The sequence below is a fragment of the Streptomyces sp. NPDC004609 genome, assembly GCF_042873655.1.
Taxonomy (GTDB): Bacteria; Actinomycetota; Actinomycetes; order Streptomycetales; family Streptomycetaceae; genus Streptomyces.
In genome coordinates this window covers 57,672-114,514 of the sequence record NZ_JBIALS010000014.1, presented here as the reverse complement: position 1 = coordinate 114,514, position 56,843 = coordinate 57,672, and the positions used below count along the sequence as shown (strand labels likewise).

At 71.6% G+C, this 56,843-nt stretch carries 51 protein-coding genes and 1 pseudogene (2 of these 52 cut by a window edge); 31 read left to right on the top strand and 21 right to left on the bottom strand.

What is annotated here, in order from left to right:
• On the top strand, window positions 1–19 hold the 3' end of the coding sequence (locus tag ACFYT4_RS16375) for a hypothetical protein (protein WP_389268858.1). The gene continues 443 nt to the left of window position 1, outside the view; 19 of the gene's 462 nt are visible here — the last part of the coding sequence; its start codon lies beyond the left edge, outside the window; the stop codon is at window positions 17–19.
• An 11-nt stretch (window positions 20–30) separates the two neighbouring features.
• On the opposite strand, the gene ACFYT4_RS16370 is transcribed toward ACFYT4_RS16375, so the two are convergent.
• The 3 genes from ACFYT4_RS16370 to ACFYT4_RS16360 all read right to left on the bottom strand — a co-directional run bounded on the left by ACFYT4_RS16370 (window position 31) and on the right by ACFYT4_RS16360 (window position 2,371).
• A complete protein-coding gene (locus ACFYT4_RS16370) occupies window positions 31–273 on the bottom strand; it encodes a WhiB family transcriptional regulator (protein WP_389268856.1) in 243 nt (80 codons plus the stop codon).
• A 78-nt stretch (window positions 274–351) separates the two neighbouring features.
• Window positions 352–1,143: a VOC family protein gene (locus ACFYT4_RS16365; protein ID WP_389268854.1), complete on the bottom strand. Its 792-nt coding sequence runs from the start codon at window positions 1,141–1,143 to the stop codon at window positions 352–354.
• 169 nt (window positions 1,144–1,312) lie between these two features.
• Window positions 1,313–2,371: a multicopper oxidase domain-containing protein gene (locus tag ACFYT4_RS16360; RefSeq protein WP_389268852.1), complete on the bottom strand. Its 1,059-nt coding sequence runs from the start codon at window positions 2,369–2,371 to the stop codon at window positions 1,313–1,315.
• Between the two features lie 195 nt (window positions 2,372–2,566).
• Here ACFYT4_RS16360 and ACFYT4_RS16355 point away from each other — a divergent pair, with 195 nt between their 5' ends.
• Together ACFYT4_RS16355 and ACFYT4_RS16350 are read left to right on the top strand one after the other, a co-directional pair.
• Complete coding sequence (locus ACFYT4_RS16355) at window positions 2,567–5,053, top strand: ThuA domain-containing protein (RefSeq protein ID WP_389268850.1); 2,487 nt, start codon at window positions 2,567–2,569, stop codon at window positions 5,051–5,053.
• Between the two features lie 65 nt (window positions 5,054–5,118).
• The gene (locus ACFYT4_RS16350; protein WP_389268958.1) at window positions 5,119–7,350 is read left to right on the top strand and encodes an OmpL47-type beta-barrel domain-containing protein; all 2,232 of its coding nucleotides are present in this window, start codon (window positions 5,119–5,121) and stop codon (window positions 7,348–7,350) included.
• 225 nt (window positions 7,351–7,575) lie between these two features.
• Here the strand turns inward: ACFYT4_RS16350 and ligD are convergent, their stop codons facing one another.
• On the bottom strand, window positions 7,576–8,595 hold the full coding sequence (gene ligD / locus ACFYT4_RS16345; protein ID WP_389268848.1) for a non-homologous end-joining DNA ligase: 1,020 nt from the start codon (window positions 8,593–8,595) through the stop codon (window positions 7,576–7,578).
• 52 nt (window positions 8,596–8,647) lie between these two features.
• On the opposite strand from ligD, the gene ACFYT4_RS16340 reads away from it, so the two are divergent.
• A complete protein-coding gene (locus ACFYT4_RS16340; RefSeq protein ID WP_389268846.1) occupies window positions 8,648–9,718 on the top strand; it encodes an ATP-dependent DNA ligase in 1,071 nt (356 codons plus the stop codon).
• Window positions 9,719–10,676: 958 nt separating this feature from the next.
• The gene (locus tag ACFYT4_RS16335; protein WP_389268844.1) at window positions 10,677–10,934 is read left to right on the top strand and encodes a hypothetical protein; all 258 of its coding nucleotides are present in this window, start codon (window positions 10,677–10,679) and stop codon (window positions 10,932–10,934) included.
• Between the two features lie 34 nt (window positions 10,935–10,968).
• On the opposite strand, the gene ACFYT4_RS16330 is transcribed toward ACFYT4_RS16335, so the two are convergent.
• The 8 genes from ACFYT4_RS16330 to ACFYT4_RS16295 all read right to left on the bottom strand — a co-directional run bounded on the left by ACFYT4_RS16330 (window position 10,969) and on the right by ACFYT4_RS16295 (window position 20,224).
• Window positions 10,969–11,403 (bottom strand): YchJ family protein, encoded by a 435-nt coding sequence (locus ACFYT4_RS16330; RefSeq protein WP_389268842.1) that lies wholly within the window; start codon window positions 11,401–11,403, stop codon window positions 10,969–10,971.
• A gap of 407 nt (window positions 11,404–11,810) precedes the next feature.
• A complete protein-coding gene (locus ACFYT4_RS16325) occupies window positions 11,811–13,436 on the bottom strand; it encodes a hypothetical protein (RefSeq protein ID WP_389268840.1) in 1,626 nt (541 codons plus the stop codon).
• Window positions 13,437–13,494: 58 nt separating this feature from the next.
• The gene (locus ACFYT4_RS16320; RefSeq protein WP_389268838.1) at window positions 13,495–15,138 is read right to left on the bottom strand and encodes an NACHT domain-containing protein; all 1,644 of its coding nucleotides are present in this window, start codon (window positions 15,136–15,138) and stop codon (window positions 13,495–13,497) included.
• A 352-nt stretch (window positions 15,139–15,490) separates the two neighbouring features.
• Window positions 15,491–16,045, bottom strand: a complete 555-nt coding sequence (locus tag ACFYT4_RS16315) for a flavoprotein (protein ID WP_389268836.1) — start codon at window positions 16,043–16,045, stop codon at window positions 15,491–15,493.
• Complete coding sequence (locus ACFYT4_RS16310; protein WP_389268834.1) at window positions 16,038–16,868, bottom strand: isochorismatase family protein; 831 nt, start codon at window positions 16,866–16,868, stop codon at window positions 16,038–16,040. Before ACFYT4_RS16310 ends, ACFYT4_RS16315 begins: the two co-directional genes overlap by 8 nt.
• Before the next feature lie 8 nt (window positions 16,869–16,876).
• Window positions 16,877–18,223: an erythromycin esterase family protein gene (locus tag ACFYT4_RS16305; protein WP_389268832.1), complete on the bottom strand. Its 1,347-nt coding sequence runs from the start codon at window positions 18,221–18,223 to the stop codon at window positions 16,877–16,879.
• Between the two features lie 903 nt (window positions 18,224–19,126).
• Window positions 19,127–19,363, bottom strand: a complete 237-nt coding sequence (locus ACFYT4_RS16300) for a DUF397 domain-containing protein (protein WP_389268830.1) — start codon at window positions 19,361–19,363, stop codon at window positions 19,127–19,129.
• Complete coding sequence (locus tag ACFYT4_RS16295) at window positions 19,364–20,224, bottom strand: helix-turn-helix domain-containing protein (RefSeq protein WP_389268828.1); 861 nt, start codon at window positions 20,222–20,224, stop codon at window positions 19,364–19,366.
• Between the two features lie 125 nt (window positions 20,225–20,349).
• On the opposite strand from ACFYT4_RS16295, the gene ACFYT4_RS16290 reads away from it, so the two are divergent.
• From ACFYT4_RS16290 to ACFYT4_RS16280, 3 genes are all read left to right on the top strand, one after another.
• Window positions 20,350–20,841, top strand: a complete 492-nt coding sequence (locus ACFYT4_RS16290) for an ATP-binding protein (protein WP_389268826.1) — start codon at window positions 20,350–20,352, stop codon at window positions 20,839–20,841.
• Window positions 20,835–21,245 carry a hypothetical protein gene (locus ACFYT4_RS16285; protein WP_389268824.1) on the top strand — a complete coding sequence of 137 codons (411 nt, stop codon included), beginning with the start codon at window positions 20,835–20,837 and terminating at the stop codon, window positions 21,243–21,245. Before ACFYT4_RS16290 ends, ACFYT4_RS16285 begins: the two co-directional genes overlap by 7 nt.
• A 72-nt stretch (window positions 21,246–21,317) precedes the next feature.
• Entirely contained in the window at window positions 21,318–21,611 is a 294-nt protein-coding gene (locus ACFYT4_RS16280) for a hypothetical protein (protein WP_389268822.1), read from the top strand.
• Window positions 21,612–22,335: 724 nt separating this feature from the next.
• Here the strand turns inward: ACFYT4_RS16280 and ACFYT4_RS16275 are convergent.
• Window positions 22,336–23,412 carry a helix-turn-helix domain-containing protein gene (locus tag ACFYT4_RS16275; RefSeq protein WP_389268820.1) on the bottom strand — a complete coding sequence of 359 codons (1,077 nt, stop codon included), beginning with the start codon at window positions 23,410–23,412 and terminating at the stop codon, window positions 22,336–22,338.
• 236 nt (window positions 23,413–23,648) lie between these two features.
• Here ACFYT4_RS16275 and ACFYT4_RS16270 point away from each other — a divergent pair, with 236 nt between their 5' ends.
• The 3 genes from ACFYT4_RS16270 to ACFYT4_RS16260 all read left to right on the top strand — a co-directional run bounded on the left by ACFYT4_RS16270 (window position 23,649) and on the right by ACFYT4_RS16260 (window position 26,241).
• A complete protein-coding gene (locus ACFYT4_RS16270; protein WP_389268818.1) occupies window positions 23,649–24,335 on the top strand; it encodes a helix-turn-helix domain-containing protein in 687 nt (228 codons plus the stop codon).
• Between the two features lie 103 nt (window positions 24,336–24,438).
• Window positions 24,439–24,969: a toxin-antitoxin system, toxin component gene (locus ACFYT4_RS16265; protein WP_389268956.1), complete on the top strand. Its 531-nt coding sequence runs from the start codon at window positions 24,439–24,441 to the stop codon at window positions 24,967–24,969.
• A 21-nt stretch (window positions 24,970–24,990) separates the two neighbouring features.
• A complete protein-coding gene (locus tag ACFYT4_RS16260; protein WP_389268816.1) occupies window positions 24,991–26,241 on the top strand; it encodes an ROK family protein in 1,251 nt (416 codons plus the stop codon).
• A 139-nt stretch (window positions 26,242–26,380) separates the two neighbouring features.
• Here ACFYT4_RS16260 and xylA read toward each other — a convergent pair whose 3' ends face one another.
• Entirely contained in the window at window positions 26,381–27,550 is a 1,170-nt protein-coding gene (gene xylA, locus ACFYT4_RS16255; protein WP_389268814.1) for a xylose isomerase, read from the bottom strand.
• 188 nt (window positions 27,551–27,738) lie between these two features.
• Between xylA and xylB the strand changes: the two genes are divergently transcribed.
• The 4 genes from xylB (at window position 27,739) to ACFYT4_RS16235 (ending at window position 32,357) form a co-directional block, all read left to right on the top strand.
• Entirely contained in the window at window positions 27,739–29,211 is a 1,473-nt protein-coding gene (gene xylB, locus ACFYT4_RS16250) for a xylulokinase (RefSeq protein WP_389268812.1), read from the top strand.
• A gap of 494 nt (window positions 29,212–29,705) precedes the next feature.
• A complete protein-coding gene (locus ACFYT4_RS16245; RefSeq protein ID WP_389268810.1) occupies window positions 29,706–30,176 on the top strand; it encodes a cation:proton antiporter regulatory subunit in 471 nt (156 codons plus the stop codon).
• A 2-nt stretch (window positions 30,177–30,178) separates the two neighbouring features.
• A complete protein-coding gene (locus ACFYT4_RS16240; protein WP_389268808.1) occupies window positions 30,179–31,414 on the top strand; it encodes a cation:proton antiporter in 1,236 nt (411 codons plus the stop codon).
• 148 nt (window positions 31,415–31,562) lie between these two features.
• Window positions 31,563–32,357: an N-formylglutamate amidohydrolase gene (locus ACFYT4_RS16235; RefSeq protein WP_389268806.1), complete on the top strand. Its 795-nt coding sequence runs from the start codon at window positions 31,563–31,565 to the stop codon at window positions 32,355–32,357.
• 393 nt (window positions 32,358–32,750) lie between these two features.
• Here the strand turns inward: ACFYT4_RS16235 and ACFYT4_RS16230 are convergent.
• From ACFYT4_RS16230 to ACFYT4_RS16205, 6 genes and pseudogenes are all read right to left on the bottom strand, one after another.
• A pseudogene (locus ACFYT4_RS16230) lies at window positions 32,751–33,275 on the bottom strand (ABC transporter ATP-binding protein); the annotation flags it as partial.
• Between the two features lie 128 nt (window positions 33,276–33,403).
• Window positions 33,404–34,081, bottom strand: coding sequence for a potassium-transporting ATPase subunit C (locus ACFYT4_RS16225; RefSeq protein WP_389268804.1), 678 nt, complete (start codon window positions 34,079–34,081; stop codon window positions 33,404–33,406).
• Window positions 34,082–34,086: 5 nt separating this feature from the next.
• On the bottom strand, window positions 34,087–36,192 hold the full coding sequence (kdpB, locus tag ACFYT4_RS16220) for a potassium-transporting ATPase subunit KdpB (RefSeq protein WP_389268802.1): 2,106 nt from the start codon (window positions 36,190–36,192) through the stop codon (window positions 34,087–34,089).
• The gene (gene kdpA, locus ACFYT4_RS16215; protein ID WP_389268800.1) at window positions 36,189–37,877 is read right to left on the bottom strand and encodes a potassium-transporting ATPase subunit KdpA; all 1,689 of its coding nucleotides are present in this window, start codon (window positions 37,875–37,877) and stop codon (window positions 36,189–36,191) included. Before kdpA ends, kdpB begins: the two co-directional genes overlap by 4 nt.
• 7 nt (window positions 37,878–37,884) lie before the next feature.
• Window positions 37,885–37,974 carry a K(+)-transporting ATPase subunit F gene (gene kdpF, locus ACFYT4_RS16210; protein WP_037701211.1) on the bottom strand — a complete coding sequence of 30 codons (90 nt, stop codon included), beginning with the start codon at window positions 37,972–37,974 and terminating at the stop codon, window positions 37,885–37,887.
• Window positions 37,971–38,150, bottom strand: coding sequence for a hypothetical protein (locus tag ACFYT4_RS16205; protein ID WP_389268798.1), 180 nt, complete (start codon window positions 38,148–38,150; stop codon window positions 37,971–37,973). Before ACFYT4_RS16205 ends, kdpF begins: the two co-directional genes overlap by 4 nt.
• A 182-nt stretch (window positions 38,151–38,332) precedes the next feature.
• On the opposite strand from ACFYT4_RS16205, the gene ACFYT4_RS16200 reads away from it, so the two are divergent.
• From ACFYT4_RS16200 to ACFYT4_RS16175, 6 genes are all read left to right on the top strand, one after another.
• Complete coding sequence (locus ACFYT4_RS16200) at window positions 38,333–40,303, top strand: amino acid transporter (RefSeq protein WP_389268796.1); 1,971 nt, start codon at window positions 38,333–38,335, stop codon at window positions 40,301–40,303.
• Between the two features lie 246 nt (window positions 40,304–40,549).
• Window positions 40,550–41,152 carry a DUF1989 domain-containing protein gene (locus tag ACFYT4_RS16195; protein WP_389268794.1) on the top strand — a complete coding sequence of 201 codons (603 nt, stop codon included), beginning with the start codon at window positions 40,550–40,552 and terminating at the stop codon, window positions 41,150–41,152.
• 489 nt (window positions 41,153–41,641) lie between these two features.
• Window positions 41,642–42,541: an endonuclease/exonuclease/phosphatase family protein gene (locus tag ACFYT4_RS16190; protein ID WP_389268954.1), complete on the top strand. Its 900-nt coding sequence runs from the start codon at window positions 41,642–41,644 to the stop codon at window positions 42,539–42,541.
• 383 nt (window positions 42,542–42,924) lie between these two features.
• Window positions 42,925–43,140, top strand: a complete 216-nt coding sequence (locus tag ACFYT4_RS16185; protein WP_389268792.1) for a hypothetical protein — start codon at window positions 42,925–42,927, stop codon at window positions 43,138–43,140.
• Between the two features lie 11 nt (window positions 43,141–43,151).
• On the top strand, window positions 43,152–43,481 hold the full coding sequence (locus ACFYT4_RS16180; RefSeq protein ID WP_389268790.1) for a hypothetical protein: 330 nt from the start codon (window positions 43,152–43,154) through the stop codon (window positions 43,479–43,481).
• On the top strand, window positions 43,478–44,596 hold the full coding sequence (locus ACFYT4_RS16175) for a M20 family metallopeptidase (protein ID WP_389268788.1): 1,119 nt from the start codon (window positions 43,478–43,480) through the stop codon (window positions 44,594–44,596). The genes ACFYT4_RS16180 and ACFYT4_RS16175 overlap by 4 nt, the downstream gene beginning before the upstream one ends.
• A gap of 490 nt (window positions 44,597–45,086) precedes the next feature.
• On the opposite strand, the gene ACFYT4_RS16170 is transcribed toward ACFYT4_RS16175, so the two are convergent.
• Window positions 45,087–45,848: a TetR/AcrR family transcriptional regulator gene (locus ACFYT4_RS16170; RefSeq protein ID WP_389268786.1), complete on the bottom strand. Its 762-nt coding sequence runs from the start codon at window positions 45,846–45,848 to the stop codon at window positions 45,087–45,089.
• A gap of 196 nt (window positions 45,849–46,044) precedes the next feature.
• On the opposite strand from ACFYT4_RS16170, the gene ACFYT4_RS16165 reads away from it, so the two are divergent.
• From ACFYT4_RS16165 to ACFYT4_RS16120, 10 genes are all read left to right on the top strand, one after another.
• A complete protein-coding gene (locus ACFYT4_RS16165) occupies window positions 46,045–47,766 on the top strand; it encodes a peptide ABC transporter substrate-binding protein (protein WP_389268784.1) in 1,722 nt (573 codons plus the stop codon).
• 65 nt (window positions 47,767–47,831) lie between these two features.
• The gene (locus tag ACFYT4_RS16160) at window positions 47,832–48,800 is read left to right on the top strand and encodes an ABC transporter permease (protein WP_389268782.1); all 969 of its coding nucleotides are present in this window, start codon (window positions 47,832–47,834) and stop codon (window positions 48,798–48,800) included.
• On the top strand, window positions 48,797–49,744 hold the full coding sequence (locus ACFYT4_RS16155; RefSeq protein WP_389268780.1) for an ABC transporter permease: 948 nt from the start codon (window positions 48,797–48,799) through the stop codon (window positions 49,742–49,744). Before ACFYT4_RS16160 ends, ACFYT4_RS16155 begins: the two co-directional genes overlap by 4 nt.
• Window positions 49,744–50,775 (top strand): ABC transporter ATP-binding protein, encoded by a 1,032-nt coding sequence (locus ACFYT4_RS16150; protein WP_389268778.1) that lies wholly within the window; start codon window positions 49,744–49,746, stop codon window positions 50,773–50,775. Before ACFYT4_RS16155 ends, ACFYT4_RS16150 begins: the two co-directional genes overlap by 1 nt.
• Window positions 50,772–51,788: an ABC transporter ATP-binding protein gene (locus ACFYT4_RS16145; RefSeq protein WP_389268776.1), complete on the top strand. Its 1,017-nt coding sequence runs from the start codon at window positions 50,772–50,774 to the stop codon at window positions 51,786–51,788. The genes ACFYT4_RS16150 and ACFYT4_RS16145 overlap by 4 nt, the downstream gene beginning before the upstream one ends.
• Before the next feature lie 59 nt (window positions 51,789–51,847).
• A complete protein-coding gene (locus ACFYT4_RS16140; RefSeq protein ID WP_389268774.1) occupies window positions 51,848–53,713 on the top strand; it encodes a S9 family peptidase in 1,866 nt (621 codons plus the stop codon).
• Between the two features lie 154 nt (window positions 53,714–53,867).
• The gene (locus ACFYT4_RS16135) at window positions 53,868–54,269 is read left to right on the top strand and encodes a hypothetical protein (RefSeq protein WP_389268772.1); all 402 of its coding nucleotides are present in this window, start codon (window positions 53,868–53,870) and stop codon (window positions 54,267–54,269) included.
• Between the two features lie 67 nt (window positions 54,270–54,336).
• Window positions 54,337–54,600: a hypothetical protein gene (locus ACFYT4_RS16130; protein ID WP_389268968.1), complete on the top strand. Its 264-nt coding sequence runs from the start codon at window positions 54,337–54,339 to the stop codon at window positions 54,598–54,600.
• A 303-nt stretch (window positions 54,601–54,903) separates the two neighbouring features.
• Window positions 54,904–55,623, top strand: coding sequence for a dienelactone hydrolase family protein (locus tag ACFYT4_RS16125; protein WP_389268770.1), 720 nt, complete (start codon window positions 54,904–54,906; stop codon window positions 55,621–55,623).
• A 490-nt stretch (window positions 55,624–56,113) separates the two neighbouring features.
• Window positions 56,114–56,843: the 5' portion of a class I SAM-dependent methyltransferase gene (locus tag ACFYT4_RS16120; protein WP_389268952.1), read on the top strand. It continues 32 nt past the right edge of the window; only the first 730 of its 762 coding nucleotides appear in the window; the start codon lies at window positions 56,114–56,116; the stop codon falls past the right edge of the window.

Sequence of the window (56,843 nt, the reverse complement as noted above, 5' to 3'; positions counted from 1 at the left end):
GAGGATGCATACGACATGAAGCGGTCCGCGTCACCCCCGGCTGCGCTTCAGCCGGTGCCGCTCCTGTTCCGAGAGGCCGCCCCACACCCCGAACTTCTCATCGTTCGCCAGCGCGTACTCCAGGCACGCCACCCGCCCCTCGCACGCCCTGCACAGCTGCTTCGCCTCCTGGGTGGAGGAGCCGGGGGCCGGGAAGAAGAAGGCCGGGCCCGTCTGTGCGCACAGTGCCGTCTCCTGCCAGGAGAGCTCGTCACCGGTGGTGTTGATCAGCATGCCCCAGAGACTTCCGGAGGCCGATAAACACCGGCTCAATGAAGCATCAACATACGCGGGCCGGGGAAAGGGGCCGGGTCAGGTGGCCGGGGCGACTCCCGTCATGATGGCGAACGTGGCGCCCTCGGGGTCCGCGAGTTTGGCGAAGCGGCCCACGCCCTCCATGTCGACGGGCGGCATCCGGACCTTGCCGCCGAGGTCGGCGGCCCTCGCGGCGGTGGCGTCGCAGTCGGCGACCGCGAAGTAGGGGAGCCAGTGCGGGGCGTCCTCCAGGGGGTCCGTCGACAGAGGGACGATGCCGCCGAACATCGCGTCGGCGCCCGCGCCGAAGGGGTGGACCATCGTGTACTCGCCGGAGCCGTCGGGGAAGGGCATCGACGTGGTCTCCCAGCCGAAGACGCTCTCGTAGAAGCCGAGGGCCGCGTCCGGGTCCTCGGTGTACAGCTCAAGCCAGCACACTGAGTTGGGGACGTCGACGACGTCGAGGCCCTTGTTGCTGCCCGGCTGCCACAGGGAGAAGGAGACACCGGAGGGGTCGGCGAAGACGGCCATGCGGCCCAGGTCGAGGACGTCCATCGGTTCGGCGAGTACGGTGCCCCCACCGCTGCGGACCGCTTCGGCGGCGGCGTCCGCGTCGGGTGACTGGAAATAGACGTTCCACGCGGGCGGGCCCTGCTCCGGGGGGACGGCCATACCGCCCGCCACGGTTCCGCCGTCGAGCTGGAACATTCCGTAGCCGCCGGCCTCGGGGCCGGCCGACTGGTAGGTCCAGCCGAAGACGCCGCCGTAGAAGGTCTTCGCGGCCTCGATGTCGGGGGTGCCCAGATCGATCCAGTTCGGGGAGCCGGTGACATAACGGGTGGTGAGCATGGTGCGCTCCTTGGGTGGGGAGTCCCGTGTCGTCTTTCGGTCCCGAGTCTGCTACCGATCACCGGCACCCGCATCTTCCCGCGTCGGGGCCGTCGGGCGGCCCCGGGGACGGGAACCGGCGCGGGTGGATCCTCCTCGGTGACCAGGAGGATCCACCCGCGCCGGGAGACTAGTGCCCCTCGTGTCCAGCCGCCTCCGGCTTCGCGCCCGTGCCGCCGGTGCCCGCGCCCGCCTTCGGTTTGGGCTGCGCGTCCGCCGTCTTCGGGTGGTGCGGCTCGTATCCCGGGATCGTGCCGTCCGCCTTCGCCACCAGGAACAGCCCGGCCATCCCCATGTCCGAGTGGCTCTGGACATGGCAGTGGTACATCCACGCCCCCGGGCCCACGCCCTCGCCCGCGATGATCTGGAAGCCGAAGGAGTCCGCGGGGCCGGTGATCTTGTTGTCGATCACCCGGCTGACGTCGTTCGGGCCGGAGAGCAGGCCGGTCCGGTTGTCGGCCCAGCGGTGACCGTGCATATGGAACGTGTGGTAGAACTCACCGTGCGTGATCATGATGATCTCGACGCGGTCGCCGATCGTGGCCCGGAAGTCGGGGCTCGCGCTGCCGGGCTTGTTGTTGATGGTCATGTCGTTGAAGACGATGGTGAACTGCTTGTCCGGGAGGATGTCGCCCTTGCGCCGGACGACCAGCGGACCGTAGAGGCCCTTGCGGATGCCCCCGGTGCCGTGGTCCGTGCCCACCACATGGTCGTGGTAGTGCCAGTAGCCCGCGCTTCCGGCCCGCCAGGTGCCGTCCGCCCTTCTGCCCGGGGCGTGGGTGCGCCAGGTGTACGTACGGGTGCCGCCGGGCTCGACATGGCTCCTGCTGAGCTTGGTGCCGTCGTTGTTGATGTCGTAGTTCACGCCGTGGACATGGAGGCTGACGGGCACGTCCATGGTGTTCTCGAACTCGATGTGGAGGGTGTCGCCCTCGACCAGCTCGATGAGCGGGCCGGGTATGGACGCCTTGCCCTTCTCCAGGCCGTAGCCCATCTGACCGTCCGCCAGTTTCTCGGCGTAGAGCTTCATATGGCGCACCTGGCCGCCCGCGGGGGCGGTCTTCGGCGGTGTGACCGCGAGGGGCGGGCCGGCCACCGCGGGGCCCGAAGAGAGAGACAACGATGTCACACCGGTGGCCGCGACCGCGCCCCCTGCCAGCAGCCGTCGGTTGAAACTCCGTCTGTCCATGCCGAACTCTCCACTCTCTTCCGGAGATTGACGGGGCACGTGTCACCCCGGGGACGGCCATACGGTAGCCCGAGGAACCTCGTTTTTCCACACTCAGGACAAAGTTCGTTCTTTTGTGGTCATACCTATTGGCGAACCGCGAAAAGAGGTCTAGCTTCCATTGTTGTTTGTGACCACAGAGGGGTGGGTGACCACATGCAGCGCGCACCACATCACAGGTCCAGATCTCGAAGAAGAGGTCTGGCCGCGACACTTGGGGTCGGCGCACTGACCGTGTCCCTGCTCGGCGGGGCGAATTCCGCTTCGGCCGGGTCGCCGCCACCGGAGCCGGGGGCGACAACGTTGTCCCTTCCGTCTCCGCCGGGTGGCAAGAACGTCAGGGTCCTCGTCTTCCACGGCTCGGCCACCGCCGAGTCCCCGCTCGTGAACGCCGGTATCCAGGCCATCGAGACCATCGGGCTGACCGGGCCGACGAGCGGCCGTTTCGCGACCGAAGCCACCGACGACGCGTCGGTGTTCACCGATGCCAGGCAGCTCGGGAAGTACAACGCGGTCGTCTTCCTGACCGGCGGCGGCGATGTCCTCGACCCGGAGCAGGAGGCCGGGCTGGAGCAGTACATGGAGGCGGGCGGCGGCTTCGTCGGTGTCCATGACGCGGCGCGGACGGAGCCGTACTCCGACTGGTTCAGCGGGCTGATCGGCGCCCGCCCGACCGGCGCGCCGAGTTCGGTGCAGCGTGCCGTGATCGAGGTGGGCGACCGTCAGCATCCGGCCACCAAGTCCCTGCCGCTCCAATGGAAGCGCCCGGACAAATGGTTCAACTGGGCGGTGAACCCCTCGGGTAGCGTGCACACGGTGGCGCGGCTCAAGGAGACCTCGTACAAGCCGGTGGCCGGCCCCAACGGATGGGACAAGCCCATCTCCTGGTGCCGTGACTACGACGGCGGACGCTCCTTCTACACCGGTATGGGCGGTACGGTCGACAGCTTCTCGGAGACCGACTTCCGCGACCATCTGCGGGGCGCGCTCGCCTGGACGAGCCGAATCTCGCGGGCCGACTGCAAGGCCACCATCGACGCCAACTACACGGCCGAGCGGGTCACCCAGCCCAACCAGCCGGGCCAGAACGACCAGATCGGCGAGCCGCACGGACTGGTCACGGCCCCCGACGGCCGGGTGTTCTACATCGGCCGGGGCGGCGCCGACAACACCAAGCCCGTGGTCAAGGACTGGAACGACCCGAACGTCGGCAAGGGCAACGGCGAAGTCCATGTCTTCGACCCGAAGACGAAGAAGGTCTCGCTCGCCGGGGCGCTCAGCGTGTTCGGCAACAAGGGCGGCGGCGACGAGCTGACCAAGAACGAGGAGGGCCTGCTCGGCATCGAGCTGGACCCCGCGTTCCAGTCCAACGGCTGGGTCTATCTGCACTACACACCGCACTCCCAGATCAACCGGGAGACGCGGATCGGCGACCGCCGGGTCTCCCGCTTCACCTTCAACTTCACCACCAACAAGCTCAATCTGGCGAGCGAGAAGGTGCTGCTGAACTGGCCGGTGCAGATCCACAGCTGCTGCCACTCGGGCGGCGGGATGGCGTGGGACTCGAAGGGGAACCTCTACATCGCCACCGGTGACAACAACTCCTCCGGCTTCAGCGGTGGCTACTCGGGCAACAACCCGCAGCCCAACTACAAGGGCGTCTCGTTCGCCGACGCGCGCCGCACGGCCGGCAACACCAACAACCTCAACGGCAAGATCCTGCGGATCAAGCCCACGAGGAGCGGCTCCTACACGATCCCCGAGGGCAACCTCTTCACGGGTGAGGAGCCGGACGAGGGCGGCGGCAAGACCAGGGGCGAGATCTATGTGATGGGTGTCCGCAACCCGGCGCGCATCTCCGTCGACAAGAAGACCGACACGCTGTACGCGGGCTGGGTCGGCCCGGACGCCGGTTCGCCCTCCACCACCTGGGGCCCGGCCAAGTACGACACCTTCGCCGCCATCACCAAGGCCGGCAACCACGGCTGGCCGTACTGCATGGGCAACAACCAGCCCTACCGGGACCGCGGTCTCGCCGACCCGAGCAAGCCGCTCGGCTGGTACAACTGCGCGGCTCCCAAGAACGAGTCGCCGAACAACGACGGTCTGGTGAATCTGCCGCCCGTCACCCCGAACACCATCTGGTACTCGCCCCAGGGCGGCGGCCCCGACTTCCCGCGGGACGCGAGCGGGCTGCCCAGCTACAAGCTGGAGGAGCAGAAGCTGCTGATGCCGTGGCTCAAGGGCGGCGGCCAGGCGACCATGAACGGCCCGGTGTACCGCTTCGACGCGGCGAGCACCTCCGCCACCAAGTGGCCCTCGTACTGGGACGGCAAGTGGTTCGTCGGTGACTTCTACGACGGCGAGCAGCCGCGCCACGCGGTGCTGACCGATCCCAAGACGGTCGGCAAGGGCGGGATCCCGGTGCACGCCGAGTCCCTGAAGAAGATCATCCCGGTCGGGAACAACGGCATCCGCAACCTGATGGACTGGAGGTTCGCGCCCGACGGCTCGCTCTACGTCCTCGACTACGGGCGCGGGTTCTTCACCTCGGACTCCCGGTCGGCGCTGTGGCACATCACGTACAAGGGCGGCGAGGCAACGCCGTCCGCCGACCAGCTGGCACGGAAGGCGGCGCAGTGAGACTCGTCGGACACAGAAAGCGCAAGTCAGCGGGCCTGTGGACGGCTCTGCTGGCCTCCCTCGCCATGGTCGTCGGGCTGATGTCCGTGGCGGCGTACGGACAGAACGGCGCGGACAAGGGCAGCCGCAAGGGCGCCGCCGGGGCCGCGACCGCGGCCAAGGCGAGCACGGCGGGGGTCCCGGTCAACCGGACCCCGGCCGCGGCTGCCGAGCAGACGCTGACCTGGACGGCCGGGGACGCGTTCGACCGCTATCTCTCCTTCCCCACCACGGCGAAGGAGGGCAGGACGACGATCGTCTTCGAGAACAGCCGGGCGACCGGCAACACCACCGGCATGCCGCACACGTTGACCTTTGACCTGTCGGACCCGGAGTACAACCACGACGTACCGCTGAACATCCTCGCCAACCCCGGTGACGACAAGGGCGGCAAGCACTCCGTCGAGGTCACGCTGACCCCGGGCCGGTACCGGTTCTACTGCACCATCCCCGGTCACGGGCAGATGCAGGGCATCCTGACCGTCACCGAGAACGGCGGCGAGGACACCACCGCGCCCGCCACCGACGCCAAGGTCGAGGGCGACAAGAACGCCGACGGCGCGTACGTCGGTGTGGCGACCGTGACGGTCTCCGCGACCGACGAGGGCTCCGGTGTGGAGAAGACGGAGTACGCGGTCGGGACCGACGGGCCCTGGCAGGCGTACACGGCGCCGATCGTGGTCAACCAGGTCGGTGCGCACAAGATCCGCTACCGGGCCACCGACAAGGCCGGGAACACGTCGGCGGAGAAGACGGCCGACTTCCGGGTCGTGGCCCCGCCCACCGACGACAAGACGCCGCCGGAGACCTCGGCGACCGTCAGCGGTGAGCGCAACGACCAGGGCCAGTACCTGGACATGGCCACGGTGACCGTGACCGCGTCCGACACGGGCTCGGGCGTCAACTCCATCGAGTACGCCATCGGCGCGAGCGGCTCCTGGCAGCCGTACACCGCTCCGGTGATGGTCCATCAGGTCGGCACTCACAAGGTGCGTTACCGGGCCACCGACAAGGCGGGCAACGCGGCGGCGGAGAAGTCCGTGGACTTCACCGTGGTCCAGACGCCGGCGCCCGACACGACCCCGCCGGTGACGGGGGCCGAGGTCGCCGGTCAGCGGAACTCCGACGGCGCCTACATCACCAGCGCCAAGGTGACCGTGAACGCGACCGACGTCGACGGCTCCGGGATCGACAAGGTCGAGTACTCGCTCGACGGCGGTGCCTACCTCGCGTACACCGCGCCCGTGATCGTCGACCGGGTGGGCTTCCACACGGTGCTGTACCGGGCGACGGACAAGGCGGGCAACACCTCGCAGGCCCAGAAGGTGACCTTCACGGTCGCGGAGGGCGGCGGGGTCCCGGCGCCGAGCTGCCCCGAGTGGGACGAGCGGCTCACCGTGATCGTCGGCACCGTCGACACGGGTGTGCCCAACCGGATGACCCGCAGCCGGTGCACCGTCAACGAGCTGATCGAGGACGAGAAGTCCTGGTCGTCGCACGCGCTGTTCCTCAAGCACGTGGACACGGTCCTCGACAGGCTCCTCGCGGACGGCGTGATCGATCTGCGCGAGCACAAGAAGATCTACGCCGCCGGCAAGCAGTCCGGCATCGGCAAGCCCGGCCAGAACACCGGCTACCGCGACATCTTCGACGGCACGAAGTCGTCGTTCGACAAGTGGCAGCACGTGGGCGGCGGCTCGTTCGGCCTCAACGAGGACGGGACGATGACCAGCGGCACCACCAAGGGCGGGCTCGGCATGCTCTGGTTCCCGAAGCAGTACGGGGACTTCTCGCTGAAGCTCCAGTGGCGGGACGACGCGCCCGGCACCGGCAACGCCAACAGCGGTGTCTTCGTCCGCTTCCCGTACGTCCACGACAACCCGGAGGAGCCTCGTCCGGAGTGGGTCGCCATCAAGTACGGCCACGAGGTCCAGGTCCTGGACCGGCCCGACGGCGACATGTACAAGACCGGTTCGATCTACGGCTTCGACCGCGTCGGTCTCGCGGGCGCCGGGGTGACCCCGAAGGGCACCTGGAACGACTACGAGATCCGGGTGATCGGCCAGACGTACTCGGTGTACCGCAACGGTGTGCTGATCAACCAGTTCGAGAACACGGCCGGCCAGACGTTCACCCCGCCGCGCGGCGACGACGTCGGCACGGACGGCCGGCGGTACGCGCTGGGCTACATCGGGCTCCAGGTCCACGGCACCACGGATGTGGTCTCGTACCGCAACATCCGGGTCCAGGAGCTGTGATCCGGGAGGTGACGAGCAGGAACCCGTGAATCCGGGACCGGTGATCCGGACCCGGGGGTGACAAGGCCCGTGAGGGCACGGCGGTCCCCTCCCCGCACAGGGGGAGGGGACCGCTGCGCGCCGTACGGGTACCGGGGTCGACGCCGGGCGCTGTCCGGGGCCGCCCGGTGTGCCGCCGCCCGGGGCCCGGGCCCGCCGTGCCCGCGCCGGAGCGGGACGCGCGCGCTACTCGGCCGCCGGCGCCTTCCTGGCACGGCTGGGCTGGACCCGCTTCGGCTCCCCCGGCATCTTCGGGTACTCCGGCGGATACGGCAGATCGCCGAGCCCGTGCTCCGCCTCGTCCCGGCGGGCCACCTCCAGCAGGGACTCCAGGCTGAACCGGCGGTCGTCCATGTCGGCGTGTACGTCGCCCACCTCGGCGTAGCGCGCGGGCATGGTCCTGATGTCGAAGTCCTCCGGGCGGGCGTCGTCGATCTCCTCCCAGCGCAGGGGCGCGGAGACCGGCGCGTTCGGCCGGGGGCGTACGGAGTAGGCGGAGGCGATCGTGCGGTCACGGGCCGTCTGGTTGTAGTCCACGAAGATCCGCTCGCCGCGCTCCTCCTTCCACCACTTGATGGTGACCCGGTCGGGCATCCGGGCCTCCAGTAGTCTGCCGCAGGCGATCGCGGCCCGTCTGACCTGCACAAACGTCCAGCGTGGCTCGATGGGGACAAACACGTGGAGACCGCGTCCGCCGGAGGTCTTGGGCCAGCCCCGCAGTCCCACCCCATCGAGGACGTCCCGCAGCTCATGGGCGGCGCGCACGGCGTCCGCGTAGTCGGTGCCGGGCTGGGGGTCCAGATCGATACGGAGTTCGTCGGGGTGGTCGGTGTCGTCGCGGCGCACGGGCCAGGGGTGGAAGGTGACGGCGCCCAGATTGGCGGCCCAGATCACGGCCGCCGGCTCGGTCGGGCACATCTCGTCGGCGGACCGTCCGCTGGGAAAGGTGATGTGGGCCGTCGGGATCCAATCCGGGAGGTACTTCGGGGCACGCTTCTGAAAGAACGATTCGCCCGTCACCCCTTCGGGGTAGCGCTCCAGGGTGGTGGGGCGGTCGCGCAGCGCGCGGGTGATCCCGTCGCCGACGGCCAGGTAGTAGCGGACCATGTCCAGCTTGGTGTAGCCGGGCTCAGGAAAGTAGATCTTGTCGGGGCTGGAGACGCGCACCGTGCGCTCCCCCACTTCCAGTTCCACCGCTCGGGCCATGTCGGTCAGCGTAAGTCGTGCCGACATTCCTCGCATATCGGACAATCACTCTATGGATCTCCCGGTGATGCCCCCCGTGAAGCCGATGCTCGCCAAGTCCGTGAAGAACATCCCGCCCGATATGCAGTACGAGGCCAAGTGGGACGGCTTCCGGGCGATCGTCCACCGGGACGGCGACGAGGTGGTGATCGGCTCCCGCACCGGCAAGCCCCTCACGCGCTACTTTCCCGAGCTGGTCGCCGAGCTGGCCGCCAGTCTGCCCGAGCGCTGTGTCGTCGACGGCGAGATCGTCATCGTCCACGAGGGGCGGCTGGACTTCGACCGGCTCACCGAGCGCATCCACCCGGCCGACTCACGGGTGCGGATGCTCGCCGAGCAGACCCCGGCGAGCTTCGTCGCCTTCGATCTGCTGGCGCTCGGCGACCGGGCGCTGCTGGACACCCCCCTGAGCGAGCGGCGGGAACTGCTCACCGAGGCGATGCGCGGCGCCCGGCCGCCCGTGCATCTCGCGCCCGCCACCACCGACCCGGAGGTGGCGCGGACCTGGTTCGAGCAGTACGAGGGCGCCGGGCTCGACGGTGTCGTCGCCAAGCCGCTCACGCTGCCCTACCGGCCGGACGCCCGGCTGATGTACAAGATCAAGCACGAGCGGACGGCGGATGTCGTCGTGGCCGGATACCGCTTCCACAAGAGCGGGCCCGTGGTGGGTTCGCTGCTGCTGGGCCTGTACGACGACTCGGGCGCCCTCCAGCACGTCGGTGTGTGCGCCGCCTTCTCGATGAAGCGGCGTGAGGAGCTGGTCGGGGAGCTGGAGCCGCTGCGGCCCCGGTCCACCGCCGACCACCCCTGGGCCGCGTGGGCGGACGAGAGCGCCCACGAGACCTCCCGGCTGCCGGGCGCGGTGAGCCGCTGGACGGGCAAGAAGGATCTGTCGTGGGTGGCGCTGCGGCCCGAGCGGGTCATCGAGGTCGCCTACGACCACATGGAGGGCACCCGGTTCCGGCACACGGCCCAGTTCCGCCGTTGGCGGCCGGACCGCGAACCCGCCGACTGCACCTATGCCCAGCTGGAGGAGCCGGTGGGCTACGACCTCTCCCAGGTGCTGTCCTCGCCGGGGAACTAGGGCGTTTCTGATGGGTCGGGCTGGGTCAGTGAGCGGGGTCTGGTGCCGTGGATCGCAAGGCGGAGGATGGGGGTACCTCCCGGGCGGAGCTCCGGGGGAGAGCCACTGCGGTGGGGGTACCCCCGTGCCCGCAGGGCACAGGGGGCCATGGGCGACCGACGACAACGCGGCGTGGGGTACCTCCCGGGCCGCCAGGCCCAGGGGGAGCGCGGTGCCAGGGCACGCGAGCCCAGCAAGACCCATCAGAACCGCCCTCATCCGGGTCCGCGCTTTGAGCCGCCCGCTCCGACGTGCGTACGGGCTCCTCCGGCCCGGTGCCGTACGGCCTCCGGCGCAACGGCCGGGGTTGTGGGCGGGGTTCACCGGGCGGGGTTCCGGGCGTGTCCGTCGGCCCGGCTGCCCGGATCGGCACGTGCGGCGGCCCGGGCGGCGCGTGGACGCACGTCCCGCCCCCGGGCAACCCCCGGGCCGCATCGGCGACTTGGCGGACGATCACCGCGGCGGCCGGTGACGGAGTACCGTCGGCCCCGCCCCTCGTTGATCGATTCGGGTGCATGCTCCACCTTGTCGTAAGGTGTGTCGCCGGTACTGCCGGTGGCCGAGAGCCGGGCGGGCCGGACAGTGCGCACCTCCCGTACGACCCCGTGGTCCGGTCGCCTCGACCGGGGCGCGGCCGTCGGGGTCACCGCGCTGTTCCGCCGCCTCCGGTTCCTCGTGCGCACCCCGGCCGGCTTCCGCTCGCGGTGCGCGGGCGGGGAGCCGACGGGCCGGCGATCCGGTTCATGGCGTGCGGGTCGGTGCATCCGCGCACGATGGGCGTCAGCGGGCGGCCACGATGGTTGCCCCACCGAGACATCCCCGCCGGCGAACGCGGAAACCCGTCCGCTACGTATGGAGGGGTGGGCACCACCGGGACCCGCCGGCGGCCCGAGCGAGCAGAAGAGAAGGACAGGACACCGTGACCGCGTCACCCCTCATCCCCGTGCCGATCCCCGACCGTGTGGCCGCGCTGATCGGATCCTGTATGCCGGTCCACGTCCTCCAGGCCGAGATCGAGGCGGACGGAGCCGCACGCGAGGTGAACCGCTTCCGCGGCCCGCTGTGCCCCGAGGACCGGGCCGACCGGGAGCACGCGCTGTCGGTGCTGGCACGGGCCAACAAGGTGCTGGCGGCCTACAACCCCCGCCTGGTGATCCTGCCGAACCGCGCGTACTGAGCGGGCGGGGTCCCGCGTCGTGCGGGCGCCCGGCTCACTCGACGAACGTCCCGTCCACATAGACCCACCGGCCGTCCAGCCGCTCGAAGGTGCTGCGCTCGTGGAGCTCGCCGCGCTTGCCGTGGTGCCGGTAGCGCGCGCGGAAGGTCACGGTGCCCTTCGAGTGGAACGGGCTGCCGTCCGTGGCCTCGATGATCTCCAGGCCCGACCAGTGCACGGCCGGATCGAGCTCCAGCCGCTCGGGCCTGGTCGCGGGGTGCCAGGTCCGCAGGAGATACGCCGCGTCCTTGGCCACGAACGCGCTGTAGCGCGAACGCATCAGCAGTTCTGCGGTGGGGGCGGCGGCCTCACCCGTGTGGAACCGGCCGCAGCACTCGGCATACCCGGCGGGCAGCCCGCACGGGCAGGGCGATGCGGCGGTGGGCGCGGGGGCTGAGCTGCGCCAGGGTCGTGGGGTGCGTCGTGCCATACCCCCATGTTCGGCGATCCCCGGCCGTGGAACGAATGCGGCCCCCGTTGTACGGCCGGGGTGCCGCCCGGGGCGTCGGCGGCCGTGCCCGCCAGCGGACCCCGCCCGGTCCCGTCGCCACGCCCGCGCGGGCCGAGCGTGGACTCCGGTCGCAGGGGTACGAGCGCGGGTCCCCGTGTCCGGGAACCGGCTGGAGCAGGCCCCGAGCCCGGTCCGGGCGCGGTCCCGGGAAGCCCGAGCCGGACGTCCGAGCGCGGCAGGTCCGGGCGGGGTGCCGGGGAGCCCGAGCAGGGGTCGACAGGTCCGGGCGGGGTCCCGGGAGCCCGGGCCGGGAGTCCGGGCGCGGCCCGGCCGGCCCGGCCCCCGCTCTCACGGACCGGGGCGGGCTCCCGAGTGCGCGGCCGTCGTCACAGCGGCCTCTCGTCCAGGGCCTCCCGCACACGGGCGAGGAGGCCGGACGGCACCCCGCCGGGTTCTCCGCCCGGCCCGTACACGAGGTCCTCGTCCGAAGGACGCGCCGCCACCTGGAGGACCGCCGGGCGGAGCAGGCGCTCCCAGGGGGTGTCCAGCCCGTCCCACCACAGGGTCAGCAGCCGTGCGGGAGCCCCCGCCGCCAGATCGAACGAGGTGTCGTGCACACACGACCCCGCCACCGCGCTCCCCTCGTCCCGCCGCAGCGCCGCGAGCGCCGCCCGCGTCCTCAGTTCCAGGCATTCAGGATCCAGCAGCCGGACGTCCGGTGCGTTCAGCACCATGGCCACCGCCTCCGCCGGGAGCCGGGGCGCGTCGGTCACCAGCTGCCCGAGGACCAGCCGGGTCACCTGCTGGAGGGTGCCCGCGTCGAAGCCGCTCCACGGGGCGAGGAACGCGGCACAGTGCTCGTACAGCTCGACGAGTTCCTGCTCGGGGGCCCCGAGGCCGCCCGCGAGCCACAGCGACGTCAGGGCGTGCGCCATCGAGGTCGCCCCGGCGGATGTGCGGATGAAGCCGGTGACGGCGGAGGGCAGCCGGCTGAGGAAGGGGTCGACGGTGTGCAGCACGATGGAGTCGTTGGTGCCGCCCGAGACGGACATCTTGTGCCGGAGCTGTTCCGGGTCCGAGCGGACCCAGCCGAGCGGCCCGCCCCCGTGGTCCTCCGCCGGTCTCCTGCCGTACAGCCAGAAGACGTCCATCGGCTCGGGAGGGGGCAGCAGGCCCCTCAGCGGACGGATGTGGAGATCCTGGAGGCCGCCCGCGCCCCAGATCTGTCGGACGCCGAGCGCCAGGGCGAAGTCCGTCCACTCCGCCTCCCGGAAGGCGGCCCGCCACAGCAGTACCCGCCGGTTCCAGAGCGCGGCGGGCTTCTCCACACCGGGGAACAGCTCGCTCGCCCTGACTCCCCCGGTGATCCGGACGGTGAGCATCAGCAGATTCGCCGAGTAGAGGCCGTGCCGCGACGAGGTGGCCCGGACGGCGGGCCGGTAGTCGGTGTAGCGGTGCTCGGTGCGGTTGCGGTGCTCGGCCATGACGGTGAGCAGCAGTTCGCCGAGCCGTTCGCGGTCGCCCGGCGGGATGCGGCTGATCCGGGCCCCGGCGAAGCGGAGGATCTGCCGGGACGACAGGGTGGCGTACGACAGCAGTACGTACAGCAGATCGTCGTCGACGCACGACCGGCCGACGGCGAGCGCGGGGCGCTGGTCGAGCAGCCCCTCCAGGAGCTGTACGGAGAGCCGCGCGACCAGGTACTCGCCGAAGGTGGCGTGGAGGAACTCGAAGGTGGCCAGCCTCTGTTCGTCGCGGACGGCCTGGGCGCGCTGGACGAAGAAGAACCGTCCGAGCGCGATCTCCCCCTGGCCGAGAGAGGCGCGGAAGCCGTCCCGGGCGCCCTCCGAAGGTCCCAGCAGAGCGGTCAGGTCCCGCTCGGCCTCGGCGGCGGTGAGCCACTGGCGCCGCCGGTTGAGCATGCCGAAGGAGATCAGGGAGAGGCGCTGCAGTTCCTGTTCGGCGCGGTGTGCCAGCTCCCGGTCGGTCGTGTCGGTGGCCGACTTGCGCACCTCGCGGGTGGCGAAGGAGACCAGCAGTTCCTCGTACAGCTCCGCCTCGTCGAGCGGTTCACCGGCTCCGGCTCCGCGCTGGAGGCCGTTCTCGGCGCCGTCGTACAGGGGCGAGCATCATCAGCAGCAGCGGCTGGGAGGCCAGGGCCGGGTGCCGTGCGGCGACGGCGGCCGGCAGCGGGTGGAGTCCGCGCCCGGTGAGATAGGGCTCGTTGAGCCGGTTCCACAGGGCGAGCCAGCGTTCGATCTGCGGTTCGCTGAAGGGTTCCAGGCGCAGGGCCACCGAGCCTTCCGGGTAGCGGGCGCGGTCCGCGACGGCCGTTCTGCTGGTGACGATGGCGAACAGCGGACGGCCCTGGTCCGCCTCGCGCTGCTGGAAGCGGGCGACGCGCACCAGGAAGTCGGACCGGCTGACACCGGTGGCCTGGAGGAGTTCGTCGAAGCCGTCGAAGAGCAGCACGGGGACGGCCCCGCCGGACGCCCGCACCAGCTCGGGCCAGGAGGTGCGCTCACCGGTCGCCGCCCGGACCGCGTACTCGATCTGGTCCTGGATGTCGGCGTCGGCGGGCACCTCGCGCAGGACGATCCGCACGGGCAGATATCCGGCCGACGGGAGCCGGGCGGCCAGGATCTTGGTGAGCACCGACTTTCCCGCGCCGGGGTGGCCGAGGACCGCGAGCGGCGCGCCGGTCGAGACGATGCCGGTGAGGACTCCCGCGAGGTATTCGGTGAGATCGGACCGTACGGGGACCTCCGCCCACCAGTCCTCGTCCCCCGGACCCCGGGGTCCCGCCCCGGTCTCGCGGACCCGGAAGCCGGGGTCGACGTACCCCTCGTCGAGGGTGGGCAGGCGCATGCCCGCGGGCGCCTCCCCCTCGGAGAGGATCGGCCTGGTGAGCGCCGCGCGGTAGCCGGTGGCGAGGGCGTCGGCGGTGTGGCGGAGCGCGCCCGGGGCGCTCAGTCCGGCGAGCGCGGTCTCGATGCCGGTGAGGGCCCGCCGGACGGCGACCCGGGTGGCCTGGTGCTCGATCTGCCCGCTCCAGAACCCGAACTCGGGTACGTCCTGCGCGAGTTGGGAGTACAGCTCCTGATAGCGCTCGACGGCGGCCTGGAACGGGCGCGGGGTGGCGAACCGGCCGAGGGCCGCTTCGCGCCGGGTGTCGTCGAGCCGGTCCCAGAGGGCGAGACCCCGGACGAACACCATCAGCTCGCTCCAGCAGCGGGCGAACCACGGCCGGAGGGCGTCCAGGACCTCCTCGTACGGCAGATGGGGTGCGGGCTGCGGCACCTCGGTGGCGAGCAGCGCCCGGAGCAGGTCCCGCCCGGGGGCGGGACCCCCGGCGATGGCGACCTGGTCACGGCCCGTCAGCTCCAGTTCCTCCAGCCGGAACGGCAGTTCGGCCTCGGCCAGGGCTTCGAAGAACGCGGTGACCACGAGCACCGTATGGGCCGCCGCGATCCGTTCGGTGCGGGTCGCGCGGTCGGCGCCCGCCGGATCGCCGGTGAGGCCGGCGGTGAGATCCCGCCCGAGCCGCAGCACCCCCCGCTGTGCGTCGAACACGCTCAGCACCGCGTCGCTGACTCCGCCCGTGGCCATCGACAGGGCCCCGCCGAGCACGCGGTCGGCGGCCGCGAGACCCTCGCTGTCACCCGTCAGAATCGCCACCGCGTCGCGGTAGCCGAGCAGCCGTCGTCCCCGCACCGAACCCCCCGAACTCCCCTGATCCGTATCACCGTTCCCTGTCCGGTGTACCACGCGGATCACCGGTACGGGGCCGGAGCGGCGGTTGCCGGGCGTGGCCGGGCCTCGGCGCTCCTCCGCACGGCTCGTCCCGGTGGACCGGACCGTGCCGCCCCGGCGTGCCCGGGAGGCACACCCCTGGGAACGGCCGGTCGACCGGTGCGACCGGGCGGGGGCTCGGGGGGGTACGGGGTTCGGCGCGGTGCCTTCCGGCCGGGCCGCTGTACGCCCGCGTCAGCGCCAATCCCCCGCGGCCCCGGGCGCGGTGCCGGAGACCACCGTGCCCTCCGGGGGCAGGACCTGCGGATGCGGTCTACGGGGGCGGGGGTCGCCGCGCCCTGTGCGGCTCCAGCAACTCCAGGGCCTCCTCCCACCGGAAGCGGGCGAGCCGGCCGTGCTCGTCCGGGTCGTGGGACTCGTACGCGCCGAAGAGCACCCCCATCGCCCGCAGCCGCCGCAGACTCTCCCGGTAGGCGGGATGCGCGGCCATCGCCGCGTTCGGGCACGGGAGTACGGCGGTGGGGACACCGGTGCCGTGGGCCTCGCACAGGATGCCCAGCGCGAGGGTGTCCGCGATCCCGGCCGCCCACTTGTTGATGGTGTTGAAGGTGGCCGGGGCGACCGCGATGGCGTCCGGCGGCGGCAGCGGGCGGGGCTCGCCCGGTCTGCGCCAGGCCGAGCGGACCGGGTGGCCCGTGCGGGCCTCCACGGCCGGCACGTCGAGGAAGCCGAGGCCCTGGGGGGTGGCGACGACACCGACGTCCCAGCCCCGTTCCCGGGCCGCCGTGATGAGATCGCCGACCCCGGCGGCGACGGAGGCCGCGCAGACGACGATGTACAGGAAGGGGCGCGGGCCCGGCTCATCCATCCGCGGCTCCGGGGACAGCCGTGAAGCGGACCGCGTCGGCCGAGCCGACGAACTCCGGGTCGGAGCCGAGGGCGTGCTCGGCGACCCGCGACACGACGGAGGCCGGGATGTCGTCCAGGCCGTAGGTGCCATGGGCGTCCCGCGGCAGGACGACCTCGATGCCCCGGTCCATCGCGCCGCGCGCCGTCGCGCTCACGCACATCTCCGAGAGCACCCCGGCGATCACCACCCGCCGTACGCCGCGCCCCGCCAGCAGCTCACCGAGCCGCGTCCCCTCGAAGCCGTTGTCGCCGTCCTTGCGGACGACGAACTCCCGAGGCGACTCCCGTACGGGGAAGTACAGTTCCCACCCCGGTTTTCCGGGCTCGTCCACCGCTCCCGCCTCGCCGCCGTTCCGCAGATGAACCACCAGGGCCCCCGCCGTCCGCGCCCGGTCGAGCAGGGTCGTCAGCCGGCCGACGAGCCGGTCCGCGTCCGGTACGGCGTCGGGCCCGGTCAGAAACGCGGTCTGCGCGTCCACGACGATCAGCGCGGGCGCGGCGGTCACCGCCCGGCGCGGGGGTACGGAGACCCAGACCCCGTCCCGTACATGTCCACCGCCGGGCGCGTCACCGGCCGCCGGGCCGGACACGGCCCCGGATCCGGTCCCGGCCGCGGTTGCGGGCCCGGCCGCGACGTCGGACGCGGACGCGGTCGTCGGCTCGGACGCGGTCGTCGGCTCGGACGCGGTCGTCGGCTCGGACGCGGTCGTCGGCTCGGACGCGGTCGTCGGCTCGGAAGGCTCCTGCACGGGTACCACCTCGTGGATCGACGGTCTGCTCACGGTAGGGCTCATCGGGTGAGGGGCCGGGAGGGCGTCGAGACCGCCACATAGGCCAGGCCGTCGAACTCGTCGCCCGGTACGGTCGGGCTGAAGTTCAACCGGTAGACCCAGCGCGGCACATGGGCGCCGAAGGTCCTCGTCACATGGCTCCCGCTCACCCACCGGCGCACGGGCTCCGGGCCGTGTGCCGCCGCCCGCAGATCCACCAGGTGGTCACCGGGACGCGCCGCGGCGAGCCGGGCCTCGACGGACGCGGGGACGGGAGGGCCGATGCGGTTCCCGGTCACGGTTCGCACAGCGGGCCGCGCCCAGGGGACGGGCAGGACGCGGCCCGCGCGGAAGGCTCCCCGGCCGAAGAGCAGGCCGAGTGCGTAGTACGCGTCGCCGTGGCGGGCGCTCAGGTGCCGCCCGGCCGCCGGTACTCCGCCGCCGTAACGGCCCCTGCTGATGTGACCGTTGTGCGCCCAGAACACGATCCGGGCCCGGGGGTCGCTCCCGACGAGTTCCGTGACGGCCTCGGCCATGTAGCGGTCGCGGGCCGCGAAGACGGTCCGGTCCGGATCGGCGTGCCGCCGGGGGCGGGTGACCAGATCGGCGGCCCGTACGAGGATGCGGGCGTGCCGGATCGCCTCGGCGGCCTCACCCCTCCGGGGCTCGTCGGCGCTCTCCCGGCGGGACCCGTCCGCTTGCCGCAGCGGCTCGTCCCGGTCCCGTGGCGGCCCGTCGGCTTCCTGCCGTGGCGTTTGCGCCTGCGGTCCGCCCAGGGACTCCAGCAGATCCCGTGCGTCGGCCGTCAGGCGTTCCCGCAGATCCGGACGCGATCCCGGCTGGGCCTCGGCGAGCGGCCCCAGCCGGTCGCGCAGCCACGTCACCCGGTCCGGCGCGGTCCCGCGCAGATATGCGTCGAGGGCCTCGATCGAGTCTCCGCACCGCTGGGGGTCGACGCCCACGAAACGTATCCTCCGGGCTTCCGGCCGCCCCCGGTTGTAGGCCCGCATCCACTCGATCATCGCGAGCACCTCGTGCGTACGCCAGGTCCAGAAACCCAGCCCCGTCAGCACGCGTACCGCGTCCCCGGTGCCATGGCGTACATAGGCGTCCACCGCGGCTCCCGCCGAGGCGCTCGCCTCCATCGCGAGGGTGGTGAAGCCCAGTTCGGTGACCAGGAACTCCAGCAGCCGGTGCTTCAGCCGGAAGAACTCGCCGGTGCCGTGCGTGGACTCCCCCAGTCCCACGATCCGGACACCGTCGAGGATGTCCCTGAGCGGCTGGAGGTCGTCCGTGGGCGCGCCCGCCGAGAGGGTGGTCAGCGGCAGCGCGTTCCGCGCCAGCCAGTCCGTAACGTCGGTCGTCATCACTCCCCGTGTCCTCCCCGGTGCCCTCCGCCGATCACCGGTTCCGAGCGTACCCGGAGCACACCGTTCGGCGGCTGCGGACGAACGCGTCGACGGCCGCGTCCGTCTCCCCGGTGCGCGCCCGGGCGACACCCACCCGGCTGGGGCCGATCCCGTCACCGGCCGGTGGACGACGTCCGGGCGCCGGTCGCCGAAGCGGGCCGTGGCCTCGGGGGTGAGGCTGATGCCCCGGCCCTGGGCGATCGCGTTCAGCCACTCGTCGGGGTTGTGGGCGACCGCGGTTCGATCCGTACGGGACGGCCCTCGCGCTCCTCGGTGGCCGGCCGGTCGTCGCGCGCCGACCAGCATCGGGCTCGACGCCTCTGTGCGCAACGCGGCCGTCGAGCTGCCCCGGGGAGTACGGGTGAACGCCGTCAGCCCGGCTGGGTCAGGAAGACGCTGCTGGTCATGCTCGGTGGGGACTGCGTTCGGGGCACGCCCGCGAGCGATGCCGCCCGCGCGTATGCCGGCCTGGCGACGGGAAACGTCACCGGTCAGACCGTCGTCCCCACCGCTCGCGTGTGACGCACCGCGGCCCGTCCGTGACGGTCCGAGGTGGCACCGGGACGCACCGCTGCCGGACGGTGACGCACCGTGGCGAGGTCGCGAGGTCCCGAAGACCCGGAGGTACGGGAACCCCCGCGCGATCCGGCGGCCAGGAGGTCCGGGAACGACAACGGCGTGCGGGTGAGCAGGCCCGCACGCCGTTTCTTCTGTTGGCTCCCGTATCGGGAGATCGAGCGGCCGGTGGGTAACGGACCGACGGACAATCGGGTGGCCAAGGCGTCGATGGACATCACAACTATGCAGGTCGGAGCAGCCGGGGCGGCCGGACCGAGCGGGTGGACCGGGTACCGCGCGCGGTCAGGTGAGCAGGAAGTCCGCCTTCCCCGACTTGGCTCCCTGGATGAACGCGGCGATCTCCCCGGGGGTGTAGATCAGAGCGGGCCCGTCCGGATCGGCCGACTGGCGCACGGCCACCCGCCCGTCAGCGAGCTTCATGGTCTCGAAGCAGTTGCCGCCGTTTCCGCCGCTCCACGGCTTGTGCCAGCCCACATCGCCCAGCTCGGTGGCCGGCATGCCGTTGTATATGTGGTCCATTCACAGCTCCTTGCGGAGATCTTTGAGGATCTCCTTCGTGCGTTGTGCAGTCGCGGCCTGAGCCGCCATGCGGTCCAGGACCTCCAGATGCGAGGCGACCTCGGGGCGTGCGTCGAGGTAGACGGCGCCGCTGAGGTACTCGCTGTAGACCATGTCCGGGAGCTCGGGGACTGCGAACCGGAACAGCACGAACGGCCCATAGGTACCGGGGTGATGTCCGGACGCGAACTCCGCGATCTGCAAGGTGACATGGGGCAGCTGGGCGCCTTCGAGCAGCCGGTCGATCTGGGCTCGCATGACCCCCGGACCGCCGACGGGTCTGCGGAACACCGTCTCGTCCATGATCACCCACAGCTTGGGTGCGTCGGGTTTGGTGAGAAGGGACTGCCGCTGCATCCGCAGCGCCACATGGCGCTCGATGTCCTCGGGATCGGTCTGCCCGACGGCACCGCTGACCATGATCGCCCGCGCGTACTCCTCCGTCTGCAGCAGACCGGGCACGAAGTGCGGCTCGTAGGCACGGATGAGGCTCGCCGCACCCTCCAGGCTGACATACATGCTGAACCAGCCCGGCAGGACATCGTGGAACCGCTGCCACCAGCCCGGCTTGTTCGCCTCTTCCGCCAGCTCGATGAAGCCGCGGGCCTCCTCCTCACTGATTCCGTACGCCTCCAGCAGGAGCTGGACGTAAGGAATCTTCAGCGCGACCTCGGCGGTCTCCATCCGGCGAATGGTGCCCGCGGCGACGCGGAGGACCTTGGCGGCTTCCTCGCGCTTGAGCCCGGCACGCTCCCGCAGATCCTGCAAGCGCTTGCCGAGGACGACCTGACCCACGGTGGGGGCGGACCGCGGTTCACTCACTTCGAGACCTCCCCACGTGCTGATGCGAGCAGTGTGCCACGCAGTCAGTGTCGCTGAATATGCCCACTCTGAAAATTTCACAGTGGGCCTTGCCAAGTTGTCCATTCCAGCGCGACAGTGGACGAGTGAACCACGACACGCGCCACGCCCCACTCTTGGATCCGTGCTCGGAGGCCGACCACCACCGGTACGGCTTCGAGCTGCCGGCGCGCGTCGAATATGTGTCCCGGGCACGTAAACTCACCCGCGACCGCCTGCGGTGCTGGGGCATAGGGGGGGACGTCCACGACACGGCGCTGCTGGTCATGTCCGAGCTGGTCACCAACGCGGTCGTGCACAGCGGCAGCCACCAGGTCGTCTGCGAGCTGCTCAACGGCGTCGAACATCTGCGCGTCAGCGTGCGGGACCAGGGCTGCGCGCCCACGGGCCCGCATGTGTGCCACTCCGTGGCCGCGGAGGAACGGGGACGCGGGCTGCTGCTGGTGGAGGCCGTCTCCAGCTCCTGGGGAGCGCACGCCACCCAGCACGGCACCGGCCGGATCGTCTGGGCGGAGCTGCGGCACACGGAGATTCCGTACGGCGTGGACTTTCCCCGGGGAAACGAGGGGCCGTGCTGAAGCATCTGGCGACGCGCCTGAGGGGCGGACGCCACAGCGGCAGAAACGGACTCGTCCGGCTCGACCTGCCCTCCACGATCGTGCCCGTCCTGGGCTGCGACGCGGTGGGCGTGCCCGCGCGGTACGGCTTCCGGCTGCTGGGGCGGCTGCCGCGCAACGGCTGCGTCTTCGCCGACACCGACTGGTGGTGGTGGATCGTCCCGTCCGGCTCCGACCAGGACCTGATGTGGCCGCTCCCCTCCCACTACGCCAAAGGAGCGTATGTACCCGCCGTGAACCCCCGGCTGATCCGCTGGCCGGACGACAACAGTCCCTACACACCACCCATCCCTCTCTATCTGAACGCGTGCCAGCTGACCGGGACCGCTCCTCTGTGGACGGTCGGGGTCGGCGGACATGCGTAGACCCGGCGAATGAAGACGGTGGATCTCGCTCCCGGCCACCCCGGCAGGGGCCCGGCGGATAGGCTTCCGTGCATGTCGGAAGCCAATTCGAGCCCGGAACGGCAGGGGCTCACACCACGCCAGGCACGCCATGTCCGGATCGCTCTCTCCGCGGTGATCATGATCGCGGTGGGGCTGGCACTCGTCCTTCGGCTGGGCAGTACTCACTCGGTCCTCACCATGGGCTTCTACGGCATCGCGCTGATCTTCTCGGGCAGCGCGCTGGTACTCAGCAAGCAGGGGCGTACGAGAGTGGCGACCGTGGTCCTCGGCGCCGGCGTCGCTCTGGCGGTCGCCGCGGAGTGGGCCGTGGCCGCGCTGCGCTGAGCGGGGCGCGACGGGGGCCGGAGGGGGCACCAGGGGGACACAGAGCACACGGGGGAAATGGGGATGGGGGAGAGGTCCAGGTCCCCGCTCGGGGAAGGCGGGGACCTGGACCTCGCAGAGACGGCGGCGAAAGGCCGTGCGGCGGCGGGTGCCACGGCGCCCCGGCCGTACGGCCTTTCGCGAGCGGCGCGGCACCGGTAGGCGCCGCCGGACCGCGCACCGTGGCCGCCGGGGCGGTGACGGCCCGTCCGCGGACGGGGGCCTGGAGCACGGTGTGGCCACCGTCGGATGGTGGGGCCTGGTGTGACATCCCGTCATCGTCGTGGCACGCCCGGGGCCATGACAAGAGTGACGACGAACGGTACGACCGGTTCCGGTTGTTGTCCCGCGCGGCTCCCGTAGCGGCCGACGGCGCCGTCCGGCCGGGGCAGCCGATTCCGCTTACCGCGGCCTGCCGGATGTGTCACGGGCGGAGAGCAGGTCGGCCACGGCTCGCCGAGGAGTACGCGGGCGCGGTTAGGGCGTTGCCCGGCGCGGAGATCCAGCCGTCGCCGGGCGTGCGGGGCGGCGGTTCGTCGACGGCGGCGGACGGCAAAGCCCGGGCCGGGCGATGGGGCGGGTTCCGGTAGCCGTGCACTCCCCCGGTCCGGTGTCCGTCACCGCGGTGCGCGTGCCCCGGTATCCCGCTGCGGTGTCCCGCCGCCCACCGGTCCTCCTCGCCGGCTCAGCCGCCGGAGACCGCCCGCAGATGGGACTTCCCCCGGCGGGCGTCCGGTGTCATGCCTCCGCGCTCCCGCAGCACCAGCGTCATCCGGGTGTAGCCCCGGTCCTGGAGGGTGGCCGGCGTCTCGTCGACGATCCGGCACTCGGAGTGACCCCACCGGGGATCCGGGTGGTGCAGCGGCCGTACGGCCCCGTCGTGGTGGACGGCCGCGGCTCCGGTGGCCCGCATCCAGTGCGGCAGTCCGCACCGGTAGGCGGCGTCCATGATCGGATCGTCCGCGATGTCCTGGCGAATGGCCTGAAGGACACCGTCGTCCCCGTAGCATTCCAGGGCCGATTCCAGCTGTGCGAGCAGCGGCAGGCACCAGCTCGTCTCCCGGTCGCCGAGCACCGCGCCCGCGTCGGGGTGGAAGAGCACGAACCGCAGGAAGTTCTGGTCCGGCATGGCGGTCGGATGGTGTCCCACACCCCGGAACAGCGCCTGGAAGGCCGGGTTGACGTGCGTGACGTCCCAGCGGCGGTCGAAGAGCACGGACGGCAGCGGTACGGCGTCCATCATCGCGGCGTAGTCGTGCAGATAGGCCAGGGTCCCCCGGTCGCGGGGAGGCGCCGGATCCGGTGCCCCGGACGATGAGTCGGCGGGCTCGGCGGGCAGGATATGCGCGGGCAGCGGCAGATACGGACGCGGCGACCCCGCGGGAAACGCCGGGCCGGACGGGCGCGCGGGCCCCAGCGCGCTCGCTCCGGACAGCCGGGGATCGGCCGAGTGCGGCAACTCCCGGTCCACGGCGAGCCGGAACAGCCAGCCGCCCTGCTGATCGCTCATCTCCAGCGCCTTCACCAGCGCGAACAGCTTGTCCTCGGTCCACTCATGGGCGGGAGCGCGCTCCCAGCTGCCATAGGCCCGGGTGCTGATCTCCAGCCGGGCGGCCACATCGGCCACGCTCAGCCCGAGCTCCTCCCGGCGGTCCCGGACCATGTCGGTGAACCGCCTCGACCGGAGTGTGCCGCGGCCCGTACCCGCGTGCCCCCGGCGCCCGTGGACACCAGGACGGTCGGTACCGGTCTCCTGTGTCATCGAGAACGCCACCCTTCTCGAAGTCCCGCTGCGGCGGCGCCTTTTGATCTTCACCCCGCCCGGTTGATCCTGCTCCCGATCGAGAGGCGGTGTCAACTATCGTGGCATTCCGCGCCGCTGAACGTTCAGAACGGGCCACAGCTGTGGCAAGACCTGGTTGCAAGGCCCCGGAACGGTTAATCTCCGGGCAGCCAATTGTGTGCGGAGCCCTCTCGCGTGATCTAGGAGACCTACTGGTGACAGACGGCTTCTCGGTTCCGGGCGTGGCGGCCGCAGGGTCGCTGGCGGCGTCGATCGCCCGTGTCACCGAAATCGCGGGCAGACTCGGACTGAGCCCCGGCGAGGTCTTCGACGCCCATCAGCTCTCGGAGGCGTCGGGGGTGCCCGCGGATGTGGTCGGCGCCCTGCTCGACGGCCGCCCGGCCGGTGAACCCGACCTCCAGGCACGCTTCCTCCAGCGCTTCGAGCTGCTGCGCAGGACCCGGCTCAAGTCCAACGGCCGCAGGTACACCCAGCAGGAGATCGCGGACGGCGCCGGAATGTCCCGCCAGCAGGCGGGCGCCCTCATCAACGGCGACCGCCGCCCCACCATGGAGCACTGCGACGCGATCCAGCGCTTCTTCCGGGTGCACGCGGGTTTTCTCACCGCCGCCGACCCGGACGCGCTGAACACCGCGCTCCAGCAGACCGAGCAGCGGCTCCTCCAGGACTACGCGGGCGAGGGCGACCCCCTGGAGCGGCTGCTCCAGGACCACGGCGTACGGGGCATCGCCTGGCGCGCCGCCCAGTTGCCGACCGACAAACACCGGGACAAGGTCACCGAATGGCTCGACCTCCTCCTGGAGACTGTCAAACCGGCTCCCAAACCGGCAGAATCAGCCAACCCGGCGGAATCGGGCGGACCGAAGCAGACGGAAACATGACTTCAGTACCGACCTGAATCCACGACAGGATTCCGGGACAGGCCGGTGCCGCGCACGGGCGGCCTCTGACGGGGAGAGGAGAACGGTGAGCATTGGCAAGGAGATGCGTCGGCTCTGCGGCGAGCTGGTAGCCGGGATCGACCTGCCCGCGCCGGCGGAGCCCGCCGATCTCTACGCGGCCCTGTGCGGCGGTATGAGCAGGCGCCGCGGCAGGCCCGTCCGCTACCGCACGGCCGCCTTTCCCCCCGGTACGGCCAGCGGGCTCTGGCTCGACATGACCGACCAGGACCTCATCGTCATCGAGGAACGCACTGCGCCCGACCACCAGTTGGTGATCCTCGGGCACGAGCTGTGGCACATGAAGGCCGGGCACTGCACCCACCACGTCGAGGGCGCGGCGGTCGCGGCCCGGCTGCTCTCCGACGAGGCCGACCTCCAGGACACCGTCCTCAAGGTCGCCGCGCGGACCCGCTTCGACCAGACCGAGGAGAACGAGGCGGAGAGCTTCGGTCTGCTCCTCGGCAGCAAGTGCCGCTCCTGGCTCGCCGGTTCGACCGGACGCGGCCCCCGGCGGCACGACGGGCTCGCCGGACGCATCGAGGCGTCCCTGGGATACCGCGGGCCACAGGGCTGATACGTGGAGCCACCCGCACGTGTGAGGCTGACCGGTCCCGTGGGCCGGGACCCTCTGGAGCCCAAGGCCGGCCGGGACACCGTGCGCCGTCACAATCTGAGCCTGGTGCTGCGGGCCGTCCGGGACGCGGGCGAGATCACCCGCGCCGGGGTCTCGGCCCGGGTGGGGCTGACCCGCGCCGCCATATCCTCCCTGGTCGAGCAGTTGCTGGAGAACGGCTTCCTCTCCGAGTCGGGCAAGACCTTCAGCGGCCAGGCCGGGCGCCCTGGCACCGTCCTCAAGGTCGCCCGTACCGGGGTCGCGGGCATCGGGGTCGAGATCAACGTCGACTACGTGTCGGTGTGCGTGGTGGATCTCGCGGGCACCGACCGGGTCCGTCTGGTCGAGCACCTCGACAACCGGGGCGCCTCCCCCGCGCGGGTGCTGGCCCGGGCCGCGCGGATCGCCTCACGGGCACTGGTGTCCGCGGTGGAGCAGGATCTGCGCCCGGTGGGCTCCGCGCTCGCCCTGCCCGGCCTGGTGACCGCCGGGACCGTACGGTCCGCGCCCAACCTCGGCTGGGTCCGGGTCCCGGCGGAGGATCTCTTCGCCGAGGCGCTCGCCGGGATGCGGCCCCGGCTGCCCGTGCTGCCGGTCCGCTCGGAGAACGAGGCGAATCTGGCGGCGCTGGCGGAACTGTGGTTCGGCGGGCTCGGGGACGTACGCACCTTTCTGTACCTCACCGGCGAGATCGGGGTCGGCGGGGCGCTGGTCCTCGGCGGTGAGCTGCTGCGCGGGGCGCACGGTTTCGCCGGGGAGATCGGCCATGTCGTCGTGGCACCCGACGGTCCCGAGTGCCGGTGCGGTTCGCGGGGCTGTCTGGAGCAGTACGCGGGGCAGTCCGCGCTGCTGCGGGCGGCGGGCCTGGACGAGTCGGACGGTTCGACGGGGGTGGCCGAGCTGGTGCACCGCGCCCGTGCCTCCGACGACCGGGCGCTGTCCGCGCTGGCGCGGGCGGGGCTGATGCTGGGGCGGGTCCTGTCCGGCGCGGTGAATCTCTTCGACCCGGACGCGGTGGTGCTCGGCGGTATCTACCGTCCGCTGGTTCCGTGGCTCGCGCCGCCGGCGGCGCGGGAGCTGTCGGCGCGGGTGGTCTCGGGGCTGTGGCAGCCGACGGCGGCGCGGCTGCGGGCGTCGTCGCCGGCGACGGACGCGGCGAGAGGGGCGGCGGCGCTGGTCGTCCAGGACGTCCTGACGGACCCTCTCGCGTTCAGCACCCGCGCGGCGGGCTGAGGAAGCCGCTCCCGGTCCGGGCCCACGACGTCCGGGCCGCCGAGCACCCGTGCCCGGACAAGGAGCGGCCCCGCCCGGGACAGGAGCGGCCGGGTCCGGGAACGGCCGTGTCCGGGCGGGGCCGGGAGCGGGGGTGGGATCAGGCGGTGGCGAGGAGGTGGTCGAGGGCCAGCTGGTCGAGGGTCTCGAACGCCATACCGCGCTCCGCCGCGCCGTCCACGTCGAAGTCCTCGAACGCCGAGCGGTCCGCCAGCAGCCCCGCCACTCCGTCCGCCGCCGTCGGCAGGGCCAGTTCGTCCAGGCGCGCCGCCCGCAGGGCCTCCCGGACCCTCGGGTCCGCGCGGAACGCGGCGGCGCGCTCCCGCAGGATCAGATAGTTCCGCATACAGCCGGCCGCCGACGCCCACACGCCGTCCGCGCCCTCCGTCCTCGGCGGCTTGAAGTCGAAGTGCCGGGGGCCCTCGTAGCCCGCCGACTCCAGCAGGTCGACCAGCCAGAAAGCGGAGCGCAGATCGCCCGCGCCGAAGCGGAGGTCCTGGTCGTACTTGATGCCGTTCTGGCCGTTGAGGTCGATGTGGAACAGCTTGCCCGCCCACAGCGCCTGGGCGATCGAGTGCGTGAAGTTCAGCCCGGCCATCTGCTCGTGCCCGACCTCCGGGTTGACCCCGAACAGCTCGGGCCGTTCGAGGCGCTCGATGAAGGCGAGGGCATGGCCGACCGTCGGCAGCAGGATGTCGCCGCGCGGCTCGTTGGGCTTGGGCTCGATGGCGAAACGGAGGTCGTAGCCCTGCTCGGTGACGTACTGCCCGAGCAGGTCGAACGCCTCCTTCATCCGGTCGAGCGCCACCCGCACGTCCTTCGCCGCGCCGGACTCGGCGCCCTCCCGTCCGCCCCAGGCGACATAGGTGTGCGCGCCGAGCCCGGCCGCGAGATCGATGTTGCGGATCGTCTTGCGCAGCGCGTACCGGCGTACGTCCCGGTCGTTCGCGGTGAAGCCGCCGTCCTTGAAGACGGGGTGCGTGAAGAGATTGGTGGTGGCCATGGGCACGACGAGCCCGGTCGCGTCCAGCGCCTGCCGGAAGCGCTTGACGTGGGTCTCGCGCTCCGACTCGGACGCGCCGAAGGGGATGAGGTCGTCGTCGTGGAAGGTCACCCCGTACGCGCCCAGGTCGGCGAGCCGCTGCACCGTTTCCACGGGGTCCAGCGGCGGCCGGGTCGCGTCCCCGAAGGGGTCCCTGCCCTGCCAGCCGACCGTCCACAGGCCGAAGCTGAACTTGTCGCCGGGGGTGGGGGTGAAGCGTTCCGTCATGGCTCTGACCGCCTTCGATCCGCTGTTTGACAGGTTGTTTGTTTTCTTCGCTTACTAATGATGCACATCGCAGGGGTGTTACAGAAGCCCCTCAACACCTGTTCCTCGTCGTCAGGTTGGCGTAATTTGTTTCACCTGTGGCCAAATTGGGCCCCGGATGGAGAAGCAGGGACGGAGAGGTGGAGGCAATGCCGAGCCAGGCTGTCGTCATCGGCGTGGACAGCTCGACCCAGTCCGCGAAGGCGGCGTTCATCGAGGTGGCGACCGGCCGGATCCTCGCCGTGGGCCGGGCCGCGCACGAGGTCAGCGGCGCGGAGGGCGCGCGGGAGAGCGACCCCGAGGCCTGGTGGCAGGCCCTGCGGGAGGCCGTCGCCCTCGGGCTCAAGGAGTCCGGTGTGCCGGCGTCGTCGGTGACGGGCATCGCCGTCGCCGGACAGCAGCACGGGCTTGTCGTCCTGGACGGGTCGGGGCGTCCGGTGCGTCCCGCGATGCTCTGGAACGACACCAGGTCGGCACCGCAGGCCGCCGCTCTCACCGGGGAACTCGGCGGTCCCGGCGCGTGGGCGGCGCGGACCGGATCGGTGCCGGTGGCGTCCCTGACCGCCTCCAAGTGGCGGTGGCTTCGCGAGCACGAACCGCGCGCGGCCGAGGCGGCCGCGGCCGTACGGCTCCCCCACGACTTCCTCACCGAGCGGCTCGCGGGTGTCGCCGTGACCGATCCCGGCGACGCGTCCGGCACCGGCTGGTACTCCACCGGGACCGGGGCGTACGACCCGGGGCTGCTGGAGCTCATCGGTCTGGACGCGGGACTGCTGCCCGCGGTGGCCCCCACCGGGAGCACCCGCGCCGGATCGCTCACGGCCGCGGCGGCGGACGCCCTCGGCCTGCCCGCGGGCATCGCCGTCGCCGCGGGCACGGGCGACAACATGGCCGCCGCGGCGGGACTGGGGCTCGGGGGCGGGGGCCTGCTCGACCATCCGGTGCTCAGCCTCGGCACCTCGGGCACGGTGTTCGCGGCGACCCGCGCCCGGCCCGTGTCGCCCGCGCTCTCCGGCTTCGCGGCCACCGACGGTACGTATCTCCCGCTGGCCTGCACCCTGAACTGCACGCTCGCCGTGGACAGGATCGCCGCGCTGCTGGGGCTGAGCCGGGACACGGCGGAGGCGGGCGGGGAGGTCGTCCTGCTGCCGTATCTCGACGGCGAGCGGACTCCCGACCTGCCGGACGCGTCCGGTTTCCTCACCGGTCTGCGGCACACGACGAGCCGTCAGCAGATCCTCGGAGCGGCGTACGAAGGGGCCGTGGTGACGGTCCTGCGCGCGCTGGACGAGGTGCTGCGGGCGTGCGGCCTCGACCCCACGGACCCGGAGGTCGCCGCCCGTCCGCTGCGGCTGGTCGGGGGCGGGGCGCGGGGGCACCACTGGGTGGAGACCGTCCGCCGGCTCTCGGGCCGGCCCCTGCTGATCCCCCCGACCGGCGAACTGGTGGCCGTCGGCGCGGGCGCCCTGGCCGCGGGCGCGTCGACCGGTGACGATCCGGTGGAGCTGGCACGGACGTGGCAGGGGGCGGTGGGCAGAACGGTCGAGCTGCCGCCGGTGGAACGGGACGCGGCGACGTGGTCCCGAGTCTCGGAGGCCATCGACCGGACCGTCTCGCGCTGAGGCCTCACCCTTCCCGGTTCCGGCCCCGGGACCCGGCCGGCCCGCGCCCCGGGCGGGAACCCGGGGCCGGAAGCGTCCGCCTCGGGGCCCGCACGGCCCCCGGATCTTGTCGTCGGCGTCCGTCTCGGGGCCCGCCACGACCCCTCCCGGGCCGAGGACGGACAGGGCGGATCCCCCGGGCCGACGCACCGGTCACCGCGAGCGGGCGGCGGCCTCGGCGCGGCGCCATCGGCGCCCCGCTTCCCCGGACGCGGCGCCATCGGAGGCCGAGCCCCCGCACCCCGGGGCTCCCGGCACCCGGCGGTGCTCCGGGCGGGGCGCGGGACGGGTGGTCTTCGGGGGAATGGCCGAGGTCCGGGCGGTGCTCGACCGGATACGGGGCGGCACCGCCCGCCGGGGCGGTCGGCCCGGTCCGTAAAATACGTTTGTCCACCACCCATCACCCCGCTCACCCGACCACGGTGAGAGGACGACCCACGCCTCGGGAGGCGAGCATGGGCACCCGTCGCACCTCATTGCCGGGAGTCGGGACGCAGTACGACTTCACCACCGAGGAAGGGCGTCACATCTCCGTCGTCGTGCACCACGACGGCCGCCGGTTCCTCGGCTTCTACGCGTCGGACGACCCCGACGCGTGCCGGCTCTCGGTCCCGCTGTCCTCCGAGGAGGCCACCGCGCTGGCACATCTCATCGATCCCGCGCCGATCGACGCCGTACGGACGGACGGCATCGACCTGGTGACGGAGCACATCCAGGTGGGACCGAGGTCCCCGTACATCGGCCGGCTGCTCGCCGAGACGGCGGCGCGGACGAGGACCGGTGCGTCCATCGTGGCCGTGCTGCGGCGGACGAGCGCCCATCCGTCGCCGGGGCCGGACTTCCGCTTCGCGCTCGGCGACACCCTGGTCGCGGTGGGCACCCGTGAGGGCGTCGACGCGCTCGCCGAGATCATCGCGGAAGGCTGATCGTGCACGACACCACGGCACTGCTGATCGAACTCGGGGCGATCATCCTCGGTCTCGGTCTGATAGGGCGGGGCGCCGGGCGGATCGGCATGTCCCCCATACCCCTGTACCTCCTCGTGGGCCTGGCGTTCGGGCACGGCGGGCTGTTCCCGTTCAGCGCGAGCGAGGACTTCGTGGCCGTCGGCGCGGAGATCGGCGTCATTCTGCTGCTGCTTCTGCTGGGTCTCGAATACAGCGCGTCCGAACTGGTCGGCAGCCTGAAGACGCAGTACCCGTCCGGCGCGGTCGACTTCGTGCTCAACGCGCTGCCGGGCGCGGCGGCGGCACTGCTGCTGGGCTGGGGGCCGGTCGCGGCGGTCGCACTGGCCGGTGTCACCTGGATCTCCTCGTCCGGAGTCATCGCGAAGGTGCTCACGGACCTGGGGCGGCTGGGCAACCGGGAGACCCCGGTGATCCTCGGCATCCTGGTCATGGAGGACCTGGCGATGGCGGTGTATCTGCCGCTGCTCACCGCGCTGCTGGCCGGTGTGGGACTCGCGGGCGGCAGCATCACGCTGCTGATCGCGCTGGGCGCGGTCGGGATCGTGCTGTACCTCGCCCTCCGGCACGGCCGGCTGATCAGCCGCGCGGTGTCCTCCGACAATCCGGAGATGCTGCTGCTGGTGGTGCTGGGGCTGACCCTGCTGGTGGCGGGCGTCGCCCAGGAGCTCCAGGTATCCGCCGCCGTGGGTGCCTTCCTGGTCGGTATCGCGCTGTCCGGGGAGGTCGCCGAGGGCGCCCGTAAGCTCCTCACACCGCTGCGGGACCTGTTCGCCGCGGTGTTCTTCGTCTTCTTCGGGCTCTCCACGGACCCCACCGCGATCCCGCCGGTCCTGCTGCCCGCGCTGGTGCTGGCCATCGTCACGACCGTCACCAAGATCCTCACCGGCTGGTACGCGGCCCGGCGCGCGGGCATCGGCTTCCCCGGCCGGCTGCGGGCGGGCGGGGCGCTGGTGGCCCGGGGCGAGTTCTCGATCGTCATCGCGGGGCTGGCCGTCGGGGCCGAACCCCGGATCGGGCCGATCGCCACGGCGTACGTCCTGATCCTGGTCATCCTCGGACCACTGGCCGCCCGCTTCACGGAACCGCTCGTCACCCGGCTGCGCGGCCCGCGGAAGGGGGAGGTGCCACCGGAGTGCCGCGACGAGACGGTGCCGCCGCAGGTCGTGCTCGACAAGGCCCGTACGACGACCGACTGACCGAACGCCTTGCCGTCCCGATGCCCCCGCGGGCTCCCGGCCCCGCGGGGGCATCGGGACGGGCGGGGGCAACCGGGCACGACGTCCGGACACGACCGCCGGCCTCGACCGCTTCCTCCCGGACCGCCTCACCTTCTCAAGGACACCCATGACCTCTGCGCACGACTCCTTCCGGCTCCTCCCGGGCGCCGCCGACTCACCCGTGATCCTGCACGTCCCGCACTCCTCGCGGGTGATTCCCGAGTCCGTGCGCTCCGGCATCGTGCTCGACGACAGCGCCCTGGAGCGCGAGCTGGACCACATCACCGACGCGCACACCGCCGAGCTGGCCTCGGCCGCCGCGGCACTCGCCGGACGCACGCCCTGGCGTTTTGTCAACGGCCTCTCCCGGCTGGTCGTCGACCCGGAGCGGTTCCCCGACGAGCGCGAGGAGATGCTCTCGGTCGGCATGGGCGCGGTCTACACGGCGACCACGCACCGCGAGGCGCTGCGCCCGGCCGGCACGGACCCGCGGCCGCTGATCGAGCGGTACTTCCAGCCGTACGCACGTGCCATGGCGGACGCCGTGGCGGGCCGGCTGGCCGCCACCGGGCGGGCGGTCGTCGTCGATGTCCACTCGTATCCGACGGAACGGCTTCCGTACGAACTCCACGGCGACGGCCCCCGCCCGCCGGTCTGTCTGGGCACCGACGCCTTCCACACCCCGCCCGACCTGCTCGCCCACGCCGAACGGGCGTTCGCGGGCTTCGGCGGGACGGGGGTCGACAGCCCGTTCACCGGCACCTATGTGCCGCTGGAGTTCTACGGCGAGGACGCCCGCGTCGGCGCGCTGATGGTCGAGATCCGGCGGGATGTGTACATGGAGGAGCCGGGCGGCCCCTCCGGTCCCGGTCTCGACGCGCTGGCCGGAGCGCTGGCCGCGCTCGTGGACCGACTCTCCTAGGGCGTGTATCGAAAGTAGCGCCGTCCGCCCGGAGGGCGGGGCCTGCGGCGTCCGGTGCGTGCAATCGCAAGGCGGAGGGTCGCCCTCGTACTGGACGTACTTGGGTGATTCCGACAACGCAGCGAGTGTGCGTGCTGGGCGTCGCAGGCCAGGCGGGACTTTCGATACACGCCCTAGGGCTGTCCCGGCGGCGGTGGCGAGGCTCGGGCGTCCGCCGTGCCGGCTCCCGAGGAGGCCGAGTCCGTCCTGGCCGCCCGGCGTCGATGCCGGCACGGCCGGGCCTTCCACGGGTGTTTCCACAGCCTGATGTCCGACGGGAAGCCCATCGACGGCAACAGCCCGGGTGCCACGGGAGTTCGACGGATGACTCGCGGACCGCGTGATCCGTTCCGGTGGGGACACGGCCAGCAGCAGCACGGCCACGACCGCGAAGGCGATCACGGAGCCGAAGCCGGGCCCGGTGATCGTGAGGGCGTTCGCCATGAGGGAGACATCGGAGAACCCGATGGTGACGACCTCGCCCGCGGTGACCCGCCGGGGCAGCGCGGCGCCGAGCCGGGTGGCATGCGCCACGACGACCCGTACGGAACGGAACGCGGCGTCCAGCCGGACCCGGGTCATGGTGCGGTGCCGCATGATCGCCAGCCAGGCGTCGAGGACGCCGACCGCGAGGAGGGCCGCGACCCAGCCGAGGAGCCCGGTCCGGTTCCCCGGCTCCAGCCCCTCGTCGATGGCGCGGGCGAGCAGATACGGCGGGACGGTCAGTCCGACCGTCCAGGCGCTGCCGAGGAAGGCCCCGGCGGCGACCCGGCGTTTCTGGCTGGTGACCAGCCACCACAGATAGCGGCCCGCACTGCGGCAGTCGGGATTCTCGGGGGATCGGGGGCTTCGGGGTCCGCTGTCCGCCGGCGCATGCACGGCACACTCGTATGCGCCGTCCCGCCGTCCGGTAGTGGTTTTTCCGGGGCGCCCGAGGGACAGCACCCGGCCCCGGGGCGGAGCGCGGCCGTCGTCCGGCGCGCGGCCCGGCCCCGGGGCCCGGGAGGCTACTGACCCTTCGTCAGTTCTTTGAGGGCGACGTTGAGTTCCAGGACATTGACCCGGGGTTCGCCGATGAAGCCGAGGATCCGGTCGCTGGTGTGGTCCTCGACCAGTTTCCGGACCTGGTCGACACCGAGCCCGTTCTTCTCGGCGACCCGGCGGACCTGGAGTTCCGCGTACGCGGGAGAGATGTCGGGGTCCAGGCCCGATCCCGAGGAGGTGACCGCGTCCGGGGGCACGTCCGAGGGCCTGGGCGTGTAGCCGGACGCCTTGTTGTCCTCGACGACGGCCCGCTTCGCCGACGTCACCCAGTCGATCAGCTCCTTGTTGTTCCCGGCCCGGTTGGTCGCGCCGGAGAGGATCAGGGAGTACTGGGTGTTGACACTGTTGCTGCCGAGGCCGTTGGACGGGCGCGGCTGGAACCACCGCAGATCGGGCCGCGGTGCCTCGTCGGGGTCGTCGGGGTTCTTCTTCGGCAGCAGATAGGTCTGGCCGATGAGGGAGGAGCCCACGACCTTGCCGTCGGCCGTGATCTCGGAGCCGTTGGCCTTGTCGTTGAAGAGGGCCTGGGCGACCCCGGTGACGGCGAGCGGGTAGATGACGCCGCAGACGATGGTCAGGACGAGAACGGCCCGCAGGCCCGCCGCGATGAGCCGTCCCGTGTTGCGTACGGAGGTGTTCATGGTCGTCACCCGATGCCAGGGATGGAGGAGATGATCAGGTCGAGGAGTTTGATGCCGATGAAGGGGGCGATCAGCCCGCCGAAGCCGTAGATCCCGAGGTTGCGGCGGAGCATGCGGTCAGCGCTGGTGGGGCGGTAGCGCACACCGCGCAGGGCGAGCGGCACCAGGGCGACGATGATCAGCGCGTTGAAGACGACCGCGGAGAGGATCGCGGACTCGGGCGAGGACAACCGCATGATGTTCAGGGTGTCCAGCCCCGGATAGGCCGCCGCGAACATCGCCGGGATGATGGCGAAGTACTTGGCGACGTCGTTGGCGATGGAGAAGGTGGTCAGCGCGCCCCGGGTGATGAGGAGCTGCTTGCCGATCTCGACGATCTCGATCAGCTTGGTGGGGTTGGAGTCCAGGTCGACCATGTTCCCGGCCTCCTTGGCGGCCGAGGTGCCGGTGTTCATCGCGACACCGACGTCGGCCTGGGCCAGCGCCGGGGCGTCGTTCGTCCCGTCACCGGTCATCGCGACCAGCTTCCCGCCCGCCTGCTCCCGCTTGATGAGGGCCATCTTGTCCTCGGGGGTGGCCTCGGCGAGGAAGTCGTCGACACCGGCCTCCTCAGCGATGGCGCGCGCGGTCAGCGGGTTGTCACCGGTGATCATGACGGTCTTGATGCCCATGCGGCGCAGTTCCTCGAACCGGTCCCGCATACCGTCCTTGACGACGTCCTTGAGGTGGATGACCCCCAGGACCCGCGCGCCCTCGCCGTCCTTGACCGCGACGAGCAGCGGTGTGCCGCCCTTCTGCGAGATCTCGTCGGTGACCCGGTCGGCGTCGTCGGAGACGGTGCCGCCCTGGTCCCTGACCCAGGTGGTCACGGAGGACGTCGCGCCCTTGCGGATGCTGCGGCCGTCGACGTCGACGCCGGACATCCGGGTCTGGGCGGTGAACGCGATCCACTCGGCCTGCTCCAGCTCGCCCTGGTGGCGTTCGCGCAGTCCGTACTTCTCCTTGGCGAGGACGACGACCGAGCGGCCCTCGGGGGTCTCGTCGGCGAGCGAGGAGAGCTGGGCGGCGTCGGCGAGTTCGGCCGCGGTGCAGCCGCCGACGGGGACGAACTCGGCCGCCTGGCGGTTGCCGAGGGTGATCGTACCGGTCTTGTCCAGCAGCAGGGTCGACACATCGCCCGCCGCCTCGACGGCCCGGCCGGACATGGCGAGCACATTGCGCTGGACGAGCCGGTCCATGCCCGCGATGCCGATCGCCGACAGCAGCGCTCCGATGGTCGTCGGGATCAGACAGACCAGCAGGGCCGTCAGCACGATGAGCGAGGTCTCGTGGTCGGCGCCCGCGTAGATCGCGAACGGCTTGAGGGTGACCACGGCCAGCAGGAAGACGATCGTCAGCGAGGCGAGCAGGATGTTGAGCGCGATCTCGTTGGGCGTCTTCTGCCGGGCGGCGCCCTCCACCAGGGCGATCATCCGGTCGATGAAGGTCTCGCCGGGCTTGGTGGTGATCTTGACGACGATCCGGTCGGAGAGCACCTTCGTCCCGCCGGTGACCGCGCTGCGGTCGCCGCCGGACTCACGGATGACGGGCGCCGACTCGCCGGTGATGGCCGACTCGTCGACGGAGGCGACTCCCTCCACGACATCGCCGTCGCCGGGGATGATGTCGCCGGCCTCGCAGACCACCTGATCGCCGATGCGCAGATCCGTTCCCGGGACCCGCTCCTCCTGCCGGCCGGTCAGCCGGCGCGCGACCGTGTCGGTCTTGGCCTTGCGCAGGGTGTCGGCCTGGGCCTTGCCCCGCCCCTCGGCCACGGCCTCCGCCAGATTGGCGAAGATCGTGGTCAGCCAGAGCCAGGCGGTGATCGCCCAGCCGAACCAGTCGCCCGGCTCGGTGGCCGCCAGCACGGTGGTGACGACCGAGCCGATGAGCACGACGAACATCACGGGGGACTTGACCATCACCCGCGGGTCGAGCTTTCTCAGCGCGTCAGGGAAGGACTTCACCAGCTGTTTGGGGTCGAACAGACCCCCGCCGATCCGCCCGTCCGAGGGCTTGTGACCCGTGGGCACGTCCGAGTGCGGCGCCCGGGTGGGAGTAATCGTGCTCATGACGCGAGCCCTTCGGCGAGCGGACCCAGCGCCAGCGCCGGGAAGTAGGTCAGTCCGGTGATGATGAGGATGGTGCCGACCAGCAGACCCGTGAACAGCGGCTTCTCGGTCCGCAGCGTTCCGGCGGTGGCGGGGACCGGCTTCTGCTCGGCGAGGGAACCGGCGAGCGCGAGGACGAAGACCATCGGGAGGAAGCGGCCCAGCAGCATCGCCAGTCCGAGGGTGGTGTTGTACCACTGGGTGTCGGCGTTGAGGCCGGCGAAGGCCGAGCCGTTGTTGTTGGCGCCCGAGGTGTAGGCGTACAGGATCTCGGAGAAGCCGTGCGCCCCCGAGCCGGCCACCGCGTCCGCCGCGGTGTTGGTGATGGAGTCGGGCGGGGTGGGCAGGGCGATCGCGAGGCCGGTGAAGCACAGCACGAGCGCCGGGGTGACGAGGATGTAGCAGGCCGCCAGCTTGATCTCGCGGGTGCCGATCTTCTTGCCGAGGTACTCGGGCGTACGGCCGACCATCAGGCCCGCGATGAAGACGGCGATGATCGCCATGATCAGCATTCCGTAGAGCCCGGAGCCGACACCACCGGGCGCGATCTCGCCCAGTTGCATGCCGAGCATCGCGATACCGCCGCCGTATCCGGTGAAGGAGGAGAGGAAGCTGTTGACGGCTCCGGTGGAGGTGAGCGTGGTGGCCACGGCGAAGATCGACGAGCCGCCGACGCCGAACCGGGTCTCCTTGCCCTCCATCGCGCCGCCCGCGATGTCGAACGCCTCGCCCGGGTGGGCGAACTCGGTCCACATCATCAGCGCGGTGAAGCCGATCCAGATGAGGACCATCGTGCCGAGGATCGCGTACCCCTGCTTCACACTGCCGACCATGCGGCCGAACGTGCGGGTGATCGACAGCGGGATGACCAGGATCAGGAAGATCTCCAGCAGATTCGAGAGCCCGTTGGGGTTCTCGAAGGGGTGGGCGGAGTTGGCGTTGAAGTAGCCGCCGCCGTTGGTGCCCAGCTCCTTGATGGCCTCCTGGGAGGCGACCGCGCCGCCGTTCCACTGCTGGCTGCCGCCCGTGAACTGGCCGACCGGGTGGATCCCCGCGAAGTTCTGGATGGCACCGCAGGCGACCAGCAGGATCGCGCCGATCACGGCCATCGGGAGCAGGATGCGCACGGTTCCGCGGACCAGGTCGGCCCAGAAGTTGCCCAGCTCACCGGTGCGGGAGCGGGCGAAGCCCCGGACGAGGGCGACGGCCACCGCGATCCCGACGGCCGCCGAGACGAAGTTCTGCACCGCGAGGCCGCCGGTCTGCACCACGTGCCCCATGGCCTGCTCGCCGTAGTACGACTGCCAGTTGGTGTTGGAGACGAAGGACGCGGCCGTGTTGAACGCCTGGTCGGGGTCGATCGACTGGAACCCGAGGGAGCCGGGCAGCGAGCCCTGCAGGCGCTGGAGCAGATACAGGAACAGGACACCGACCGCGGAGAACGCCAGCACACCCCGCAGATAGGCGGGCCAGCGCATGTCCGTGTTCGGGTTGGCACCGATGGCCTGGTAGATCCACCGCTCCACCCGCAGATGCCGGTCGGAGGAGTAGACCCGGGCCATGTAGTCGCCCAGCGGACGGTGGACCAGGGCGAGCGCCACCATCAGCGCCAGCAACTGGAGCACACCGGCAAGTACGGGACTCATATCCGGTCTAGAACCTCTCCGGGTACAGAAGGGCGAGGACGAGGTAGCCCAGCAGGGCGACGGCCACGATCAGGCCGACGATGTTCTCGGCGGTCACAGCTTTGCCACCCCCTTGGCGATGAGTGCCACCAGCGCGAACACCGCGATCGTGGTGACGACGAAGGCCACGTCGGCCATCGTGAGCTCCTGTATGGGATCGGAACTGCTCGGTTTCGGACTGTTCGAGGAAACCCCGATTTCGGCCGGTTCACCGCATTCGTTGACACGTCCCATACGGGCTGCTCGGCGCTCTTTACGCAACCTGTACGGCAACCTGCCCGGCGGACGCACGGGCTGCCGGTCCGACGTGGCCGGGTGAGGATGATCCCCAGGGCCGCCGTGGCCGGAATCCCGCCTGCCGGGACCGGGGCGGGAAGGACAGGGAGTACGCCCATGAACGGCACACGGGTACGCCCATGAGCGGCGCGGGGACCGACACCGTGCCCCGGCGGGGGCACCCCTACGGGCGCTGGCGCGGCTGGCTGCTCCAGGGGCTGATCGAGCAGACGGCCCGCCATCCGGGGCCGCACGGCACCCCGCACGCCGAGGCGAAGGGCCACCGCTGGTGGCGGGTCATGTGTCTCACCGGCGTGGACTACTTCTCCACCCTCGGCTACCAGCCCGGTATCGCGGCTCTGGCGGCCGGGCTGCTCTCCCCGCTGGCGACGCTGGTCCTCCTCGCGCTGACCCTGCTGGGCGCGCTGCCGGTCTACCGCAGGGTGGCCCGGGAGTCACCGCACGGCGAGGGCTCGATCGCCATGCTGGAGCGGCTGCTGCCCTGGTGGGCGGGGAAGCTGTTCGTCCTCGTCCTGCTGGGCTTCGCCGCGACCGACTTCATCATCACCATCACCCTCTCGGCGGCCGACGCGTCGGCGCACGTGGTGGAGAACCCGTACGCCCCCGCATGGCTCAACGGCACCAATCTGTGGATCACCCTGGTGCTCATCGGACTGCTCGGCGGGATCTTCCTCAAGGGCTTCCGGGAGGCCATCGGGGTCGCCGTCCCTCTCGTGGCCGTCTATCTGACCCTCAATCTGGTGGTACTGGCGGCATCGGCGTGGCAGGTGGCACACGAGCCGGTGGTGATCGGCGACTGGTGGACGGCGATGACGGGTCAGCACTCGTCGCCGTTCGTCATGGTCGGGGTGGCGCTGCTGGTCTTCCCCAAGCTGGCGCTCGGCATGTCCGGCTTCGAGACCGGGGTGGCGGTGATGCCGCAGATCAAGGGCGATCCCGCCGACACCTACGAGAACCCCGCGGGCCGGATCCGCGACACCCGCAAGCTGCTCACCACGGCCGCGCTGATCATGAGCTGTTTCCTGCTGCTGTCCAGTCTGGCGACGACGCTGCTGATCCCCCAGGAGGACTTCAAGGCGGGCGGTCCGGCGAACGGCCGCGCGCTCGCCTATCTGGCGCACAAGAACCTGGGCGAGGTCTTCGGCACGTTCTACGACGTCTCCACCATCTGCATCCTGTGGTTCGCGGGCGCCTCCGCCCTCGCCGGGCTGCTCAATCTCGTCCCCCGGTTCCTGCCGCGCTACGGGATGGCACCCGAGTGGACGCGTGCGGTGCGTCCGCTGGTCCTGGTGTTCGTGGCGATCGCCGTCGGCATCACCCTGTACTTCGACGCGAACGTCGACAAGCAGAGCAGCGCGTACGCCACGGGCGTCCTGGTCCTGATGCTCTCGGCGTCCTTCGCCTCCACGGTCGCCGTGCACCGCAGGGGCCGCCGCAGGGCGGCGGCGGGCTTCGGCACGATCACGGCCGTGTTCGCGTACACCCTGGTCGCGAATGTGATCGAACGGCCCGACGGCATCAAGATCGCCGCCCTGTTCATCCTGACGATCCTGGTGACCTCCTTCGCCTCCCGGGTGCACCGCGCCTTCGAGCTGCGCGCGGCCAAGGTCGTCTTCGACGAGACCGCGGGCAGGTTCATCGACGAGGCGGCCGTGGTGGGGCCGCTGCGGATCATCGCGAGCGATCCGACCGAGCACCCCCGGGCCGAGTACCGCGCGAAGGAGTACAGCAAGCGCGAGGAGACGCACATCCCCGGCGGGCAGCCCGTCCTCTTCCTGGAGGTCTTCATCAAGGACTCCTCCGACTTCACGACCGATCTGCTCGTCCGCGGTGACGAGAAGTACGGCGTCCGGCGGCTGCGGGTGGACGGGACCACGGTGGCCAACACGATCGCCGCGGTGCTGGTGCGGCTGCGCGATCGTACGGGCGAGATCCCGCACGCCTACTTCACCTGGACGGAGGGCCATCCCGTGGGCCAGCTGCTGCGCTTCCTGGTCTTCGGCGAGGGCGAAGTGGCGCCGGTGACGCGGGAGGTCCTGCGCAGGGCGGAGCCGGATCCGGCGCTCAGGCCCAGGGTGCACGTGGGGTGAGCACTCCGCGTCCGCCCGCACCGGGCCGACGGGTGCGGGGGCGCATCACCACCGGGGCGGGCGATCGCCGGCGAGCGTCCGGCGACAGGTGATCGAGTCCGTGAGCCGCACACGTCGCCCGAACGCGTGTCCCTGACCTGGGACCCGAATCCGTGATCCGGACCGTTGATCGGGACCCGTGATCAGGGCGAGCCGTCCGGACGCCTACCTTCACACGAGAGACCGAACGAGCGAAGGGGAGCAGTCATGACCGGGCACACCCGTACGGTGACCGTGCCGGCGCAGGAGGGCCGTGCGTTCGGCGCCGCGGCCGGCGACCTCGTGGAGATCGTGGACGTCGAGGGGCACCAGGTGGGCGACCTGTGGGTGATCGACGCCGCCGATCACGGGCGCTGGCTGTCCACCAGCCATACCCGGGACCGGCTGGAGCGGATGTTCCCCCGGCCCGGCGAGCAGTTCACCGACCAGTTCAGGGAGCCCATCGCCGAATTCGTCGCGGACACCTCGCCCGGCAGCCACGACATGCTCTTCCCGCCCTGCAACCGGTGGCTCTACGAGAGCGAAGGGCTCATGGACCACCCGAACTGCCACGACAACTTCATCACCTCGGCAGCCTCGGCCGGTGTCGTACTGCCCGTGGTGCCCGACCCGGTGAACATCTTCCAGAACTCGGCCCCCGAGCCGGACGGAACCCTCGATGTACTCACCGCCGCCTCGGAGGCCGGCGACTCGGTCACTCTGCGCATCCTGCGCGACGCCGTTGTCGTCCTCACCGCCTGCTCCGTCGACTACTGGCCGACGAACAACATGAAGTGCACCCCGCTGCTCGCCCGGGTCGGCCCCGCGTGAGAGAGCCTCACGAGGACGGGGCCGGGCACCCACGACAACGGTACGAAGACGCGTGGCCGGCGGCGCCGGTGCGGCTCTGCCCGCGCGACGGCGGGAACCGGAGCGGCCCGCCCCCGCGTCCTCGCCCCGTGACGGAGACTGCGGGGTGACGGACACCGGCATGGAGCGCGAGCTGACGTGAAGCGGGCGGGGTGCGGTGCGGCGACGGGTGTACGAGCCACGAGGGCTCTGCGGTCCGCGCTCGGCCGCGGGCGCCCTGGGCGGGAGGCCCCCGAGAACCCCGAGAACCCGGACAACCCCGACAACCGCGAGGACCGCCGGGACCGGGAAGCTCGGCGGGGCCGGGAAGACCGCCGGGACCCGGAGGACCTGAAGGACCGCGAGGACCGCCGGGACCGGGAAGAACGGCGGGACCCGGAGGGCCGGGAACGGGCGGCCGGGGAGAGGCCGAGGGGCCGGAAGCGGTCGGGCCGCGGCTGGACCGGCGTCCTGGTGACCCTGGCGCTGTCGGTGGCCTGTCTGCTGGTCTTCCCCGCGGCCGTCCCGAACTCGATCGGCCGGCTGGGCAGTCTGCTGGAGACCTTCCTGCCGTGGCTCGGCCTGGCCGTTCCGGCTCTGGCCGCCCTGGCGCTGTGGCGCCGCTCGCCGGCCGGTCTGGGCGCCACCCTGGTCCCCGCGGTGGCCTGGGCCGTTCTCTTCGGCGGGACGCTGTTCGCGCGGGCCGAGGACTCCCCGTACGATCTGACGGCACTTCAGCACAACGTCAGCGATGTGAACCCGGACCCCGTGGGCACGGCGACGTCCCTGCTCGGGGCGGACGCCGAGCTCGTGGCCCTGGAGGAGCTGACCCCCTCCGCGCTGCCCGCCTACCGGAGGACCCTGGGTCCGCGCTACCCGTACCACGCGGTCACGGGCACGGTCGGGCTCTGGTCGGCGTACCCGCTCACGGACGTCCGTCCGGTGGACATCAGGCCGGCGGGGGTTCCCGACGGCTGGCTGCGCGGTCTGCGCGCGACGGCGGCGACACCGTACGGCGAGGTGGCCGTGTACGTGGCCCATCTGCCCTCGGTCCGGCTGGGGGTGACGGGCTTCGGCGCCGCCCGGCGGGACGAGAGCGCCGCCCTCCTCGGCGCGGCGATCGCCGCGGAGCCGCTGGAGAAGGTGATCCTCCTCGGCGACCTCAACGGCACGACGGACGACCGCGGGCTGGACCCGGTCGCCGCACGGCTGGACTTCCCGGAGTCGGGCTTCGCCTTCAGCTGGCCCGCGCGTGTGCCCCTGGCGAGGATCGACCAGGTCATGGCCCGGTCGGCGACGGTGACGCACATCCGGGCGCTGTCCGGGACGGGCAGCGACCATCTGCCGGTCGCCGCGCGCATCCGGTTCTGAGGCGGCCGCCCGGCCCGGTCGCGCACGCGAGCCGCCGGGCCCGGGTCGTACGGGAGCCGCCCGGCCCGCGGTGGCCGGTCCTGCGGAGGGGCCCGCGGTGTCCGGCCCCCCGCGCGGCCGACCCCGGGGCATCCGGCCCCGGGATCTCCCCCGGCGGGCGCGGTACCGGAAACGCCGCTGAGCCACGCCCGTGCCGCCGCGACGTCCGGGAACGCCCAATCCCCCTGATCCGTAAGGCCGTTACCGACGCCACGGCCCCGCCCGGCACACCACCTGGCACACCGCCCGGCCGCTCGCCGCCCGCGGCGTCCGGGGCACCTCTGGAGAATCCTGTTGTCAATGCCATAGACTATCTTCCTGGACAGAGAGGGAGGGGAATCCACGTGCGCGTTCACCGGATCGCCGCCATTGCGGGCGACGGCATCGGGCGGGAGACCCTGCCCGCCGCCGCCCGTGTCCCCGACGCCCTTGCCGGGCCCCACGGCTTCACGCTGGACTGGACCGAACACCCCTGGGGCGACGTCGGCGGGGCGCTCACGACGAACGAGGTGTGCGAGGCCCTGATCGAGGTGCTGGCGGCCCCGGCGGCCGGATCGTGAACCCGCGCGCCATGGCCCGGTACGCGCGCTGTTTCGCCGGCCCGGAGGCGGTGCGTGCCTCGTGCGCCGACTACCGGGCCGCCGCCGGGATCGATCTGGAGCACGACGCGTACGACCGTGGCCGGGGCCATGCCGTCGACGCGCCCCTCCTCGCGTTGTGGGGGACGCGGAGCTTTGCGGGCCGGCACGTCGACGTGGCCGGTGTCCGGCGGGCGTACGCGCGGGATGTCACCGCGGTGCCCGTCCACGCCGACCACTACCCGGCGCAGGAGTCGCCCGGGGACGTGGTCCGGGCTCTCGCGTCCTTCTGCTGGACATCCGATGTGGAAGGAACACCATGACAGACACAGCAGAGCTGGACCTGGACCGGTCGCTGGACCGGCTGGGACGGCTGGTGGCGACGGAGTCGCCCTCGGGGCATGTGCCGGGACTGGAGGGCTGCTACGAGCTGCTGACCGAGTGGACCCGGGACCTCCTCGCGGCGCCGCGGCGGGTCGTCGAGGACGGCGTACCGCATCTGTACTGGGAGGAGAGGGCGCCCGCCCCCGGCGGGCGGACCGTGCTGCTGCTCGGGCACGCGGACACGGTGTGGCCCTGCGGGACGATCGACGACTGGCCGTACGGGATCGACGGCGACCGGGTGACCGGACCCGGGGTGTTCGACATGAAGGCCGGGCTGGTCCTGGCCGTGGACGCGCTGGCGCTCGCCGGGGACGTGGACCATGTGCGGATGCTCGTCACCGGGGACGAGGAGCGCGGGTCGCTCACCTCCCGGGGCCTGGTGGAGGAGGCGGCGAAGGGCTGCGCCGCGGTGCTGGTCCTGGAGCCCAGCCTGGACGGAGCCGTGAAGACGGCCCGCAAGGGCGGCGCCTTCTACCGGCTGAACGTCAAGGGGCACGCGGCGCACTCCGGGCTCGAACCGGAGCTGGGTGTGAACGCGCTGGTGGAGCTGGCGCATCAGGTGCTGGCCATCGCGGCGCTCGGTGACGAGGAGCTGGGCACGTCCGTGACCCCGACCGTCGCCGGGGCGGGCACCACGACCAACACGGTTCCGGCGCACGCGTCGGTCGACGTGGACGTACGGGCGTGGCACCGGCGCGAACTGGAGCGGGTGGAAAGGGACCTGCGGCGGCTGCGGTCCCGGGTGCCCGGTACGGAGTTCACGCTGACGGGGGGTGTCAACCGGCTGCCCCTGGAGCACGCGATGTCGGCGGAGCTGTTCGGCACGGCACGGCGGCTGGCCGAGGCGGGCGGGCTGCCGGCGCTCGGCGAGGCGGCGGTCGGCGGCGCGTCCGACGGCAACTTCACCGCGGCGATGGGGATACCCACGCTGGACGGCCTCGGTCCGCGCGGCGACGGTGCGCACGCGCGGCACGAGTGGGTCGACGCGGGGTCCCTGCGGGGGCGGGCGGCGCTGGTCGCGGGTCTCATCCAAGCGGTCGGCACGGGGACCTGACGGGCCCCACCGGCGCGCGTGGTCTCCCCGGGGGCGCCTCCGGTCTTCTCCGGGCCGTGGCCCCGGGGCCCCCGGTGGGGGCGCGGCGAAATCCGGGCCCGGTGGTGCGTTCGGCCCCGGGCCGGGCCTTCCGGGGCTCCGCCCCGGACCCCGCCTCAATCGCCGGCGAGGCTGTAGTTTCCCCCTCGGCCGACCTTCACGGCGGGGCCCGCAAACCCCGTGCCGGCCATGGAGTCTCAGAGCCAGTCGCGCCAGCCTTCCAGGCGCGGGCACACCGGCCCAGTCCCGCCAACGGTCGAGGCGCGGGCACAGCACCCCAAGCCCCGCCAACGGTCCAGGCGCGGGCACAGCAGCCCAAGCCCCGCCGGCGATTGAGGCGCGGGGGTTCGGGGGCAGCGCCCCCGACAAGGGCCGCCACCCACCCCCGCGCACCACAGTGCCGGGACCGACGCAATGAGCCGGATACCGCCCCGGGACAAGCGGGGAGGCGTCAGGGGACCGGGTCGGTACCGGACTCGGGTGCCCGGTTGGCAGCGGCATGGGACTCCACCGCGTCGAGGAACAGTTCGACGACGAAGTCGAAGACACGGGGGTCACCGATGCCGGTGAGATGGTCGGACATCGAGGCGATACGGGGGTACTCCTCCGGCGCGAGCCGGCGGTACTCCAGCTGCCAGGCCAGCGCGTCGCGGTCGCGCGCCTCGGGCTCAAGGGCCTGGAATCCGGCCTCCATGCTGGAGAGGGAACGGACGACGTTGCCGTAGACGCGCAGGAACATCGCGGCCTGGTCCTTCGCGAGCCCGGCCCGCAGCAGGGCGTCGAGCGCGAACTCCACGTTCGCGAACTCCGTGGGGCGGCGGGTCGTGCGCGCGGCCATCTGGAGCGCGAACTGCGGGTAGCGCAGATAGTGCTCGTGAATGTGGTGGGCGAGGGAGCGCAGATCGTCGCGCCAGGAGTCGGTGGCCTTGTAGTGCCCGCCGTACGAGCGCGACCTCAGATTGTCGATCAGTTCGAGAACCAGCTCGTCCTTGTCGCGGAAGTGCCGGTAGATCGAGGTCGGATGGGCTTCCAGTTCCTTGCCGAGCGCCTGGAAGGTGAGACCGTCGAGGCCGTCACGCGTGGCGATCGTCTCGGCCGCGTTCAGGATGACCTCGCGGCTGAGGCTGTCTCGGGCCCGCCGCCTGCGCCGGCGTTCCGGGGTGGGGGTCTTGGACTCTGGACGGGATCTTCCGTCCTGGCTCGGGGTGTTCATGAAGGTCCTTCCTGGACACCGTGCGGACAGTCGCGCGGAGCTGGACCGACCCTGCCGGAACCGCAGCCTGAGCGCAAGTCAACGATATTGACTACAAGCTTGTCGAAACACCTTGCTAACTGGTTGCACCCTCCATACGATGAGGTCGCGTCGCGCCCCGACGGGCTGCGCGAGAGTGAGTGAAGGGTCGTACGTGATGAACCATCCCCAGAACAGCCGCAGACGACTGTCCCGCAGACCCGGGCGCCGCCCGGCCGGGGCCGCCGTCGCCGCCCTGTCGGTCCTCGCGGCCGGGTGCACATCGTCCGCCGGCGAAACCCCGGCGACGGGCGCCGGAACCGCCGCCCCGGCCGTCCCCGCCAAGCAGGGCGGCAGCCTGGTCATCGGCGCGGAGGCGGAGCCGGACTGCGCGGACTGGATCGCCACCTGCTCGGGCTCCGTCTGGGGCACCTTCCTGATGCAGACGACCACCATGCCGAAGGTGTTCGACGTCAGGAAGCGGGGCGCCGACTGGGTTCCCGTCGCCTCGGATCTGATGACGGGCGAGCCCACCGTCACCGACGGGGCCCAGCAGAAGATCACCTACAAGCTCGACCCCAAGGCGGTGTGGTCGGACGGCAAGCCCATCACCTCGGCGGATCTGAAGTACACCGCACTCCAGATCCGCGACGGCAAGGACATCTTCGACAAGACCGGCTACGACCGGATCACCTCGGTCGAGACACCGGATCCGCAGACCGCCGTCGTCACCCTCAAGTCCCGGTTCGCGGGCTGGAAGACGCTGTTCAGCTCCGCGTACGGAGTGCTGCCCCGCCATCTTCTGGAGGGCAAGGACCGGCACGCCCTGATGAAGGACGGATACACCTTCAGCGGCGGCCCCTTCAAGATCAAGGAGTGGAAGAAGGGTACCTCCGTCACCCTGGTGCCCAACGACCGCTACTGGGGCAAGCGGCCCAAGCTGGACAAGGTGACCTTCCAGTTCACCGCCGACACGGCCTCCGCGTTCCAGGCGTTCAAGAGCGGTCAGCTGGACGCGCTCTACCCCACGCCCCAGCTCGATGTGATCGAGCAGATCAAGAACGGCCTCGGCGGCGCGCGCTCGCAGATCGACCCGCAGTCGGGCAACCTCGAAGCGCTGTGGATGAACAACGACCGGTTCCCGTTCGACTCGCCGGACGTCCGCAAGGCGATCGCCTACTCGGTGGACCGCGCCGCGATCGTCAAGAAGCTCTACGGCCCGCTGGGCGTGGAGAAGCCGGCCCAGAGCTTCCTCTCCCCCATCGTCTCCCGCTACGCCGCGTCCGATTTCTCCGTGTACACACCGGATCTGAAGCGTGTGGACAGCATCATGAGCGGCGCGGGCTGGAAGAAGAACGGCGACGGTGTCTGGGCCAAGGACGGCCGTCCCGCGCAGTTCACCATCGTCTCCCTGGCCGGCAACAAGCGCCGTGAACTCATGGAGCAGATCCTGCAGCTGCAGCTGAAGCAGGCCGGGTTCCGGATGACCATCAAGAACACCAGCGCGGCCACGCTCTTCGGCAAGCAGGCCCCGGCCGGCGACTTCGACCTCGGTCTGTGGACGCTCGTCGACTACTTCCCGGACCCGGCGCTCAGCAACAGCTTCAGCACCACCTCGATCCCGGACGCCAAGAACGGCAACTCGGGCATCAACTTCACCCGCACCCGGGTGGACGGCCTGGACCAGCTGCTCAACCGGGTGGACACCGAGCTGGACGACGGCGCCCGCAAGGACGCCTCGCTCCAGGCGGAGAAGCTCTTCGCGAAGGACGTGCCGTCGCTCCCCATCGGCGCCGTGCCGAACATCCTGCTGTGGAACAAGAACGTCGGCGGCCCGATCAGCATCAACCCGGGCGAGGGGCCGTGGTGGAACCTGGAGGAATGGGGTCTGGCCCAGTGACACGCCGAACACGGCAGCCCGGCCTCCATGGGCCCGCCGGCAGCGACCACGGCTAGGGACGGAACATGTTCGTATTCGTCCTGCGACGGCTGCTCTACTCGGTGCCGGTCGTCGCCCTCGCCTCGTTCGTCCTCTTCTGGACGGTCCGCTCCACCTTCGACCCGCTCGCCAAGCTCCGCCAGGGGCGCGACCCGGGCGCGGTGGAGCGGGAAGTGGCCCGGCTCGGTCTGGACCGGCCCGTCGTCGAGCAGTACGCGCTCTGGATGAAGGCCTTCGTCACCGGGGACTGGGGCACCAGCACCAGGACCGGCGGCGATGTCCGCGCGATGATCGGATCGTCGCTCGGGACCACCCTTCAACTGATCTTCTGGGGCGTGCTGTTCGCGACGGTCCTGGCCCTCGGCATCGGTGTGTACTCGGCCGTCCGGCAGTACTCCGCCGGCGATCACCTGCTGACCGGACTGTCCTACCTCGGTATCGCGATGCCGACGTTCTGGCTCGGTCTGCTGCTCATCCAGCTGCTGGCCATGTGGCCGCGCGAGCAGTTCGGGCTCGCCGAGACACCCCTGTTCTTCGTGGGTCTGCACTCACCGGGACAGAGCGGATTCGGCATGGACTATCTGCGCCATCTCGCCCTGCCCGTCCTGACACTGACGATCAGTCTGATCGCGAGCTGGTCGCGGTTCAGCCGCACCGCCATGCTGGAGGCGCTGTCCAGCGACTACGTACGCACGGCACGCGCCAAGGGAGTGCCCTCCCGGCAGATCTTCTTCCGGCACGCCCTGCGGAACTCGCTGGCGCCGTTCGTCACGGTCGTCGCGCTCGACGCGGCCCTCCTCTTCGGGGGCCTGGTCGTGACGGAGCAGATCTACGCGATCCCGGGCATGGGCCGGCTGTTCCTGGACTCGATGCTGGCGGGCGATGTCTTCGTACTGGTCCCGTGGATGCTGGTCGTGGCGCTGGCCATGGTGCTGTTCAATCTCGCGGCGGACCTCGGGTACGCGCTGCTGGACCCGAGGGTGGTGCTGCGATGAAACTCTCACGCGAAAGCCGCGGAAGCCGCGACGGCGCGGGCGGGACCGGGGAGAAGGCCGCGCAGGCCCCGGCGGCCGCCGAGGGCGCCGTGTCCCCGGACAAGAGCCAGCGGCGGATCATCGCTGAAAGGTTTCTGCGCCATAAGCTCGCCGTCGTCGGGATGGCCGTCCTGCTGGTGCTTTCGGTGTGCAGCTTCGGCGCCGGCCTGATCGCCCCCTATCCGCGCAACGCCCAGAACATCCTGCTCGGCCCGGTGCCCCCGTCGTCGGCGCACTGGCTCGGCACCGACGAACTGGGCCGGGACTACCTCAGCGAAGTCCTGTACGCCGGACAGGTCTCGCTCGCCGTCGGGCTGTGCGTCGCCGTGCTGTCCACCGCGATCGGCACCGTCGTCGGAGCCGTCGCCGGGTTCGCGGGCGGCTGGGCCGAAGAAGTGATCATGCGGGTGACCGATCTGTTCCTCATCGTGCCCGCCATCGCCGTCCTGGCGCTGGCCCTGGAGGCGCTCGGCCCCTCGCCCGTCACGATCGTCCTGGTCCTGACGGGACTGGGCTGGACCGTGATCGCCCGGGTGGTGCGCTCCCAGGTGCTCAGCCTGCGGGAGAAGGAGTTCGTCGAGGCGGCGAGGGTCATCGGCGCGTCGAGGACCCGGATCGTGCTGCGGCACCTTCTGCCGAACCTGGTGGGTGTGATCGCGGTCAACGTGTCCCTCGCCGTGGCGGCCGCGATCATCCTGGAGTCCACGCTCAGCTTCCTCGGGTTCGGCGTCCAGCCGCCCCAGTCGAGCTGGGGCAACATGCTCACCCAGGCCGCGGGGATGATCGGCACCTCCAAGGGCTATCTGCTGTACGCGCCGGGCGCGGCGATCCTGCTCACGGTGCTCGCCGTGAACTTCGTGGGAGACGGACTGCGCGACGCCTTCGACCCCCAGGGGAGGAAGTGATGACAACCGTCTCCCCGGACACGGACTCCGCCACGCGGGAACCCGCGGCGGAGCTGCTCTCCGTCCGTGATCTGACGGTCCGCTACCGGACCGACTCCGGCATGGTGACGGCCGTGGAGGGCCTGTCGTTCTCCATGGCCGAGGGCCGCACCCTGGGCATCGTCGGCGAGTCGGGCTCGGGCAAGAGCGCCGCCTCCATGGCGATCATGGGGCTGCTGCCCAAGTCCGCCCAGGTGTCCGGCTCGATCCGGTTCCGCGGGCAGGAGCTGCTCGGCCTGCCCGACCAGCGGCTGCGGGAGATCCGCGGCCGGCGGATCGCGGTCATCTTCCAGGACGCGCTCGCCGCGCTGAACCCCATGATGAGCGTCGGCGCGCAGATCGCCGAGGCCGTACGGGTCCACGACCCGGCCATGGACCGGGCGGCGCTCACCGAGCGGGCCGCCGAACTGCTCGACGTCGTGGGCATCCCCTCGCCGCGCACCCGGCTCGGCCAGTATCCGCACGAGTTCTCCGGCGGTATGCGCCAGCGCGTGATGATCGCCATGGGCATCGCCAACGAGCCCGACGTCCTCATCGCGGACGAGCCCACCACCGCCCTGGACGTGACCGTCCAGGCACAGGTGCTCGATGTCATCCAGCGGGTGCAGGAGCGCACCGCCACCTCGGTCATGCTCATCACCCACGACCTGGGTGTCGTGGCCGGCATCGCCGACCGGGTCCTCGTCATGTACGCGGGACGCAAGCTGGAGGAGGGCCCCGTCGAGCCCGTCTTCTACCAGCCGTCGCACCCCTACACCCGCGGGCTCCTGGCCGCTCTCCCCCGTATCGACCGGCGCACCCGCCGGCTCGCGCAGATCCCGGGGCGGCCCCCGCTGCCGGGTGAGCGGCCCACGGGCTGCCCGTTCCAGCCGCGCTGCCCCCATGCGGTGCCGGCCGAGTGCGGTGTCGCGGACGCGGCGCCGCTCGACATGGGGGACGACCACACCACGGCCTGCGTACGGGTGCACCGGATCGAAGGGAAGGGCCGATGAGCACGTCAGCTGTGGACGCCGGGAACCGGGTGGAGACCCCGGCGGTGGACGTCAGCGGTCTGGTGGCCGAGTACCGGGTCCGCCGGCGGCCCGGCAGGGCGGGCGGGAGGGTCCAGGCCGTCTCGGGCGTCGACCTGTCGATCGGGCGCGGCAGAACGCTGGGCCTGGTCGGCGAGACCGGCTGCGGCAAGAGCACCCTCGGGCGCTGCCTCGTACGGCTGGTGACCCCGGCGGCCGGCCGGGTAACCGTCAACGGGACGGACACGGCGACCGCCGGACGCACGGCGGTCGCCGGGCTGCGGCGGCAGATCCAGCTCGTCTTCCAGGACCCGTACTCCTCGCTGAACCCCCGGATGAGCGTCCGGTCGATCCTCGCCGAGCCGCTGGTCATCCACGGGCTGCACGGCGGGCGCCGGGAGGAGCGGGTCCGTGAACTCCTCGAACTGGTCGGGCTCAACCCCGACCACGCGGGCCGCTTCCCGCACCAGTTCTCCGGCGGGCAGCGGCAGCGGATCGGCATCGCCCGGGCACTGGCCGTCGAGCCGGACATCCTCGTCCTCGACGAGCCCGTGAGCGCCCTGGACGTCAGTGTGCAGGCGGGCGTGCTCAATCTGCTGGAGGACCTCCAGGAGGAGTTCGGGCTCACCTATCTCTTCATCGCCCACGATCTGTCGGTGGTCCGGCAGATCAGCGACGAGGTGGCGGTCATGTACCTCGGCCGGATCGTCGAGCACGGCCCGGCGGAGAGCCTGTACGAGTCGCCGCACCACCCCTACACCCAGGCGCTGCTGTCCGCCGTGCCGGTCCCCGACCCGCGGGCCGAGCGCGCCCGTGAGCGCATCGTGCTCCTCGGGGAGGCGCCGAGCCCGCTCGCACCGCCCTCGGGCTGCCGGTTCCGCACCCGCTGCTGGAAGGCACAGGACATCTGCGCCGCCGAGGCACCGCCGCAGGCGGACCTGGGCGGCGGGCACCGGACCGCCTGTCACTTCCCGGAGCCCCGGTCGGTGACATGAGAGCCCGCCCGGCCGCCGCGGTGGCCCCCGCAGATCACGGAAAGCAAGGAGAAACAGCGATGCCCCCGACCTGGCACCGGTATTTCTCGGCGCGTCAGTGTGTCTCCACACGGCGCGGCCGAGGTACGGAAGCCGACCTCGAACTGATGGTGGTCGACGCCCCCGACGGGGACGCCCTGGCCGTGTGGGACGTGGACAGGGACGACGTACGCCCCCTGAAAGGGGAGTTCGGCGCCGCGTACGACGCGGTACTGACCGCGGACGGCCAGTCGGTGCTGAGCCTGCGGGACGACAACGGCTCGGAGATGGGCCATGTCTGGTCGATCCCCGGGGACGGCGGCCCGGCGGTCGATCTGACGCCCGCTCTGCCGCCGTACACCCTGCGGGGTGTCGATGTGGCCCGCACCGGCACCCGGGCCGTCCTCACCGCGGCGGCGGACGACGGGTTCGCCCTCTGGCTCGTCGACACCACCGGGGCCGGGCGGCCCCGGCGGCTCCTCTTCTCGTCCGCCGAGGCGTGGAACGGCCTGATCTCGGCCGACGGACTGCTGGCCTCCGTCGACACCACCGACCACAACCCGGGGCTGCGGCGCTTCGCGGTGACCGTCGTCGACACCGGCACCGGACACGTCACGGCCTCGCTCTCCGACGGTCCCGAGGGCCCGGTCCGCGCGGTACGGTTCTCGCCGGTCGCCGGGGACGGCCGGCTGCTGGTCTCCACGGAACGGTCCGGGTTCGCCCGGCCCTGTGTGTGGAACCCGGCCGACGGCAGCCGTATCGACGCCGACGCGCCCGGACTGGCCGGGGACCTGGTGCCGCTCGACTGGTCCGACGACGCGTCACGGGTCCTTGCGGTGCACGTCGACGCGGGTGTGCACCGGGTCATGGAGTTCGACGTCACCACGGGTGAGCTGTCCCGGGTGGAGCACCCGGAGGGCTCGTTCTTCGAACCGGACATCGCCACGGCGCATCTGAACGTCTGGGCCTCGCACTACGGCGCGGACGGCCGGGTCAGACTGCTGCACCAGCGTTTCGACCGGCCGCTGTCGGTGCTGGCCGTGGACCGGGAGACCGGCGGGATCCGTCCCTCCCGACAGGCACCGGAACAGGTGCCCGGGACCCGGGTGGTCTCCCGGACCGTCCGCTCCGCCGACGGCACCCCGGTGCAGCTGTGGGTGGGGCGGCCCGATGGGGCACGGGAGCCCGTACCGCTGGTGCTGTCTCTGCACGGCGGGCCGCAGATGGTCACCGTCGACCGCTACGACCCCTCGGCCCAGGGGTGGCTCGACTCCGGTGTGGCGTACGCCTCGCTGAACTACCGGGGCTCGGTCACCTTCGGCCGGCGCTTCCGGGAGGGCTTCATCGGCGCGGTCGGCGACCGTGAGATCGAGGACATCGAGGCCGCCGTCGACGTGCTGGTCGCGGAGGGTGTCGCCGATCCGGGGCAGATCTTCGTCACCGGCCACTCCTACGGCGGTTTCCTGTCCCTGCTGTCGCTCGGCAGGCTCCCCGGGCTGTTCGCCGGGGCGTTCGCCCATGTCCCGATGGCCGACTGGGGAGGCGGATACGCGGACATGAACCCGGCGCTGCGCAGCGCGGGGCGCATGTTCTTCGGCGGCACCCGGGAGGAGAAGCCCGAGGTGTACCGGCGGGCCTCACCGATCACGTACGTCACGCAGGTGCGCGCCCCGGTGTGGATCAGCCATGGCACGCACGACTCCCGGACCCCGCCGGCCCAGGTCCTCGCCTATGCGCGGGCGCTGGAGGCGGCCGGCGGGGATGTGACCCTCGACTGGTACAGCGGGGGCCACGAGGGAAGCGGCGGGGACAAGTCCCTCGCCGACCACCAGCGCATGCTCGACCTGGTGCGCGCGGCGGGCCGCGGGGAGCGGTGGGCCACGGGACCGGTGCGGCCGCCCGCGTAACACGAACGGCCGTGGGGCGGGTGGCGTGTCCCCGCCCCACGGCGTCCCTTGACGCCCTGTGACCGGCTTCGCGACTGGTGGGCGCATGGTGAGGTGTCGCGTATTCGCCAACGGCATCCGCGTAGGTCGTGACTGTGTGTCGGGGCTCTGCGGCATGATGATCGCCGTGAATACCGAGATACTCGTCGACGTCTGGCAGCGCTTTCTCACCGACCCCGGCAAGTCGTGGGTGCTGTTCGAACACGGCACCTGTGTGGTGCTTACCGCTCCCGATGGAAACCTTGCCGAACAGGCCACCGAGATCCTCAGGAAGTTCGGCCCTGTGCATGCAGGCTCTCCTGCAGGAGACTTCGGGGTGATCGACGTCAAGGACGCCGACGGCTGGGTGGTCACCGGTCACCACCAGGACGTCCTTACTTATGTCGCGCCCAACGAGCCCAGTGGTCAAGAGAACTTGGCTGTCGGGATGTGCGGACGTTCCAAGCGCCACCGGGATGGCACCGAACTGCGCGTCGTCCACGTCGAGGACCGGCGTGGCCCCGCGGGTCCTACGTAAGGACGTGGCTGGTCCTCATCGTCGGTGATCGCCGGGGGCATACCGGCTCCAGGTTCCGCCGACTTCCGTGACGAGACGCATGGTGGTCTTCTGGTGGTGGCCGAGGGCCCGGGCAACGACGGGGGCGGATGAACCGGCAGCCACCGTGGAGGAGTCCCGCCACAAGCCGGCCCGGGACGTGTGCCACGGCAAGCGCGGCACCACCCTGGGGGATCAGCACGAGCCCGGCCGGAGCGGCATGGGCTTCGAGCCGGTCCCGGCCGCGCCCGAAGTGCCGTGGTACTCGGACCACTTACTCTCCGGCGGCTCGTACACCAATCGGTCGCCGTAGCACTTCGGATCTCCCGCGAACCCCGACATGCGCCGCAGTGCCCCACCGCCCAGCCGGCCGGGACAGCTCGCCCTCAAGGCGCTCCACTCGGGAAGCCGCGATGCGCCCCCAACCACGAAGCCTCCGCGAAAACCCGTTGGGCGGACCACGGCGACCACTGCTAACCTTCCACAGGCCGTGCGAGAGAACGAGGAGGTGGTACCCGTGAACGCAGTATCGACATGGGTGCTCCCCTCCGGGGTCACGGTCGGGCGATAGGTCGTCCGGGAGCGCCGTTCACGAGCACTCCCGAAAGGCACGACCATGCAATTCACTTCCGAGCAGCGCCTCGACGACGGCCTCCTCGAACGCGAATTCACCCTCGGCGAGATCCCCGGCACCCTGTGGACGCCTGAATCCGCACCGGCCCCGCTGATCCTGATGGCCCACAACAACGGCCTGCCCAAGGCGCAATCCCGGCTGGTGGCCCGGGCCCGGCAAACCGCGGCGTACGGCTACGCGGTGGCCGCCATCGACGCCACCGGGTGCGGTGACCGGCCCCGTTCCGCCGCCGACGAGCAGGCCCGCGCCGATCTCCACCGGGCGGTGCAGGCCGGCGAGCCGGTCGACGAGATCTTCGAGTCCTTCATCGGCCCGCTGGTCGAAAAGGCGGTCCCGGACTGGCAGACCACCCTGGACGCCCTCCTTTCGCTGCCCGAGATCGGCGGCCCGGTCGGGTACTCGGGGTGGACCGCCGTCGGCATTCGGCTTGCAGTGGTCGAGCCGCGCATCGCGGCCGCCGGTTTCTTCGCCGGGGGTTACGTGCCCCACGCCCAGCGCGAGGAGGCCCGGCAGGTCACCATTCCGCTGCTGTTCCTGCTGCAGTGGGACGACGAAGGGAACCCCCGGCAGCGGGCCCTGGACCTGTTCGACGCCTTCGGCACCAAGGAGAAGACGCTGCACGCCAATCTGGGCGGGCACACCGGCACCCCGTGGTTCGAGGTGGAGGACGGGGCCCGGTTCTTCGACCGGCACCTGAAGTGAGGCCGGGCCGCCGGGCCGACAGCAGACGGTAGGCGTGTCGGCCAGGACGGCGCCGTCGAGGACGGGTCCCGGCCCTCCTCGATGAGCGGTGGCCGGCAGATGCACAACCGCCCCGATCTCGGCGGTACCGGCCATCGCCGGTACCGTCCGGTCGGGGCGGCGCCCGCTCGCGCCCGTGGCACCCGGGGTGCCGGACGGCCCGGTTCCCGAGCGGGTCGACGGAGCCGGTCCGGGCCGTCCCACCGCTCGGCCGTGTCCCGGAGTTCGACCGGGCGCCCACCGCCGACCGGGCGTCCGCCGTACGAGGTCGTCGGGGCGCCCGTATCCGTGGGCACGCTCCGCTCCGGCCGTGGCATCATCAGCACCGCCGGGCGGGGATCTCAGAGGAGGGCGGTGGGCGGACATGACTGCCGACTGGGTGTGGGACGACACCTTGTTCTCGGGTGCGGCCGTCCACTACTAGCGCGGGAGGCTCCCCTACGCCCCCGGGCTGGCGGACGATCTCGCCGGGGCACTGGGTCTCGACGGCCGAGGGCGCCTCCTCGACGTGGGATGCGGACCGGGCACCCTGGCCCTGCTGCTGGCGCACTTGTTCGGTGAGGTCGTCGGGGTGGACCCGGACGGCGGGATGATCGCCGAGGCCCGGCGCCGAGCCGGGGAAACGGGAGTGGCGGGAAAGACCACATGGGTGCGGGCCCGGGCCGAGGATCTGCCCGCGGGCCTCGGCACGTTCACCGTGGCGGCCTTCGGCCAGTCCTTCCACTGGATGGACCGCGACCTGGTGGCGACGACGGTGAAGTCCATGCTGCGGCCCGGCGGGGCGCTGGCACACATCTCGAACCTGAAGACGGAGGCCCGGTCCGCCGAGGGTCTGCCGCACCCGGCAGTGCCCTACGCCGCGATCGGTGAGCTGGTCGGTCGGTACCTGGGCCCGGTACGGCGTGCGGGCCGGGGCGTACTGCCGGACGGGACACCCGGCGACGAGGCCGCGGTGTTCGCCCGCGCGGGTCTCTGCGGCCCGGAGCGTCTCGTCGTGCCCGGCGGGCAGGCGCTGGAACGCCCCTCCGACGCCGTGGTCTCCTGGGTGTTCTCGATGTCGTCCTCGGCACCGCACCTCTTCGGAACCCGCCGGGCCGGCTTCGAGTCGGACCTTCGCCGGCTGCTGCGGAAATCCTCCGCGTCGGGCCTGTTCTCCGAGCTCCTGCCCAGCACGGAGATCT

Bases quoted from the DNA above. Each gene is read 5' to 3' on its own strand.
- ACFYT4_RS16370 (WP_389268856.1), bottom strand. From the start codon at position 273: ATGCTGATCAACACCACCGGTGACGAGCTCTCCTGGCAGGAGACGGCA.
- ACFYT4_RS16365 (WP_389268854.1), bottom strand. From the start codon at position 1,143: ATGCTCACCACCCGTTATGTCACCGGCTCCCCGAACTGGATCGATCTG.
- ACFYT4_RS16360 (WP_389268852.1), bottom strand. From the start codon at position 2,371: ATGGACAGACGGAGTTTCAACCGACGGCTGCTGGCAGGGGGCGCGGTC.
- ACFYT4_RS16355 (WP_389268850.1), top strand. From the start codon at position 2,567: ATGCAGCGCGCACCACATCACAGGTCCAGATCTCGAAGAAGAGGTCTG.
- ACFYT4_RS16350 (WP_389268958.1), top strand. From the start codon at position 5,119: ATGGTCGTCGGGCTGATGTCCGTGGCGGCGTACGGACAGAACGGCGCG.
- ligD (WP_389268848.1), bottom strand. From the start codon at position 8,595: ATGGCCCGAGCGGTGGAACTGGAAGTGGGGGAGCGCACGGTGCGCGTC.
- ACFYT4_RS16340 (WP_389268846.1), top strand. From the start codon at position 8,648: ATGGATCTCCCGGTGATGCCCCCCGTGAAGCCGATGCTCGCCAAGTCC.
- ACFYT4_RS16330 (WP_389268842.1), bottom strand. From the start codon at position 11,403: ATGGCACGACGCACCCCACGACCCTGGCGCAGCTCAGCCCCCGCGCCC.
- ACFYT4_RS16315 (WP_389268836.1), bottom strand. From the start codon at position 16,045: ATGGATGAGCCGGGCCCGCGCCCCTTCCTGTACATCGTCGTCTGCGCG.
- ACFYT4_RS16305 (WP_389268832.1), bottom strand. From the start codon at position 18,223: ATGACGACCGACGTTACGGACTGGCTGGCGCGGAACGCGCTGCCGCTG.
- ACFYT4_RS16300 (WP_389268830.1), bottom strand. From the start codon at position 19,363: ATGGACCACATATACAACGGCATGCCGGCCACCGAGCTGGGCGATGTG.
- ACFYT4_RS16280 (WP_389268822.1), top strand. From the start codon at position 21,318: ATGTCGGAAGCCAATTCGAGCCCGGAACGGCAGGGGCTCACACCACGC.
- ACFYT4_RS16275 (WP_389268820.1), bottom strand. From the start codon at position 23,412: ATGACACAGGAGACCGGTACCGACCGTCCTGGTGTCCACGGGCGCCGG.
- ACFYT4_RS16265 (WP_389268956.1), top strand. From the start codon at position 24,439: ATGCGTCGGCTCTGCGGCGAGCTGGTAGCCGGGATCGACCTGCCCGCG.
- xylA (WP_389268814.1), bottom strand. From the start codon at position 27,550: ATGACGGAACGCTTCACCCCCACCCCCGGCGACAAGTTCAGCTTCGGC.
- xylB (WP_389268812.1), top strand. From the start codon at position 27,739: ATGCCGAGCCAGGCTGTCGTCATCGGCGTGGACAGCTCGACCCAGTCC.
- ACFYT4_RS16245 (WP_389268810.1), top strand. From the start codon at position 29,706: ATGGGCACCCGTCGCACCTCATTGCCGGGAGTCGGGACGCAGTACGAC.
- ACFYT4_RS16235 (WP_389268806.1), top strand. From the start codon at position 31,563: ATGACCTCTGCGCACGACTCCTTCCGGCTCCTCCCGGGCGCCGCCGAC.
- ACFYT4_RS16225 (WP_389268804.1), bottom strand. From the start codon at position 34,081: ATGAACACCTCCGTACGCAACACGGGACGGCTCATCGCGGCGGGCCTG.
- kdpB (WP_389268802.1), bottom strand. From the start codon at position 36,192: ATGAGCACGATTACTCCCACCCGGGCGCCGCACTCGGACGTGCCCACG.
- kdpA (WP_389268800.1), bottom strand. From the start codon at position 37,877: ATGAGTCCCGTACTTGCCGGTGTGCTCCAGTTGCTGGCGCTGATGGTG.
- ACFYT4_RS16205 (WP_389268798.1), bottom strand. From the start codon at position 38,150: ATGGGACGTGTCAACGAATGCGGTGAACCGGCCGAAATCGGGGTTTCC.
- ACFYT4_RS16200 (WP_389268796.1), top strand. From the start codon at position 38,333: ATGAGCGGCGCGGGGACCGACACCGTGCCCCGGCGGGGGCACCCCTAC.
- ACFYT4_RS16195 (WP_389268794.1), top strand. From the start codon at position 40,550: ATGACCGGGCACACCCGTACGGTGACCGTGCCGGCGCAGGAGGGCCGT.
- ACFYT4_RS16180 (WP_389268790.1), top strand. From the start codon at position 43,152: ATGGCCCGGTACGCGCGCTGTTTCGCCGGCCCGGAGGCGGTGCGTGCC.
- ACFYT4_RS16175 (WP_389268788.1), top strand. From the start codon at position 43,478: ATGACAGACACAGCAGAGCTGGACCTGGACCGGTCGCTGGACCGGCTG.
- ACFYT4_RS16170 (WP_389268786.1), bottom strand. From the start codon at position 45,848: ATGAACACCCCGAGCCAGGACGGAAGATCCCGTCCAGAGTCCAAGACC.
- ACFYT4_RS16165 (WP_389268784.1), top strand. From the start codon at position 46,045: ATGAACCATCCCCAGAACAGCCGCAGACGACTGTCCCGCAGACCCGGG.
- ACFYT4_RS16160 (WP_389268782.1), top strand. From the start codon at position 47,832: ATGTTCGTATTCGTCCTGCGACGGCTGCTCTACTCGGTGCCGGTCGTC.
- ACFYT4_RS16155 (WP_389268780.1), top strand. From the start codon at position 48,797: ATGAAACTCTCACGCGAAAGCCGCGGAAGCCGCGACGGCGCGGGCGGG.
- ACFYT4_RS16150 (WP_389268778.1), top strand. From the start codon at position 49,744: ATGACAACCGTCTCCCCGGACACGGACTCCGCCACGCGGGAACCCGCG.
- ACFYT4_RS16145 (WP_389268776.1), top strand. From the start codon at position 50,772: ATGAGCACGTCAGCTGTGGACGCCGGGAACCGGGTGGAGACCCCGGCG.
- ACFYT4_RS16140 (WP_389268774.1), top strand. From the start codon at position 51,848: ATGCCCCCGACCTGGCACCGGTATTTCTCGGCGCGTCAGTGTGTCTCC.
- ACFYT4_RS16135 (WP_389268772.1), top strand. From the start codon at position 53,868: ATGATGATCGCCGTGAATACCGAGATACTCGTCGACGTCTGGCAGCGC.
- ACFYT4_RS16125 (WP_389268770.1), top strand. From the start codon at position 54,904: ATGCAATTCACTTCCGAGCAGCGCCTCGACGACGGCCTCCTCGAACGC.